This is a genomic window from Streptomyces sp. NBC_00989 (genome assembly GCF_045162655.1).
Classification (GTDB): Bacteria; Actinomycetota; Actinomycetes; order Streptomycetales; family Streptomycetaceae; genus Streptomyces.
Window position 1 is genome coordinate 10,169,791 of record NZ_CP108728.1, and the last position, 56,246, is coordinate 10,226,036.

The following is a 56,246-nucleotide window of genomic DNA, read 5'->3' on the forward strand; positions in this document are numbered from 1 at the left end:
GGCGCGAGCGCGGAGTCGCGCTGGACGCCGGAGGAACTGACCTCGGTCGTCCCCAACCTGGTGGCCAAGGCGGCTCCGAACGCCGACGCCCTGGGCAACCGGAACGGGGCGTGAGGACATGACGACCACTCAAATACCAGTCGCCGAGGGCCTGTTCACCTGGCCACCGGACGAGAGCACACCGCTTCGGCTCATCGGCTCCGAGTGCACGGGCTGCGGACTGGTGAACTTCCCCGCCGCCTCGGACTGCGTCCGGTGCGCGAGCACGGAGTCCAAGGAACGGCTCCTGGCGGACCGCGGGACGCTCTGGACGTACACCACCCAGGACTTCCGCCCGCCGTCCCCGCCGTACGACGGCCCCGAGGCCTTCGAGCCGTACGCGGTCGGCTACATCGAACTCCCCGGCGAACTGCTGGTCGAGGCCCGCCTCACCGAACCCGACCCGGACAAGCTGCGGATCGGGCAGGAGATGCGGCTGACCCTCGTGCCCTACACCGTGCGGGACGACGGCACCGAGGTCATGACGTTCGCGTTCGGCCCCGACGAGGAGGAGACACCGTGACCGAGGCCGTCATCATCGGCGTGGGGCTCCACCCCTTCGGCCGGTTCCCGGGGAAGCCCGCACTGGACATGGGCGCGGACGCGGTACGGCTCGCGCTCGCCGACGCCGGCGTCAACTGGCCGCAGATCCAGGGCGGTTACATCGGCAGCTACGAGGTCGCCAACCCGGACGCGATCGTCGCCCGGCTCGGCCTGACCGGCGTACCCCTGCGTGGAGTGTTCAACGGCTGCGCCACGGCCGGTACGGCGGTTGCGCTGGCCGCCCGCGCCATCGAGACCGGAGAGCACGACCTGGCCATCGCGATCGGCCTGGACAAGCACCCGCGCGGCGCGTTCGCCGCCGACCCGTCCGTGGCCGGCATCCCCTCCTGGTACGGGCAGACCGGCCTCTTCCTCACCACGCACTTCTTCGGCATGAAGATCAACCGCTATATGCACGACCACGGCATCTCCCACGAGACCCTCGCGCGCGTCGCGGCCAAGAACTTCGGCAACGCGGTCCGGAACGAGAAGGCCTGGCGCCGAACTCCCTTGTCCGTGGGAGAGATTCTGGCCTCGCCCGTGCTCAACCACCCCCTCCGCCAGTACATGTACTGCGGCCCGGACGAAGGAGCGGCGGCCCTCGTGCTGTGCCGGGCCGACCAGGCCCACAAGTACACCGGGAAGCCCGTACGGATCCGGTCCACCGCCCTGCGCAGCCGCCGGCTCGGCGCCTTCGAGGTGCAGAGCCCGTCCTTCCCGGTCGGGGAGGTCGTCGCGAGCCCGACCGTGGACGCCTCGCGGGAGGCCTACGAGCGCGCGGGCATCGGCCCCGAGGACGTCGACGTCGCCCAACTCCAGGACACCGACGCCGGATCGGAGGTCATCCACATGGCCGAGAACGGCCTCTGCAAGGACGGTGAGCAGGAACGCCTCATCGCCGAGGGAGCCACCGAGATCGGCGGCAGACTCCCGGTCAACACCGACGGCGGACTCCTCGGCAACGGCGAACCGATCGGCGCGTCCGGACTGCGTCAGATCCACGAGATCGTCCTCCAGCTGCGCGGCACGGCGGGAGACCGGCAGATCCCCGGCACGCCACACGTCGGCTACACCCACCTGTACGGCGCGCCGGGCGTGTCGGCGGTCACGATCCTGAGCACCTGAGGGCAGAGCGGACATGGCAGACGACATGCAGGACTTCGCGGCCGAGGCGCGCGCCTTCCTCGACGCCCACGCGGCCAAGGCCCCCGACCGCACCGCCCTCGTCTGGGGCGAGGGCGACGACTCGATGGCGTACTTCAGCAGCCTCCCGCCCGAGGCGGAACGGGAGCACGTACAGCGGGCACGCGACTGGCAGCGCGTCCGCCACGAGAACGGCTTCGGCTGGATCACCGGCCCGGTGGAGTACGGCGGCCGGGGCCTGACCCCCGTCCACGACCTGCTCTACGACGCCGTCGAGTCCGAGTACGACGTCGCCGACACCGGCGTGCTCAGTGTGATCGGCCTCGGCATGATCGGACCGACGATCCTCGCCCACGCCCAACCGGCCGTCAAGGAAGGGTGGTTGACCGCGATGTACCGCGGGGACGCCATCGCCTGCCAACTGTTCAGCGAACCCGGCGCGGGCTCCGACCTGGCGAGCGTCGCCACCCGGGCGGTACGGGAGGGCGACGACTGGGTGCTGAACGGCCAGAAGGTGTGGACCTCGGTCGCCCAGCACAGCCAGATCGGCCTCGCCCTCACCCGCACGAACCCGGACGCGCCCAAGCACCGGGGGATCACGGCCTTCCTGGTCCCCATGGACGCCCCCGGCGTCGAGGTCAGGCCGCTGCGGCAGATGACCGGCGGCGCGGACTTCAACGAGGTCTTCCTCACCGACGTCCGCGTCCCCGACGACCACCGGCTCGGCGAGGTCGACGGCGGCTGGTCGGTCGCCCTGACCACTCTGATGAACGAGCGCGCGACCGTCGGCAGCGAGGGCGTGGGCCCGGTGGCCGCCGCGCTGTCCCCGGATCACCTCTCGGCCCTGATGCGCGCCACCTGGACCTGGGACGACCGCGCCCTGCGCGCCCGGCTCGCGGAACTCCTCGTGGACGCCCTCGCCACCCGGCACCTCAACACCCGCGCCCTGCGCACGCTGCGCGCCGGCGGCACACCGGGCCCCGAGATGTCCGTTTCGAAGCTGATGTACGGCCAGAACCTCACCCGCGCCGCACACTTCGTGTCCGACGTGCTCGGGCCCCGGATCATCGCCGACACCGGGCAGTGGGGCACGTACGCCTGGTCCGAACTCCTCCTCGCCACCCCGGCGTTGCGCATCCTCGGCGGCACCGAGGAGATCATGAAGAACATCCTCGCGGAACGCGTCCTCGGACTGCCCAAGGAGGTGCGGTCATGACCGCCGACGAGACCGGACTGCGCGAACTGCGCTCCTCTGTACGGGAGTTCCTGGAGGCGAAGTCGCCCGAGGAAGCCGTGCGCAAGCTCATGGAGAGCGAGCAGCGCTTCGACCCGGCGGTGTGGGCGCAGGCGGCCGAACAACTGCGGCTGCCGGGCCTGGTGATCCCGGAGGAGTACGGCGGTGACGGCTTCGGCCTCGTCGAACTCGGCGTCGTACTGGAGGAGATGGGCCGCGCCCTGCTGTGCGCCCCCTTCTTCGCGACCGTCGTGCTCGCGGCCCAGGCACTGCTCGCCTCCGGTGACCGGGAGGCCTGCGCACGTCACCTCCCCGGCATCGCGGCCGGCCGGACGACGGCCGCCCTCGCGGTGGCCGAGGACAGCGGATCCTGGGACCCCGCGCTGATCTCCGCACGGGCCGTGCCGGACGGGGACGGCGGCTGGAAGCTGAGCGGCCGTAAGTCCTTCGTCATCGACGGCACGACCGCCGACCTGCTCCTTGTCGTCGCCCGCACCGTCGCCGGCCCCTCGCTCTTCGCCGTGGACCGGGACGCCATGGGGCTGTCGGCCGTACCGATGGAGACCCTGGACGCGACCCGGGCGATGGCCCGGCTGACCTTCGACGCGGTGCCCGCGACGCTCGTCGGCACGGACGGGGCGGCCGGGCGCACCATGGCGAAGGTCCTGGACGTCGCGTCGGTCGCACTCGCCGCCGAGCAGTCGGGCGGGGCCCGCAGGTGCCTGGAGGCGAGCGCCGAACACGCCCGTACCCGGCACCAGTTCGGCCGGCCGATCGGCTCCTTCCAGGCGGTCAAGCACAAGTGCGCGGACATGCTCGTCCAGGTGGAACTGGCCGAGGCCGCCTCGCGGGAGGCGGCGCGACTGGCCGACGAGGGCTCCGCGGAGTTCCCCGTCGCCGCGGCCGTGGCGCACGCCTGCTGCTCACGGGCGTACATGTTCGCGGCCATGGAGAACATCCAGGTCCACGGCGGCATCGGCTTCACCTGGGAGCACCCGGCGCATCTGTACTTCCGGCGCGCCAAGTCCTCGCAACTGCTGTTCGGCGGGCCCGCCGTCTACCACGAGCGGCTGCTCGACCGGCTCGGGATCTGAGGAGACCACGAAGACGAGGAAGGCCCCGGGGCGGTGGCCCCGGGGCCTTCCTCGTCTTCGGTGCCGGTCAGCCCCGGGCCGCCTCGCCCAGCAGCGCCTTCGCGATGATGACCTGCTGGATCTGGCTCGTGCCCTCGTAGATGCGGAAGAGGCGGGCGTCGCGGTAGAAGCGCTCGACGGCCACCCCGCGCATGTAGCCCGCGCCGCCGTGGACCTGGACCGCGCGGTCCGCGACCCGCCACACCATCTCGCTGGCGAAGTACTTCGTGCAGGACGGACCGATCTTGGTGTCCGTACCGGCGTCGAACGCGCGGGCGGCTTCCAGGACCGTGGCGCGGCCGGCGTAGTAGTCGGTCATCGAGTCGGCGATCAGGCCCTGGACGAGCTGGAAGGAGCCGATGAGCTTCCCGGACTGGCGGCGGGTGCGGGCGTACTCCACGGACTCGTCGACCAGCCGCTCGGCCATGCCCACGCACAGGGACGAGATGTGCACGCGGCCGTGCGCGATGCAGCCCATCGCCGTGCCGAAGCCCCGGTTCAGCCCGGCCGCGCCGCCGACGAGGGCGGAGGCCGGTACGCGGACGTCGTCGAAGTACACGTCCGCGGTCCAGGCGCCGAACTGGCCCATCTTGTGGTCCTTGGGAGCCACGGTGAGGCCCGGGGTGCCGGCCGGGACCAGGAAGGTGGAGATGCCGCGGGTGCGCGGGGCGTCGGGGTCCGTGCGGGCGAAGACCATGAAGACGTCGGCGAGCGGGGCGTTGGTGATGTACCGCTTGGCTCCGTTGATCACCCAGTCGTCGCCGTCCAGGTGTGCCCTGGTGGTCAGGGTCGAGGGGTCGGAACCCGCCTCCGCCTCGGTGAGCGCGAACGACGCCAGGACGTCGCCCGAGGCGATCCTCGGCAGCCAGTCCGCCTTCTGCTCCTCGGTGCCGCCGACCATCAGGACGTGCCCGGCGATGCCGTTGTTGGTCCCGAACATCGAGCGCAGGGACGGCGTGGTGTACCCCAGCTCGAACATCAACTGGGCCTCCTCGTACATCGACAGCCCCAGCCCGCCGTACTCCTCGGGCAGCGCGAAGCCGAACAGGCCCATCTTCTTGGCCGCCTCGCGGATCTCCGCGGGCATCTCGTCCTTCTCGTCGATCTCCGCCTCCAGCGGTACGACGCGCTCGCGCACGAAGCGCCGGACCTCGGACAGCACCGCGCTGAAGTCAGCCGCGTCCATGTCGACTCCCTTGTAGCCCTAAGTGATCTCAGTCAGCTGTTTCTGTCTCGTCCGGCTTCCGCTCCGGCCGGTAGCACACGGCAAGCAGCGCTGCGGCGCTCGCCGTGCCGACCCCCAGGGCCAGCAACGCGGGCCCCGCGCCCGCGCGTTGGCGGCGCAGCACCCCGTCCAGCGAGTACCTGCCGGGGCCCAGTGCCGCCAGGGCGACGGCCGCGCCGCCCACGACACCGACGTACTCCCAGCCGCCCTTGAAGACGAAGAATCCCTTGCCCCGATGGTCTGTACGGGCCGCCACGGTCATCAGACCGACGGCCGCCGCCGCCGGGAGGGGGTTGGCCGCGCCCAGCGCGATGCCCACGCCGGCTGCCATCTCCGTCCCGGCCGCCATACGGGCGTGGACCTCGGCCGGGCGCAGTCCGAGCGACTCGAACCAGCCGGTCGTGCCCTTGAGCCCGCCCGGTCCCGCGACCTTGTTCCAGCCGTGCGCGAAGAGCATCGGGCCGAGCGTCGCGCGCAGGACGAGCGCGGCGACGTCGTGGCCCCGTGCCCTCACTGGCCGACTCCGGTGGCTCGTCCCGCGGGCGCGACACCGTACAACCGCGGTACGGCGTCCACGAGTTCGTCGTAGGTGAGCGCCTGTCCCGACTCGCTGGGGTGGACGCCGGCGACGGTCCAGCCCTGGAGCCGGTTCAGCCGGTTGCCCTCGATGCGCAGGACCTGGCCGGTCAGCCAGGCCGCGCTGTCGGAGGCCAGGTAGACGACGACGCCCGAGGCGTTGGCGGGGTCGCGCGGGTCGAAACCGTCGACGGCCCGCAGTGACTCACCGACGGACAGGCCGTCCGTCATCCGGGTGGCCGCGATCGGCGAGATGGCGTTCGCGGTGACACCGTACTTGCGCATCTCCAGGGCGGTGAGGACGGTGAGCCCGGCTATCCCGGCCTTCGCCGCACCGTAGTTGGACTGCCCCTGGTTCCCGAACAGGCCTGTCCCGGACGTCGTGTTGATGACGCGGCCGGTGACGCGTTCCCCCCGCTTCGACGCCTCGCGCCAGTACGCGCACGCGTGCCGGGTGAGCGCGAAGGTGCCCTTGAGATGGACCGCGATCACGGCGTCGAACTCGGCCTCGGTCATCGAGAACAGCATGCGGTCGCGCACGATCCCCGCGTTGTTCACGACGATGTCGAGGCGCCCGAACTCCGCGACCGTGTCCGCGACCAGGGTCTCGGTCGCCGCCCAGTCCGTCACCGACGCGTGGTTGGCGACCGCCTGCCCGCCGAGCTTGGTGATCTCGGCGACCACCTCGTCGGCGGGGGAGTCGCCGGTGCTCTCGCCGTGCACGCCGGAGCCGAGGTCGTTCACCACCACGGTCGCGCCGGCCTCGGCCAGCGCCAGGCAGTGTGCCCGGCCAAGACCGCGGCCACCGCCGGTCACGACGGCGACCTTGTCGTCGAGGATGCCCACCTGCTACCTCCCGGTTGTGTCGAGTTCGCGGAGTACGTCGTCGGTGTGCTCGCCGAGCGTCGGCGCACCGCTGCGTGGCTTGTCGTCAACACCCCAGAAACTGACGGGTGTCGCCACGGTCCGCAGTGGGGGCGCGTCACCCATGCCGGGTTGTTCGACGAACGCGCCGACCGCCTCGGCCTGCGGATCGGCCGACACCTCGGCCAGGGTCTGCACCGGCGCCCACCACACACCCTCGGCGTCGAACCGCTCCGCCCACTCGTCGAGTGGCCTGCTCGCGAACTCCTCGTCGAACACGGCGATCAACTCGCGTACGTGTGAACGTCGTTCCTTGCCGGTGGCGAACCGCTCGTCCGTCTCCAGGTCCTCCCGACCCAGCGCCTTGACGACGCCGGGCCAGTGCCGGTTGCCCTCCAGGCCGACCAGCCAGAACCAGCGGTCGTCGGCGGCCCGGTAGGAGTTGTAGAGCGGGGACTCGTGTTCGGTGCGGTGCCGGGTACGGCCGCGCCTGCCGAAGAAGTTCTGCAGGGCCAGGTCGTTCCCGTTGGCGTACGTGCCGGAGCGGAGCAGCGACACGTCCACCACGCCGCCCTCGCCCGTGCGTTCGCGGCGCAGCAGCGCGGCGAGCACGCCCGCCACCAGGTTCGCCGCGGCCGTACGGTCGCCAAGTCCCGGCCGGATTCCGGGCGGTGGCTCGCCGGCGGGGTTCAGCATGGCGGCGATGCCGGGCCGGGCCCAGAAGGCGGAGACGTCGTACCCCGCGCGGTCGCGCTCGGCGCCCGTCCAGCCGTAGCCGGTCAACGTGCCGACGACCAGGCGGGGATGGCGGGCGCGCAGCTCGTCCGGGGCCAGGCCCAGGCGTTCCAGCGCGCCGGGGCGGAGGTTGGTGACGAAGACGTCGGCGCGTTCCAACAGCCGTTCCAGTACGCCCTTTCCGTCCTCCGAGCGCAGGTCGAGGACGATCCCGCGCTTGCCGCGGTTGTCGGTCTCGAACGGGGGCGCGCTGTCGATGTCCTGGCCGACGTGCCGCAGCGTGTAGCGGTTGGGATCGCCGGTCGGCGCCTCCACCTTCACCACGTCCGCGCCCCAGTCCGCGAGCATGGTGGCCGCGGCCGGAGCCGCCACCCACATGCCCAGCTCGACGACCGAAATGCCTTCCAGTGGCCGCATGGCCCACCTCCCTGTCTCTCGGTACGCCCGCTACTTGCCCTGGAAGTCGCCGGGACGGCGCTCCCGGAAGGCCTTCAGTCCCTCGACCCGGTCGTCGGTGGAGAACAGCACCGAGACGGTCTCGCGCTCGTAGGAGATCGCCGCCTCCAGGTCCATCCCGAGGCCGTAGTCGATCAGCCGCTTGCCCGCCGCGAGGGCCAGCGGGGCCCCGGCCGTCAGCGCGGCGGCGAGCGCCTCGGCGACGCCCAACGCCTCTCCGGGCTCGGCGAGTTCGTTGACCAGTCCGAGCGCGTGCGCCCGTTCCGCGTCGATCGGTTCGCCGGTGAGGATCATCTGCTTGGCGATCGCGGGCGGGATCAGCCGCGGCAGCCGCTGTGTGCCGCCCGCGCCCGGCAGGACGCCGAGCTTCATCTCGGGCAGGCCGAGCCGCGCGCCCCGCTCCGCGACCCGCAGGTCACAGGCGAGCGCGAGTTCGAGACCGCCGCCGAAGGCGAACCCGTGGACGGCCGCGACCGAGGGCTTGGGGAAGTCCTCCAACAGCGCGTACGCGTCGGTCAGCCGCTGGACGAAGGAGTGGAACTGCCGGGGCGCGGTGAACGACTCGATCTCACCGATGTCGGCCCCGGCCGAGAAGGCCCGGCCCGCCCCTGCCACGACCAGGGCGCGCACGTCGTCGTTGTCGCGCAGCTCGCCCAGCGCCCGGGTGAGCCGGTCCACGGTCCCGGAGCCGATCGCGTTGAGCTGCCCCGGCCGGTCGAGGGTCAACACGGCGATCCGGTCCCGGAGTTCGACACGCAGCACGGTGTCCACCTCAGACCATCGTGAGTCCGCCGCTGACCGAGAGCGTCTGCCCGGTCATGTAGGCGGCGTCGTCGGACGCGAGGAAGGCCACCACACCGGCGATGTCGGCGGGCTGGGCGACGCGGCGCAGCGGGATCGCCCGCACGGTCGCGTCGTACATCTTCTGGCTGTACTCGGCGACCTGCCCGAGCAGCGCGGTGTCGGTGGGCCCCGGGCAGACGCTGTTCACGGTGATGCCGTGCCGGGCCACCTCGCGGGCCAGGGCCTTGCCGAAGGCGATGACACCGCCCTTCGTCGCGGAGTACACGACCTCGCCGGACGAGCCGACCCGGCCGGCGTCCGAGGCGATGTGGACGATCCGGCCGCCGCCCCGCTCGATCATCGGGTCGAGGACGGCCCGGGTCATCGTGATCGTCCCGCGCAGATTGACGGCGATGATCCGGTCCCAGGTCTCCTCGGGGCTGTCGACGAACCGGCCGATGACGTCCACGGCCGCGTTGTTCACCAGGACGTCCACCGGGCCGAGTTCGGCGGTCACCCGGTCCACGGCCGTGCGTACGGCCGCGCTGTCGGAGATGTCCGCGCCGACGCCCGTGGCCCGTACGCCGTACCGCTCCGCGAGCAGGCCCGCGACCTTGCCGGCCGCCTCGGCGTCCAGGTCGCAGACGGCGACCGCGGCCCCCTGGGCGGCGAGTCGGCCGGCGATCGCCTCGCCGATGCCGCGGCCCGCTCCGGTGACGAGTGCCACCTTGTCCCGTACGCTCACGCGCCCTCCCTCGCCCGGTTGCCGATACAGCGCTATCGTATAACTACTTCAGCTAAATAAGCGAGATGCCTGAGCGGAGTCGAGTATGCGCCGAACGATCTTCACCGAGGAGCACGAGCTGTTCCGGGAGACCGCCCGCTCCTACTACCTGCGGGAATGCGCTCCGTACGCCGAGCAGTGGGAGCGGGACGGACAGGTGAGCCGGGCCGCGTGGGCGGCGGCGGGCAAGGCCGGGCTCATCGGCTGGCAGTTCCCGGAGGAGTACGGCGGCCAGGGGATCTGGGACTTCCGCTACAACGCCGTCATGGCCGAGGAGATGGCGGCCACCAGCTCGGTCGGCATCGGGCTCGGGCTCCAGAACGACGTCATCCCGCCCTATCTGACGCACCTCACCACCCTTGAACAGAAGGCCCATTGGCTGCCCGGAGTGACGAGCGGCGAGACGATCTGCGCGCTCGCGCTGTCCGAGCCGGCCGCCGGATCCGACCTCAAGGCCATCCGCACCACCGCCCGCCGGGACGGTGACGAGTGGGTCATCGACGGCTCCAAGACCTTCATCACCAACGGCATCCTGGCCGACCTGGTGATCGTCGCCTGCAAGACCGACCCCGGCGCCGGGCACAGGGGAATCAGCCTGATCGTCGTCGAGCGGGACACGGAGGGCTTCGAGCGCGGGCGCAAGCTGGACAAGGTCGGGATGAAGGCGCAGGACACCGCCGAACTCTTCTTCCACGAGGTCCGCGTCCCCGCCGAGAACCTCATCGGGCAGGAGAACCGCGGTTTCTACCACATGATGGGCAACCTCCCGACCGAGCGCCTCGCCATCGCCGTCTCCTCGCTGGCGGCCGCCGAGCGGGCGTACGAGCTGGCGCTGGACTACGCCAGGACGCGGACGGCGTTCGGGCAGCCGATCGGGGAGTTCCAGGCCAACCGCTTCGCGCTCGCCGACATCAAGGCCAAGCTGGGCGCCGCCCGCGTCTACGTCGACGGCTGCATCATGGCGCTGTTCCAGGGGGAGTTGACGCCCGAGGAGGCCGCGGCGGCCAAGTACTGGACCTCGGAGACCGGCTGGCAGATCATCGACCGCTGCATGCAGCTGTTCGGCGGCTACGGCTACGTCAACGAGTACGAGATCGCCCGGATCTGGCGCGACAGCCGGGTGCAGCGGGTGTTCGGCGGGACCTCGGAGATCATGCAGGAGATCATCGGGCGCTCGCTGGGGCTGTGAGCCCGCACGGCCTCCCGGCGGGCTGTGAGCCCGCACAGCGATGCGTGCGCCACGCATTGACTACCTTGGATAAATAGGTTAGCTATTTAAGCTGGATGAAGGGTGCCGGTGTCGGCCGCGACCGACCGCCGCCTTCCGAACTTCCGAAGCCCTGGGAGCCAAGAGCATGCATTCCGCCCGCCGCCTGACGTTCGGCGACATCATCCGTGAGCACCGCAGGTCCTTCCCCGACGGCATCGCCCTCGTCGACGGCGAACTCCGCCTGACCTGGCCGCAGCTGGACGAACGCACCAACCGCCTCGCCCAGGCCCTCACGGCCGCCGGGGTCGGCCCCGGTGACCGCGTCCTGTGGCTGGGCCAGAACTCCTTCCGCATCTGGGAGCTGCTCGGCGCCGCCGCGAAGATCGGTGCCATGGTCTGTCCCGGCTACTGGCGCTGGGCCGCCCCCGAAATGGCGTTCGCCGTCGAGGACTTCGACCCCAAGGTCGTGGTCTGGCAGGACGAGGAGATCGGCGACACGGTCGGCAAGGCGCGGGCCGAACTGGGCAGCGACCACCGGGCGTTGTGGCTGCGGCACGACACCGAGGGCGCCGACTCCTACGAGGCCTTCCTGGCCTCGGGTTCGACCGAGGACCCGGCCGTCGACGTCGACCCGGACTCCGCGCTCCTGGTCATCTACACCGCGGCGATCTCCGGCCGCCAGTCCGGCTCGATGCTCTCGCACCGCAGCCTCCTCGCCATGGGAGCGAGCGCCGCCTGGATGGGGGACATCGGCACCGAGACCGCCTTCCTCGGCGCCGGACCGATGTTCCACATCGGCAACTACCAGTTCTGGGGCGTCCCGGCCTTCGTGCACGGCGGCAAGAACGTCGTCATCCGCCGGGTCGTCGCCGAGGAACTGCTCCCGCTGCTGGCGGCGGAGCGGTGCACGCACGCGTACCTGATGCCCCCGACGATCGCCCAACTCGTCGCCCTCAACAGGGAAGCGGGCCACGACCTCTCGCACCTGCGGGCCAGCGTCGCCGCCCCCCTGTGGCAGGGCACGGTCCCCACCGACACCAGCCGCTTCACCAGCAACGGCGGCGGCGAGGGCCGCGGCTACGGCCAGACCGAGGTGACCGGCTTCGCCGTGACCGGCGCCTACGGCGGCTCGGGCACCGGCAACGCGGGACGGCCAGGCCCCTTCACCGCCGTACGCGTCCTCGACAGCACCGGCACGGAGCGCGCGGTCGGCGAGGCGGGCGAGATCTGCGTCCGCGGCGACCTCGTGCACCTCGGCTACTGGAACCGGCCCGAGATCAACGAGGAGCGTTTCCGCTTCGGTTGGTGGCACACCACCGACCTAGGCCGGCGCGAACCGGACGGCACGATCAGCTTCCTCGGCACCACGACCCGCATGCTCAAGTCGGCGGCCGAGAACATCTTCCCGGCCGAGGTGGAGAACTGCGTCGAGTCGCACCCGGCGGTGAAGGAGGCCGCCGTGATCGGCGTCCCGAACGAGCGGTGGGCGCAGGACGTCAAAGCGGTCGTCGTCCTCCATCCGGACGCCGAACCGGTCACGGCCGCGGACGTCATCGAGCACTGCCGGGCCCGGATCGCCTCGTACAAGAAGCCGAAGACGGTGGAGTTCGTCGAGTCGCTGCCGCGCACCAAGGACTTCGGCAAGGACTACGAGGCGCTCGACGAACGCTTCGGCGGGGGCGGCTACCCCGGCGGCGACCAGCTCGGCGCGGGGCGGTGACGCCGTGACCGACCGCCAGCCCGTCGTCGTCGGCGTACACGCCACCGAACAGGCACTGTCCCTCCCGCACCGCGACGCGATGGGCCTCGCCCTCGAAGCGGTGCGCGGCGCGATCGAGGACGCCGGGCTGACCCCGGCGGACGTCGACGGCGCCCAGGTCGACTGGCCCGGTCCGGGTGGCGTACCCGGCGAGGGCAGCTCCTGGGCGCGGATGCTCGGTCGGGACCTGCGCTGGACCAGCGACTCCATGCTCGACAACGCCGGCTCGCGGGGCCTGCTGAAGGCGGCCGCGGCCGTACGGGCCGGGCTCGCCGACACCGTCGTGGTCGGCGGCTGCAAGCTGGTCTCGCGCGGTACGGGTCCCGTCGGCGCCGGGGTGCCGCTGGAGTTCGCCGACGTCTGGGGCAGCTACGTCGTCGCCCAGTTCGCGCTGGTGGCGGCCCGGCACATGCACGAGTACGGGACGACCTCCCAGCAACTCGCCGAGGTCGCCGCCACGATCCGCAACAACGGCAGCACCAACCCGGAGGCGATGATGTACGGCCGCGGCCCGTACACCGCCGACGACGTGCTCGCCTCCCGCATGGTGGCCACGCCGTTCCACCTGCTGGACTGCTGCATCGTCGGCGAGGGCGGTGCCGCCCTCGTGGTGACCACCGCCGAACGGGCCCGGGACCTGCCCCACCCGCCCGTCGCCGTGCTCGGCGGCGGCATGGAGTACCACCAGGCCGCGTACGCCAACCCCGCGTTGTACCGGGAGGTCGGCCAACTCGGCCGGGACGCGGCCGGCCGCGCGTACGCCATGGCGGGCATCGGCCCGCAGGACGTGGACGTCTTCTCCCTCTACGACCCCAACTCCTTCGAGATCATCCGGCAGTTGGAGATCCTCGGGCTGTGCGGCGAGGGCGAAGGAGGGCCGCTGGCGGCCGGCGGTGCCATCGCCGTCGGCGGCAAGCACCCCGTCAATCCCGACGGCGGCTGCCTGGCCTACGCGTGGAACGGAACCCAGCAGATGACCCTCAAAGTCGTCGAAGCCGTACGGCAGTTGCGCGGCACCGCGGTCCACCAGGTCGAGGGCGCGGAACTGGCGGTCGTCGGCAACGCGGGCTCCGGTGCGCAGCACTACGAGATGAGCGTGCTGGGGAGGATGCGATGAGCCGCCCCGTGCCCGTGCCCACCGCGCTGTCCCAGCCGTTCTGGGACGCGGCCCGCCGCGGTGACCTGGTCGTCCCGAACTGTCCGGCCTGCGGGCTGCGCTTCCTCGTGCCCGAACCCGCCTGCCCCGGCTGCATGTCGGCGGACTGGCGGTACGTGCCCAGCGCCGGCCGGGGCACTGTCTACTCGGTGACCGTGGTCCACCGCGCACCCGGGCCCGGCTTCGAGACGCCGTTCGCGCTGGCCGTGATCGACCTGGACGAGGGCGGCACCCTGCTGTCCCACGTCGACGCGGGAGACCCGGACGACGTCGTCATGGGCATGCGGGTGCGCGTGGACTTCCGGCCCCTCACCGACGAGATCACCCTGCCGTACTTCGGGCCGGTCCCAGGCGACTGAAGGAGATGGATGCCGTGGCGAACACGCCGGTGAGGGTCCCCAAGATGGCCGAGCTGGTGGCGGCACAGCTGCGCCGCAAGATCGTGCGCGGGGAACTGGCCGAGGGAGAGGCGCTGCCCGCCGAGACGGCCCTGATGGCGGAGTTCGCCGTCTCCCGGCCGACCCTGCGCGAGGCGTTCCGGGTACTGGAGTCGGAGTCGCTGATCAGCGTGCGCCGGGGCGCCCGGGGCGGGGCACGGGTGCAGGTCCCGGAGGGCACGGTCGCCGCCCGCTACGCGGGAGTTGTTCTTGAGTACCGCGGTACGACCCTCAAGGACGTCTACGACGCCCGTACGGTCATCGAGGCGCCGTGCGCCGGTCTGCTGGCCCAGCGCCGCACCGACCGGGATCTGGAGCGGCTGCGGGCCTCCGTCGCCGAGGCGGAGGGGCTCATGGACGACCCCTCCGCCTTCATCCGTGCCCACATGGAGTTCCACGCCCTCGTCGTCGAACTCGCGGGCAACGAGACGCTGAGCGTTCTCAACGGCATGGTCCGGCACATCATCGACCAGGCGAACTGGTCCCACGTCGACCTCGACGCCGGCAGCGCCGAGAACATCCGGGCCAACCGCCGCGGCTTCCGCGCCCACGGCGCGCTCGTCGAACTGGTCGCCGGGCGCCGCACCGAGGCCGCCGAGGAGCTGTGGCGCCTCCATCTCCAGGAGGCCGAGGACTATCTGCTGCAGAGCAGGTCCATGACGACGGTCCTGGACCTGCTCGGCTGACGAACCGTCAACTGCCGTGCAGCTCCTGCACGATCGGCTCCCACACCTCGGCGTCGATCTCGTACGCGGTGTAGAAGGACACCCGGTCGACCAGACTCCCGTAGCGGCGCCTGATCTCGCCCGCCACCCGATCCGGTTCCGCGACGACCGCGAAGGTGTGCAGGACCTCGTCGTCGACGAGGCCACCCATCGCCTCCCACTTGTCCTCGCGGGACGACTTCGACAGCGCGTTCAGCTCGTCGCCGAGTTCGCCCCAGCCGTGCAGTTCCAGGACGCCGCGATACGCGGGCGTGCTGCCGTAGAAGGCGATCTGGCGGCGGGTGCCGTCGATCGCGCGGGCGAGTTCCTCCTCGGTGCGGCCGGTCGCGGTGAGCAGGAGATGGGAGACGGAGAAGTCGTCGCGCGTGCGACCGGACCGTTCGAGGCCCGACTCGACGGTCGGGAGGGTGACTTCGCGCAGGTACCGCTCGGTGGTGAAGCCGTGTGCCAGGAGCCCGTCGGCGACCTCGCCCGCCACCCGGGTCATCGCCTCGCCGACCGCGGCCACGAAGACCTTGGGGGCGCCGCCGGGAGCGGGCGGGGGAGAGAAGAAGGGGGACATGAGCGTGTGCGTGTAGAAGTCGCCGCGGAAGTCGAGCTTCTCGCCCTCGTTCCAGGCGGCCCAGATCGCGTGCAGCGCGCTCACGTACTCCCGCATGCGGGCGGCGGGGCGGCTCCACGGCATCGAGAAACGCCGCTCGATGTGCGGTTTGATCTGACTGCCCAGGCCGAGCGAGAAGCGCCCGCCGGAGTAGGTCTGCAAGTCGTGTGCGGTGTAGGCGAGTTGCATGGGGGAGCGGGCGAACGCCACCGCGATCGCCGTGCCGACCTCCAGCCGGTCGGTGTGCTCGGCCGCGAGCAGCAGCGGCAGGAACGGGTCGTGTTTCGACTCCGAGGCCCACAGGCCGTCGTAGCCCGCCTTCTCGTGGTGCCGGGCCTCCTCCACAACCTCGGCGGTACCCCACACGCTCAGTTTTCCGTCGACCTTCATGCCGTTCCCTCCGCTGTGACCGCGTCCAGCCCGATGTGCCGCGCGAGCAGTTCGCGGTGGAACGCCGGGTCCCCGAACAGGAGTTGTGACGTCTTGGCCCGCTTCAGATACAGGTGGGCCGGGTGCTCCCAGGTGAAGCCGATGCCGCCGTGGACCTGGATGTTCTGTTCCGTCGCCTGCACGCAGGCGTCCGAGCAGAACGCCTTGGCCAGACTCGCCACCGCGGGCAGTCCCGGGTCCTCGCTCTCGGCGGCGAGCAGCGCGAAGTGCGCGGCGGCACGCGCCGATTCGACTTCGAGGAGGACGTCGGCGAGCAGGTGCTTCACGGCCTGGAAGGAGCCGATGGGCCGCCCGAACTGGTGCCGCACCTTGGCGTACTCCACCGCCATGTCCAGCGCGCGGGAGGCCACTCCGACCTGCTCGGCGGCGAGCGCCACCACGGCCCGGTCGAGCACCTGCGAGACGAGGTCCCAGCCGTCTCCGTGCGTACGCAGCCGGGTCGCCGGTACGTCGTCGTAGTCGAGCCGGGCCTGTCGGCGGGTCGGGTCCATCGTGGGCAGGGCGACACGGGTCAGTCCCGTCGCGTCGCCTTCCACGCAGAACACGCCGATCCCGTCCTCGGCTCTCGCCACGGTGAGGACGACATCGGCCGTGGCGCCGTCGAGGACGAACGTCTTGTATCCGGTGAGCAGCCAACACCCGCCAGATTCTCGGGCGTCGAGCCGGATTCCGGTCGCATCCCAGCGGGCGGAGTCCTCGGTCAGGGCCAGCGTCCCGACCAGTTCACCGGAGGCGTGCCCCGGCAGCAGACGCTTGCGGGCGTCCTCGTCGTCGCAGCGCAGCAGCGTGGTCGTCGCCAGTACGGCCGAGGAGAGGAAGGGCGTGCACACCAGCGCCCGTCCCAACTCCTCCATGACCACGCCCACTTCGACAGGACCGCACCCGGCACCGCCGTACTCCTCGGGGACGGCCAGCCCCTGGAGGCCGAGCTCCGTCCCCATCCGGCGCCACAGCGCCCGGTCGAAGCCCCCCGGCGTCTCCATCAGCCGCCGTGTCTCGGTCTCGGGCGAGGTGTCCGCGAGGAACGCCCGTACCGTGCGCCTTAGTTCCTCCTGCTCGTCACTGAACGCGAAGTCCATGCCGCTCAGCCCTCCGCACCGGCTCGGCGACGCGCGCGCGAGGCGATGATCTTCTCCACCGCGGCGATATGGCCCGGGTCGTGCATGCTGTCCCGCTCCGCGAGCAGCGCCGGCTCCAGTACGGCGGCCATGGCCTGCTCCAGATGCAGGTTCACCGCCCGCTTGGTGCCGCGCAGCGCCTGAGCGGGCAGGGCGGCCAGCCGTCCGGCCAGGTCCATGGCCTCGTCCAGGAGCTTGTCCTTCGGTACGACACGGTTGGCGAGGCCGAGCCGGACCGCCTCCTCGGCGCTCACCCGCTCGCCCAGGAACAGGAGTTCCTTCGCGCGGGTCAGACCGATGAGCAGCGGCAGGACGAGCGCGCCGCCGTCGCCCGCGACGAGACCGACCTGGACGTGCGGGTCCGCCACATAGGCGTCGTCCGCGATCAGCACCAGGTCGCTCAGCAGGGCCAGGCTGCAACCGAGGCCCACGGCGGGCCCGTTGACCGCCGCGATCACCGGCAACGGGCAGCGGACCAGGCCGGTGATGATCCGCCGGGCCTCGTCGACGTTCCGCTGCCGGAAGACGGGGTCGCGCTGGACCCGGGTCATGATGTCGAAGTTGCCGCCCGCGCTGAACGCCCTTCCCCGGCCGGTGAGCACGACCACCCGTGCCTCGGGGTCGTCGGCGACCGTGTCCCAGACCGACGCGAGGCCCGCGTGCAGCTCCTCGCTCATCGCGTTGAGCTGGTCCGGCCGGTTCAGCTCGATCAGCCGGACCGGCCCGACGGCCGTCACCACCAGATCCGTCATCTCCACCGCCATCATCCAGAGACAGTTTTCAGTAGGTCAGTAGAGTTGAATGCTATAACTAATTGAGCTTTATGAGAACCGGGTCGTGGCGTGACGAACCTGACGGAGGACGCGCATGTCGGAGCAGAGGTACGAGACCGTGCGGGCCGAGGTGGCGGACCGGATCCTCACCGTCACCCTCAACCGGCCCGAGAAGCTGAACGCCTTCAATCCGCAGATGATGAGCGACCTTCTCGACGTCCTGGACGCCGCCGACGCCGATGACGACGTACGGGTGATCGTCGTGACGGGCGCCGGGCGCGGGTTCTGTGCGGGGGCCGACGTCAGCTCCGGCGGGACGTCGTTCGACCATCGCCGGGCGGGGGCCTGGCACCGGGACACCGGTGGCCGGGTCGCGCTGCGGATCTTCTCCAGCACCAAGCCGGTCATCGCGGCGGTCAACGGCCCCGCGGCCGGTGTCGGGGCCAGCATGACCCTGCCCATGGACATCCGGCTGGCCTCGACCTCGGCGAAGTTCGGCTTCGTCTTCGCGCGCCGGGGCATCGTGCCGGAATCCGCGGCGAGCTGGTTCCTGCCCCGGGCCGTGGGGATGCAACGGGCCATGGAGTGGGTGGCCACCGGCCGCGTCTTCGGCCCCGACGAGGCCCTGTCGGCCGGGCTGGTCCGCTCCGTCCACCCGCCGGAGGACCTGCTGCCGGCGGCGTACGAACTCGCCCGTGAGATCGCCCGGAACACCTCGGCGATCTCGGTCGCCCTCTCCCGCCAGATGATGTGGCGGATGCTCGGCGAGCCGCACCCGATGGCCGCGCACCGCCTCGACTCGCGGATCATGAGCCAGATCGGCGGCGGCCCGGACCCCGTGGAGGGCGTCGAGTCCTTCCTCGCCAAGCGACCGCCCGAGTTCCCCGGCCGGGTCAGCAAGGACATGCCGGATGTCTACCCCTGGTGGCGGGAGGAGGAGTTCCGGCCCTTGGGGGAGTAGGCGTCACCGGAGCGGGGGACAACGCCGTCGCTTCCGGACTCCGTTGCGGGGACGGGCCGTTGGGCGTCTCGGCCGTATCCCGGGCCCAAGGTCCAGGGCGGCCTCCCCATCGGCTCGGCCGCCTCGGAAATGCCCCTCACGACCACGCCGGACCGCCACGGTTCCGAGCATGCCCGCCGTGTCGGGGCCCCTCTTCCGTCGTAGGCGTCAGGGCTTCGGGGTCACCCTGATCGCCGACCGGATCATGGCCGAAACCGTCCCCGGCCCGACCGCCCGCGACGGCCAGGAGATCATCGGCGCGGGCCGTGGCCACGGCCGCCGGGGTCACCGCGCGGCCGGAACCCACCCGGCAGGCCCGGCCGGGGACGGCCTCGTGGACGTGAGGCCGGGCGTGCACGGCGTCGCCGGCCTGCGGATCGTCGACCGCTCGGCCCTGGTCTCCCGCAACCTCAACCGACGATCATGGCTGTGGCCCGGCGGCCCGCCCACCCCGCCCCGGACGCGGGCCGATCCCACCCCGGCACTTTGACGGATCGATGAGATCTGTCCGAAACATTGTCGTCGTTTCCCTGAAGTGTTAGCGTCCGGACGGCGGGCATTCAGTTGAATGCGTTAGCTATTCCGCCCGGGACGGTGACCATGAGCGATGGTTTCCTGCATGAGTCTTTCCACGGTGTCGACTGGGGAGTCGCCACCGCGGACGCCATCGCGGCCCCACCGCCGCCCGCGCCGGAACGCGCGGGGCACTTCCGGCAGTGGACCGACGACATCCGGCAGCTGGTCGGCGTCACGCCCGACACGCACCGGATGGTCGCCGGCTGGCCGCTGCTCCAGCCCGACGGTCCCGGCAGCTGGGACCACGCGGCCCTGGACCGCTGCGACCGCGAACTCGACTCGCTGCTCGCCCTCGGCCTGCGCCCCTGTCTCACCCTGTTCGACCGGTCCCTGCCACCCTGGCTGGAGGACTCCGGGGGCTGGCTCGACCGCGACACCGCCGAGCACTTCGCCGCCTACGCCGCCGAGCTGGGCCGCCGCTACGGCGACCGCGTCACCCGGTGGATCACCTCGACCGACCTGGCCGGGCCCACCCTCGCCGACCACGTGGCCGGCATGTACACCCCGGGCCGGGGAATCGGCCGCGCCGGCCTGCCCGCGGTCCACCACATCCTGCTCGCCAACGGCCTCGCGACCCGCGCTCTCCGCGCCGCCGGCGTGAGTGGCCGGATCGGGACCACGGTCACCCTCGTCGGCGGCTACGCGGCCACCGAGGACCCCTTCGACCGGCTCGCCCTGGACCGCCTGCTGAGCTGGACCAACCGCCTCTTCCTCGACCCCCTGCTGCTCGGCGAGCACATGGTGACCGAGGACGACGTCTCACCGATCGAGGACACCGACTGCGTACGCCTCGGGGACCTGGACGTCATCGCCACCCCGCAGGACCTGCTCGGCATGTCCTGGCACACCCCGTTCCGCGTCACCGCACCGGAGAACCTCGCCCGCGCCCTGCCCGCCGACAAGTGCCAGAGCAGGCTCAACGAGGTCAACCGCCTCCTCGTGGGCCTTGGCTTCGCGGTCGTCCCCTTCGACGACGTGGAGACGACGGCGTACGGCTGGCCCATCCTCCCCGAGGGCCTGGCCGACGCCGTCGCGGACCTCCACGACCTCTACGGCGACCTGCTGCCGCCGCTGTCCATCGTCGACAACGGCATGGGTGACCTGGACCTCGTCGACGAGACCGGCCACAGCGACGACGCCCGGCGCATGGCCCTGCTCCGCGCCAGGCTCTCCTGGCTGGGCCGGGTGATCGAGCGCGGTGTGGACGTCTGCGGCTACGAGTACTGGTCGGTGCTCGACAACCTGGAGGCGAAGTTCCGCTACACCCGCCTCTACGCGATGGCCGTCCCCGACCACGAGCCCCCGCCGCGCCCGCCGATGCCCTCGGACTGGTTGCGGGCCGGAGCTTTCGCGGGCCCCGAGGCACCGGGTCCGGCGGCCGGGCTGACCCTGGTTCCGCCCGGCCCCCGGGATCAGCGGGTCGGAGCCTCGTAGTCCCGGCCCCGGATCAGCCGCACCGGCGTGTAGACGAGCACGTCCTCGTCCCGCTGGTTGCGTACGGTGATCCGGCTGGTCACCACGCCCCGGCCGGGCTTGCTCGACGGCCGGCAGTCGGTGGTCTCCACGACGGCGTACAGCGTGTCGCCGACATACACCGGGCCCCGCACGGTCAGTTCCATGTGGAGGAAGGCCAGGCCCGTGCCGTGCAGCACGTTCGTCTGGAGGACGAGTCCTTCGGCGACGCAGTACGTCAGCGCTCCCGGGACCAGCCGCCCGGTGTAGCCGCCGTCGGCCGCGTGCGAGGCGTCCCAGAAGAGCGGCTCGTTGAAGCCGCCCCAGGTGACGAAGTTGACCAGATCGGTCTCGGTGACCGTACGGCGGGCGGTACGGAAGACCTGCCCGACCGGCATCTCCTCGTAGGTCAACCCCCTTACCAGCGGGGGGATTTCGGTGGCGGTGGTGGGCTCGGCCGTCATCGCGTACTCCTCGTGCTGCTCGTGCGTCCGTGGGTCACAGGTCGATCGGGTGCTTGCCGCCGACGCCCTCGAAGTCGGGAGCGCGCTTCTCGCGGTGGGCGGCGAGTCCCTCGACGACCTCGTGCCCGCCGAACCCGAAGAACTCCAGCCCCAGCGAGGCCTCGAAGAGCGGCTGGGCCGTGCGGTACCAGTGGTTGAGGGACCGCTTGGTCCAGCTCAGCGCGCTGGCGGGTCCTGCGGCCAGCAGGGTCGCGACCCGCAGGCCCTCGGCGTGCACGTCCTCGTCGTCCACGCACTTCGACACCAGGCCGATCCGCTCGGCCTCCTCACCGGTCAGCGCTTCGCAGGTCAGCAGGTAGTACTTGGCCTTGGCCATCCCGCACAGCAGCGGCCAGCAGATCGCCGCGTGGTCACCGGCCGCCACCCCGAGCCGCGTGTGCCCGTCGACGATCTTCGCCCTGCGTCCGGCGATCGAGATGTCCGCCAGCATGCCGATGACCAGGCCCGCACCGACCGCCGGGCCGTGGATCGCGGAGACCACCGGCTTCGAGCAGTTGATCACCCCGTAGACCATGTCCCGTGCCTCCCGCATCACCCGGGCCCGCACGGTGTAGTCCTCGGTCATGGCCTCGATGGAGTCGAAGGTCCCGCCGGCCGAGAAGGCCTTGCCGGCTCCCTGGACGAGCACCGCGCGGGTCTCCTCGTCGCGGTCGACGACCGGCCAGACGTCGGCCAGCTCACCGTGCATGCGCGGATCGACGGCGTTGAGGTTCGGCGCGTCGAGCACGATGCGCAGCACACCGGGCGCGGGCCGCTCGAAGGTCAGGCTCGTGAACGGGGCGTAGGGATCGGTCACGTCGCGCTCCTGGTGTAATCGGTGCGGATACTATAATTATCTAACTGTATCGAGAGGCGGGCGGCAAGCGTCCGGCACACGGGCGCACCGAGGACGGGAAGCTCGGCATGGATCTCACCTTCAGCGAGGAACAGGACGAACTGCGTACGGTCGTACGGTCGTTCCTCACCCGGCACGCCACCGAGGCCGACGTGCGCAGGCTGGCCGCCGACCCGCACGGACACGACCCGTGGAGCTGGCGGCGGATGGCCACGGAGATCGGACTCCAGGGACTCGCCGTACCGGAGGAGTACGGCGGCTTCGGCTTCGGCTACGTCGACCTCGGCGTCGTCTTCGAGGAGACGGGCCGCGCCCTGCTGTGCGCCCCGTACTTCGCCACCGTCGCCCTGGCCGCCGAGGCGCTGCTGCGCTGCGACGACGAGGCCGCCCGCGCCGAACTCCTCCCGGGCATCGCCGCCGGCGAGACCGTGGCCACGCTCGCCCTCACCGAGGACAGCGGGCGCTGGGACGAGCCGGGCATCCACCTCACCGCCCGCGAGGAAGCGGGCGGTTGGCGGCTCACGGGCGTGAAGACCTACGTCCCCGACGGCCACCTCGCCGACCTGCTCCTGGTCGCCGCCCGCACCCCCGCCGGCATCAGCCTCTTCGCGGTCCAGGCCGCCGACGCCCCGGGCCTCACCCGCACCCCCCTCCCCACCCTCGACCAGACCCGCAAACAGGCCCGCATCACCTTCACGGACACCCCTGCTCGCCTGCTGGGCACCGACGGCGAGGCCTGGCCCGCGATCGAACGCACCCTCGCCACGGCGGCCGTCCTCCTGGCCGCCGAACAGGTCGGGGGAGCCGCCGCAGCCCTGGACGCGTCGGTCGCGTACGCCAGGATCCGCGAGCAGTACGGCCGCCCCATCGGCTCCTTCCAGGGCATCAAGCACAAGTGCGCCGACATGCTCGTCGAGATCGAGTCCGCCCGCTCGGCCGCGTACGCCGGACTGTGGGCCCTGGACGCAGGCGACGAGACGGAGATCGCCGTCGCCGCGGCCCTCGCCCAGGCCTTCTGCTCGGAGGCCTTCACCAAGGTCGCCGGCGACACCATCCAGGTCCACGGCGGCATCGGCTTCACCTGGGAGCACCCCGCGCACCTCTACCTCAAGCGCGCCAAGAGCTCCGAGGTGCTGCTCGGCACACCCGCGTACCACCGGGAGCTGCTCGCCGCCCGGCTCGGCATCTGACACCCAGGAGAGGCAGACATGGAAGTGGACTTCGGGCCCGCCGTACGCGACTTCCGCGACGAACTGCGGGACTGGTTCGCGGACCACCTCGTGGGGGAGTTCGCGGAGCACCGGGGCGTGGGCGGCCCCACCGACGGTGCGGCCTGGGACGTACGCCTCGCCTGGGACCGCGAGCTGTCGGCCGGGAACTGGCTGGGCGTGGGCTGGCCGAAGGAGTACGGCGGACGCGGCCTCGGACTCCTGGAGGAGATCGTCTTCGAGTACGAGTACGCCCGCGCCGACGCTCCCTACCGCGCCACCGTCAACGCCCTCGACCTGCTCGGCCCGATGCTCCTCGCGATGGGCGACGAAGCGCAGAAGAAGCGCTTCCTGCCCCCGATCCTCGCCGTCGAGGAACTGTGGGGACAGGGCTTCAGCGAACCCGGCGCGGGCTCCGACCTGGCCTCCGTCCGCACCCGCGCCGAGCGAGACGGCGACCAGTGGGTGGTCAACGGGCAGAAGGTGTGGACGTCGTTCGGCATCCACGCCGACTGGCTCTACGTCCTCACCCGCACCGACCCCGACTCCCGTCGCCACAAAGGCTTGACGCTGCTGCTCCTCCCCACCGGCCAGCCCGGCGTGGAGATCCGGCCCATCCGCAACCTCGCCGGCCAGGACGAGTTCGCCGAGGTCTTCCTCTCCGACGCCCGCACCGGCGCGGACATGGCCGTAGGAGAGGTCGGTCAGGGCTGGCGCACCGCGATGGCCACGCTCGGCATCGAACGCGGCACCACCCTGCTGCCCCAGCAACTCGGCTTCGAACGGGAGGCCGAGGCACTGATCGACCTGGCCCGCGCACGCGGCGCGCTCGACGACCCCATGCTGCGCCGCCGGATCGTGGACGCCTGGATCTCCGTGCGCATCATGCGGACCACCAACCTGCGCACCCTCGCCGAACTGACCGCGGGCCGCACACCGGGCGCCCAGGCCACCACCGCGAAGCTCTACGCCTCGACCCGCCATCAGCAACTCGGTCACCTGGCCATGGAGTTGGCCGGACCCGCCGGACAGATCGTCGGCGAGGACTACGAACTCGACACCCGGCAGCGCTCGTTCCTGCTCTCCCTCGCGGAGACGATCTACGGCGGTTCGAGCGAGATCCAGCGCAACATCATCGGGGAGCAGCTCCTCGGTCTGCCGAAGGAGCCGCGGCCATGACCTCGATCGAGGACCGTCTCGACCGCGTCGAGTCGCATCAGGCCATCCAGCAACTACCCATCCGCTACGCCCTGGCCGTGGACTCCCGCGACCTCGACGCATGGGTGGGCTGCTTCCGCCCCGACGTGGACATGGGGCGGCACGGCCGCGGACGACAGGTCCTGCGGCAGCACATCGAGCCGCTCGTGCGCGGATTCCGCCGGTCGGTGCACCACATCTGCGGCCACCGCGTCGAGTTCACCGGCCGCGACACCGCGACCGGCGCGGTCTACTGCCGCGCCGAGCACGAGGTCGGGGACCGGTGGATCGTGATGGCGATCTGCTACTTCGACGACTACGCGCGCGTGGACGGCGACTGGTACTTCTCCCGGCGCCGCGAACAGCACTGGTACGCGGCCGACGTGACCGACCGCCCCCAGGCAGTCGGGTTCAACGGCTGGGAGGGCGCGGGAGAACCGGCGCTCCCCGACGCCTTCCCCTCATGGACGACCTTCTGGAAGGAGACGTGATGGCACGGTTGTCAGGCAGGACGGCGCTGGTCACCGGCGGAGGGCAGGGCGTGGGTCGCGGCATCGCGCTCGCGCTGGCGGCCGAGGGTGCGGCCGTGGTCATCACCGGCCGCACCGAGACCAAGCTGAAGGACACCGCCGGGGAGATCGCCGAACGCGGCGGGCAGGCGTACACCGTGGTCGGTGACGTGGGCGAGCGGGACGACGTCGACCGGATGGTGGCCGAGACGGTACGCGAGTTCGGTGGGCTCGACGTGCTCGTCAACAACGCCCAGTCGTCGGTGCAGCGACGGCTGGAGAAGACGTCGTACGACGATGTCGAACTCACCTATCGCAGCGGGCCGTTGGCCGTCTTCCACGCCATGCAGGCGGCCCTGCCCCACCTGAAGGAGAGTCGCGGAAGCGTCGTGAACCTCGGTTCCTCGGCGGCGGTGCAGGGCGAGGCGACCTTCGCGGCGTACGCCATGGCGAAGGAGGCGATCCGTGGGCTGAGCCGGGTCGCCGCGCGGGAGTGGGGGCGGTACGGGATCCGGGTGAACGTCGTCTGCCCGGCCGCGCTCAGCCCGGCGGCGGAGGACTATCTGGCCGCACATCCGCAGAAGGCGGAGGAACTCGCCCGCGAGATCCCGCTGGGCCGGCTCGGCGCCCCGGAGGCGGACATCGGCCGGGCGGTGGCCGCGCTGGTGAGCGACGACATGGCCTATCTGACCGGCGCGACGCTGATGTTGGAGGGCGGCCGGACCCTGATCGGGTGACGTCCCCAACTGCGTTGCCCGGAGCGGATGATGACGCGGCCGGCTGGGGTCTGGCCACCGATTCCGGTGTGGGGTCGGTGGAAGTCGTACCAGTCCAGCCGGTCGGCCGGTCACTGTCCCCGTGTCCTCACGGACGAACGCGGATGATCGTCTTTCCCTTGCGTCGCTCGGTCGGATTGAGGGCGGCGACGGCATCGTCGAGGGGCGAGACGTCGTCGATGTTCGTCCGCAGCCGTCCGTCCCGCACCCGCCGCACGATCTCACCCAGTCCGGCACGATCGGCCTCGACGACGAAGTCCACCGCCAGGCCGTCGGCGGGCCGCGCCTCGACCGGGCCGACGACGGACACCAGCGTTCCCCCGGCCCTGACCAGGTCGGCGGACCGCTTCTGAATGCCGCCACCGATGACATCGAAGACCAGATCGACGCCGCCGACGTCTTCCAGCGCGTCGTTCTCGAGGTCGACGAACTCGTGCGCGCCGAAGTCGAGCGCCTTCGCACGGTCCCCGGCGCGTCCGGTGCCGATGACGTGGGCGCCGGCCTCACGTGCGAGCTGGGTCACCATCGTCCCGACCGCCCCGGCAGCGCCATGGGCGAGGACGGTCTGGCCGGCCTGGAGGCGGCCGTGCTGGAACAGCCCCTGCCACGCGGTCAGCCCTGAGATCGGCAGGGACGCGCCCACCGTGAAGTCGACGTCGCCGGGAAGCGGGGCGAGGTTGCGTGCTTCGATCGCCACGTACTCGGCCAGGGTGCCGTCACGGTGCCAGTCCGCGAGGCCGAACACCCGCTGCCCGACCGACAGCCCCGTCGTGCCGTAGCCGAGGGCGGCGACCACTCCGGCCAGTTCGTGGCCGGGGATCGACGGTGCCCTGTCACGGCCGGCGCGATCGGTCCAGGTCGACGGCCACTCCATCTCGGTCGGCACGAATCCCGACGCGTGAATCCGGACGACGACATCGTTGATCGCCGCCTGCGGCTCGGGCCGCTCCACCAGGGTCATCCCGGCCGTTCCCGCGGCCTGGTCCGTCACCACGATCGCTTTCATGGGAGTCACTTCCTCGATCATCTGTCTCTTCGGTGGAAATCTCGCAGGGAGGGAAAGCCTGTTCGACTATGCACGCGTCGTCATGTCTTCGACCCTAGGAGCGAAGTAGCCCAGGATTGTGGTCCATTTCCATGGCAAATCCTTGGGCCACTCTGGGGTTCAGCCACCTCATGAGACGTCACACCTAAACGACACCCCGCGCGCGCAGTCCCGCGAGCTGATCCTCCGTCACCCCGGCCAGCCCGCACAGGACTTCGGTGGTGTGCTCGCCCAGCGCGGGCGGCGGGGCGTAGCCCTCCACCGGGGTCGCCGTGAGCCGTATCGGATTCGCGAGCAGCGGCAGCCGGCCCGACACCGGATCGTCGACCTCGACCAGCATCCCCCGGTGCCTGATCTGGGGATCGGCGAAGACCTCGGGCATCTCGTTGAACGGGCCCGCCGGCACGTCGTGCTCGTCCAGAAGGGCCAGCCACTCGTCCCGGGTCCGGGTCCGCATGACGCCTTCGAGGACCGGCAGGATCTCCTCCCGGTGGGTGATCCGGGCGGAGGTCGTGGCGAAGCGGGGGTCCTGGAGCAGGTCGGTGCGGTCGGCCGCCGTACAGAACGCGGCGAACTGCTTGTCGTTGCCCGCGACGAGGAAGAGCGGCTTGTCCGCGCAGTGGAAGGCCTGGGAGGGGATTCCGCCGTAGCCGCCGTTGCCGCGCCGGCGCGGGGCCTCGCCGGAGACCAGGTAGTTCATCGCGAAGTGGGACAGCGAGGCCAGCCCGCAGTCCAGCAGGGAGAGGTCGACGAACTGGCCCTCGCCGGTGGCGTCCCGGTGCCGCAGCGCCGCCAGGACGGCCGTCGAGGCGTACAGGCCGGTGAGGATGTCGACCATGCTGACGCCGACCTTCATCGGCTCGTCGGGGTGGCCGGAGACGCTCATCATCCCGGACATGGCCTGGAAGATGCCGTCGTAGCCGGGGCGTTCGGCATACGGGCCGGTCTGGCCGAAGCCGGTGACCGAGAGGTAGACCAGACGCGGGTTGAGTGCCAGCAGGCTCTCGTGGTCGAGGCCGTACTTCGCCAGCGTCCCCGCGCGGAAGTTCTCCACCAGGACGTCCGAGCGGGCGGCGAGCGAACGGATCAACTCCTGCCCCTCGGCGGTGGCGTGATTGACCGTCACGGACCGCTTGTTGCGGTTGCAGGAGAGGTAGAAGGCCGCGGTGTCCGTGCCGGGGGCGAACGGCGGACCGTACGTCCGTGAGTCGTCGCCGGTGCCGGGCCGCTCGACCTTGATGACCTCCGCGCCGAGGTCGGCCAGCATCTGGGTGGCCAGGGGTGCCGCGAGGACGCGGGACAGGTCGAGGACGCGGATCCCGGCCAGGGCGGTCGACGGCATCGAGGTCTCCCTCTGTTCACAGGCATCGAATGAGTTATATAAATAATACATCTGGCGCCCGGACTGGGCCCTGTGTGATTGCTTCAACTATCCAATTCATGTAACTATATGGATCGGCTGACCGGCCGAGACCGGAGGGCGTGCGGATGACCGTCGCGGCGAGACCCCTCACCGACCAGGAACAGCGCGAACGCCGCGAGTGGTTCCGGGCCCGCTGGGAGCGCGGCGTCGCGTTCAACCGCCTCTGTCGGCTGCGCATGGTCCGCTGGGACCCCGACGGCGTCGAGGTCGTCCTTCCCTACGCCGAGCAACTCACCGCCCACGAAGGCGTGTTCCACGGCGGAGTGCTCTCCGCGCTCATCGACACCGCGGGCGCGGGAGCCGTGATCGCCGGGCACGACTTCCAGAAGGGGAGCCGGCTCAGCACCGTCTCGATGTCGGTGCAGTACCTCGCGCCCGCCCGCGGCCGGGAGGCCGTCGCCTACGCGCGCTGCGTCCGCCGGGGCCGCCGGCTGCACTTCGCCGACGTCGACGTGATGACCGACGGGATCGTCTGCGCCCGGGGGCAGGTGGTGGTGACGATCTCCGGCGAGCGAGCGGGCGTCGGCGAACCCATCCAGCCCGTCCAGCCCATCGACGCCATCGAACCGCTGACCGAGGAGTGACGCGATGCCCGACGAACCCGACCGGGACCTGGTGCTGTACGAGGTCGACGAGGACGGCGTCGCCACCGTCACCCTCAACCGGCCCGAGCGCAAGAACGCCTGGAGCCTCCCCATGGAGCGCCGCTTCTTCGCCCTCCTGGACGAGGCCGCCACCGACCCCGCCGTCCGCGTCGTGATCATCACCGGCGCAGGCCGCGCGTTCTGCCCCGGCATGGACGTCCAGCGCCTGGAGCAGAACGCGCAGCCCGGCCAGTCCCTCAACCTCCAGGCCCGCGTGCCCATGTACAGCAGGCGGAACATGCCCAAGCCCCTCATCGCGGCCGTCAACGGCGCCTGCGCGGGCATCGGCCTCGTCCAGGCCCTGATCTGCGACGTACGCTTCGCCGCCCGAGGCGCCCGCTTCACCACCGCCTTCACCCGCCGCGGCCTCGCCGGCGAGTACAACCTCCCGCACGTGCTGCCGCGCGTCGTCGGACTGGAGAACGCCCTCGACCTCCTCCTGTCCGGCCGCGTCTTCGACGCCGACGAGGCGAAGCAACTCGGCCTCGTCAGCCGGGTCGTGGAGCCCGAGGACCTGCTCGACGCCGCCCGCGCCTACGCCCGCGACATCGCCCGCAACTGCTCACCGCGCGCCATGGCCGTCGTACGCCATCAGGTCTACGGCGACCTCGACCGGCCCTTCACCGAAGCGCTCGCCCGTTCGTACTCCGCCATGGAGTTCTTCGCGGGCTCGCCGGACTTCCGTGAAGGAGTGGCCAGCTTCGTGGAGAAACGGGAGCCCAAGTTCGAGGGACTGCCCCCGGACTTCGACCCGGACGAGGCCACCCGCGACGCGTTCCTGCCGTACTGACAGACGCGTTCCTGCCGTACTGACCGAGGAGAAGGAAGATGACAGGGCAGCCGTTCCCCGTCGAGGCCGGGCACATCCTGATGTTCGCCCGGGCCATCGGCGACGAGAACCCGGACTACGCCGGCGAGAGCGCGCTCGCTCCGCCCACCTTCACCATGGCGAGCGCCCATCACGATCCCGACTACCGGCTGCGGCCCAAGCCGGGCGAGGAGTGGTTCGGGTCCGGCACCGGACCCGGCGTGATGCCCGAAGGCGGCGGCGGGCTGCACGCCGAGCAGCACTTCGAGTACCACCGGCCGGTGCGCGCGGGGGAGACCCTGTACGCCACCACCGTCACCGGGCGCGGCTGGGAGAAGCAGGGCCGCACCGGCCGGCTGCTGTTCAGCGAGCGCATCACCGAGTACCGGGACGCCGACGGCGAACCGGTCGTCAGCGCCCGCACCGTGGCCGTCGTACCCGAGGGCCCCGCGACCAGGAAGGACGCCCGATGAGCCTGAGCGTCGACGACGTCAAGGTCGGTGAGACCCGCGAGAGCGTGCTGGTCGACGACCTGAAGCGCACCCGGATCGTCCAATACGCGGGCGCGTCCGGCGACTTCAACCCGCTGCACACCGACGAGCGGTTCGCCTCCGAGGTCGCGGGCTACCCCGGCGTCTTCGCCCACGGGATGCTCACGATGGGCATGACGGGACGCGTCCTGACCGACTGGGTCGGCGTCGAGGCGCTGCTGACCTTCGGGGTGCGCTTCAAGGCCCAGGTGTGGCCCGGCGACACCCTGACCGCCATGGCGACCGTCGAGTCGGTCGAGGACACGCCGGACGGCCCGGTCGCCCACTTCTCGCTCCGTACCGTCACCCAGGACGGCGCCGAGGTGGTCACCGGAACCGCGACGGCCCTCCTGGAGCCCTGAACCGGTGGGCGCCGAGCAGGAGTTGACCTGGACGGCGACGGTCGTCGCCGCCTACGACCACTCCCGTCCGGCCGTCCGGTTCGGGGACCTCACCTGGACCGGACGCGAACTCCTCGACCGGGCGGCCGGCGCCGCCGACTGGCTGGACACCCTCGGCCTCGACCCCGGCGCCCCGGTACCCGCCCTCGCCGCCACCTCGGCCGACGCCCTCGCGCTCGTCATCGGCGGCGCCGGATCCGGTCACCCGCTCGCCCCGCTCGGCGTCCGGATGACGCCGTACGAGATCGCGGCCGTGGTTGAGGCATCCGGGGCTCAACTCCTCATCGCGCAGACCGAGTTCGCCGAACTCGGCGAACAGGTCGCCCGGCTGTCCGGCCGCCGGGCCGTCGTCGTCCCCGAACTCCGGCCGAGCACAAGGCCGTTGGCCGCCGAGCCGGACGACCTCGCCGCCGTCCTGCACACCTCCGGCACGACAGGCCTCCCCAAACCCGTCCGCATGACCCAGCGCCGCCTGGCCGCCCGCGCCCGCGTCAACGGCCGCCTCTGCACGCTCGATCCGGACAGTTTCTACGGGGGCAGCGCCCCCTTCCACCACATCGCCGGCCTCGGCAACATCGCCGTCGCCCTCGCGGCGGGCGCGCTGATCACCGGCCTGCCCCGCTTCACCGTCGAGGGCTGGGCCCTGCTGCGCGAACTCGGTGCCACGCACACCAGCATGGTCCCGGCGATGCTGGAGACCCTGCTGGCGGCCGGCCAGGCGCACCACGAGACGCTGCGGGTCCTCCAGTACGGCGGCGCACCCGTCCGCCCCGGCACCCTGCGCCGGACGTACGAGGCGATGCCCGGCGTCCGCATGCTCAACATGTTCGGGCAGACCGAGGGCTCGCCCATCAGCGTGCTCACCCCCGAGGACCACCGGGAGGCGATCGCCGGACGCACCGACCTGCTGCGGTCCGTGGGACGGCCCGCCCCCGGGGTCGAGCTGAGGGTGCGGGACACCGGACCGGACGGCATCGGCGAGATCCACGCCCGCGCCGACCACCTCTTCCGGATCGACGCCGAAGGCTGGCTGCACAGCGGTGACTTGGGCCGCGTGGCCGAGGACGGCTACCTCTACCTGTACGGCCGGGGCACCGACATGATCATCCGGGGCGGCGAGAACGTCCACCCGCTGGAGGTCGAGACCGTCCTGGCCGCGCACCCCGGCGTCACGGACGTGGCCGTCACGGGCGCACCCGACGAACGGCTCGGCCAGACCGTCGTCGCCTTCGTCGTACCGGCCGACCCCGAGGCCCCGCCCGAACCCGCCTCGCTCAGGGCGCACTCCCGGGCTCGGCTGTCCGGGTTCAAGGTCCCCGTCCGCTGGTGGTTCGTGGACGACCTGCCGCGCAACGCCAACGGCAAGGTCGTACGGCGTCTGCTGCGCGAGCCCGGCCAAGGAGGAGCACATGGCTGACCACTCCGTCGTCGACCCGGAGAGCGTGGGGGTGGACCCGCACCGGCTGGACGTCCTGCTGCGCCGGATCCGGCTGGAGGTCGAGCACGGGCCGCTGCCGTCCGCGCAGGTCGCCGTCGCCCGCGGCGGTCGCCTGGTGGCCTTCGAGACCTGGGGGGACGCCGGCCCGGACACCAGGTACGTCCTGCAGTCCGTCGGCCGGTCGATCGTCGCCGGTGTCGTGTGGAAGCTGCTGGGCGAGGGACTCCTGCACCTGGACGAGCAAGTCGCCGCGATCATCCCGGAGTTCGCGCCGAACGGGAAGGAGGCGGTGACCGTCGAGCAGGTGCTCACGCACACCGCCGGCTTCCCCTTCGCGCCCCTCGGATATCCGAAGATGCTGGACCGCGAGCAACGGCTCGCCGCCTTCGGGCGCTGGCGGCTCGACACCCCGCCCGGCACCCGCTTCCAGTTCCATCTCACGGCCGCCGCCTGGCTGATCGCCGAGATCGTCGAGCGGCGCACGGGGCTGCCCTTCGCCGACTACCTCCACGAGCGGATCACCCGGCCGCTGGGCCTCACTTCGATCGACCTCGGCGTCCCGGTCGACCGACAGCCCGGCACCGTCGCCCCGATGACCGCCACCGACCGCACCGACGAGGCCCAGCAACCCGACCCCTGGGGACCCTGGTACCTCGCCGACCCCCGCGTCCTGGCGGCCGGTGAACCCAGCCACGCCCTGGTCGCCACCGCCGCCGACGTGGCCCTCTACTTCCAGGCACTGGAGCACTCGGGCCTGTGGAAGCCGGAGGCGGTGACGGAGGGCACCCGGATCCGGCTGACCCAACTTCCGTACGGGGAGCAGATCTACGGGGGCGGCGGCAGCCGGCGGACCAGCATGGGCCTGTTCGTGACGGTGGCCGGTCCGGACGCCGGCAGCCAACTCCCGTCCACCGGCTCGCCGTCGCTCTTCGGCAGCGCGGGAGCCGCCTACCAACTCGGCTTCATGGACCCGGAGTCGGGTCTGTCCTTCGCCTGTCTGAGCAACGGCTACCCCCTGGCCGGCTACGACCACTCCCGGCGGGGCACGGCGCTGCTCACCGACATCGCGAACCTCGCGGCCGACCTCGTCTGAGCCACCGTCGAACGGGAACGGGCCCGGTACCGAAATCGGTACCGGGCCCGTCCTGTTGGAGCGTCATGTGCTCAACGGCTGATCAGCTGCTGGGCGTTGTTGTACATGATGTCGTCCTGGACCGACTCGTCCAGCTCGGCGAGGAGCTTGCGGTAGTCGGCCGGGTTGGCGATGCCCTCCGCGTGCGGGAAGTCCGAGCCCATCACGATCGACTCGTGGTAGCCGAGCCGCTTGACCAGGCTCGGGATGTCGTCCTCCGGATAGGGCACCACACGGATGTGCTTGCGGAACACCTGACTGGGGCGCTCCGCCAACTGCCCGCCGATCCAGGGGCCGTTGCGGCCCATGCCGCGGCTCTTGTCCATGTGCCGGACGAAGTGGGGCACCCACTCGGCGCCGAACTCCGAGACGAGGACATTGATGTCGGGGAAGCGCCCGAAGAGGTTGTCGAAGATCAGCGCGGACAGCGTCTCCTCGATCGGGCGCTGGCCGTAGGTGTTCATCCACTGCCAGGCCGACATCCGGAAGTGGATCGGGCTCGCGTCGTGACCCCAGGCCGGGGCGACGTTCGAGTTGTAGTAGAACTCGCTGATGTGGTAGCAGACGCTGGCCTTGGCCTCGTTGACCAGTTTCCAGAACGGGTCGAAGTACGGGTCGCCCGGTGAGCGGCCGTACTGCGGCCCGGTCGGCAGCATGATGAACCGGGCGCCCTTGTCCAGGACGTACTCCAGTTCCTTGACCGCGCTGTCCAGGTCGCGCAGCGACAGCAGCGCGGGGGAGTAGATGCGGTCCTGGTGGTTGAAGCCCCACACCTCGTTCATATAGCGGTTGAACGAGTGGTAGTTGGCGTACAGCGGCTCGACGCCCTGTACGTACTCCTCGGCGACCAGTGCCCAGCCGCCCGGGTAGATGATCGTCTGGTCCAGGCCCTGCTCGTCCATGACGCGCAGCCGGGCCTCGCGGTTCTGGTACGACTCGTGCATCGGCTCGAACTGGTACGTCTCGTCGGGGTTGCCCGAGGCCATCGCCTTGAGCATCTCCTTGAGCGAGCCGGGCCGGTAGACCTGCCCGAACTCCGGTTCCAGGCAGACCACGATCCGGTCCCCGGCGAGGATGACCTCACGGCCGTCCGGGAGCGTCACCGGGGCCACTGCCTGGCCGAGGAACTCCTTCGGGAGGTAGCGGGTGAAGGAGTCCCGTTCCTCGTACATGTGCTGGTCGCAGTCGAAGATTCGCTTGCGCTGTTCGGCCATGGCCGTCGCCTCCGGACCCCAGATCTATTCAGTACGCCTCCTATAATTATCTAACTATTTCGGAGACGCAAGGGGTGAGGGTGAGAACGGCTCGGTGATCCTCGATCCGCCCGGTCAGTCGATGAGTTCGAGCACCGTCTTGGGGCCGGCCCCGTTCACCACGTCGTCGGCGCCGCTGATGTGGCGCTGCCACAGCTTCTCGGCCTCGTCCGCCTTGCCGGACTCGATCAGGCCGACCAGGCGCACATGGGCCCGGTGCCCCTTCAGGGCCTGCGCCTTCTGGGTCGCGGCGTCGGTGGCGGCCGCGGTGTACGAGGCGTTGGCCCGGTCGATGATGTTGCGCAGCATGCCGCACAGGAGGATCAGCGTCTGGTTGCCGGTCAGCTCGACCAGTAGCGCATGGAAGGTGTCCTGGGCGTCGACCAGGCTCAGCGGGTCGTCCAGGACGGTCTTCTCGGCCGCCACCGCGGCACGCAGTCGCTTGATGTCGTCCGGCGTGTGCTTGGCGGCCAGTTGGCGCACGCACGGCGGCTCGATGACGGCCGCCGCGCGGTAGACGTCGCCCAGGGTGGCGCCGCGGTACTCGAGGATCAGGCCGGCGAAGCGGGCCGCGACATCGGAGTCCGGCGCGCTCACCCGGGCACCGCCGTGCGCACCGCGCCGCACCGTGATCAGCGACTCCGACTCCAGGACGCGGAACGCCTCGCGCAGCGTCGGCCGCGAGATGCCGAACTGCTCCATCAGCCCCGACTCCGGCGGCAGGGCGTCACCCGGCTTCAGCTCGCCCCGCACGATCTGGCGGCGCAGCTCCGCGGCGACCAGCTCGGCGGTCTTTGGGACACGCACCTGACGTCCGACGCGGGCACGCGTGGGGACGGGCACGATCGGCGTTTCTGCGCGGGCTGCCTCGGCCACGGCGGGCTCCTCCATATAGCAAAATGAATCGTCTTAGTGCATCGAGGGTACCAGGTCAAGGTCCGGACGATCTTTCCTCGGCGGGGTCCGATCTGGTGCCCGGGCCATGGTTGGGTATATAGATGATTCATCTAGCTATAAAGCCAACGCGGGCTCTGGGAGTGACCTCGATGAACGAGCATGTGGCCCCGGTGATCCTCAGTGAGCTGACCGGCGACGGGGTCATGCTGCTCACCCTGAACCGGCCCGAACGGCACAACGCCTGGACGCTGGAGATGGAGCTGCTCTACAACGAGCTGTTCGACCGCGCCGAGGCGGACCCGGCGGTACGGGCCGTCGTCCTCACCGGCGCGGGACGCAGCTTCTGCCCCGGCATGGACATGAGCGTGCTGGACGGCGCGTCCTCCGGCGCACGCCCGTGGCCGACCGACCGGCTGCCACCGCGCACCCGGCCCATGTCGTTCCCCAAGCCCCTGGTGGCCGCCGTCAACGGCGCCTGCGCCGGCATCGGCTTCAACCAGGCGCTCATGTGCGACGTACGGTTCGCCGTGCCGGGCGCCAAGTTCGCCGCCGCGTTCAGCGCGCGCGGCCTGGTGGCCGAGGACGGCGTCTCGTGGCTCCTGCCCCGGCTCGTCGGCTACGGCAACGCGAGCGACCTGCTGCTGTCCTCACGCCGGATCACCGGAGCGGAGGCGCATGCGATGGGCCTGGTCAACCGTCTCGTCGAGCCGGAGGAACTGCTCCCGGCGGCCCTCGCGTACGCGACGGAACTCGCCCGCTCGGCCAGCCCGTACGCGATGTCCCTCATCAAGCGGCAGCTCGCCGACGACCAGGCGAGAAGCTTCACCGAGAGCCGCGACACCGCCGCCGCGCTGCTGGCCACGGCGAAACGCGCCCCGGACTACCGCGAGGGCGTGCGCAGCTTCATCGAACGCCGACAACCGGAGTTCGCCGGGCTGGGCGAGAACGCGCCGGAGCCGGCGGAGGCCTCGTCGTGAGCCGCGCCGAACTCCCGCTGCACCGCCGGACCATCACCGTCACCGCCCACCAGGAACCCGGCGGCGAGGAGATCTCGGTCGAGGCGGAACTGCGGGACGAGCGGCCGTGGGCCGAGCCGGCGATCGCCGACATCCACCGGATGGTGCTGGCGGTGCGGGTCCGTCTCGCGGACATGACCATCGTGGCCGCCGACGCGGACATGCTGACGTTCCCGCACGCCGAATGCCCGTTCATCACCCCGGTCTTCGACAGCCTGGTCGGCCTCTGCGTCGCCGCCGGATACAACCGGGCGATCCAGGAGCGGTTCCGCGGCGTCCTGGGCTGCTCCCACCTCTACGAACTGGCCCGGGTGCTCGGCCCCGCCGTGGTGCAGGCGGCCATGTCGGCCAACGCGCGCCGCCGCGACGCCGGCGAGCCCGCGAACGGCCCGCGCGCCACGGCCGGGGTACTGAACAGCTGCCACATCTGGGCACCGGACGGCGTGGGCCTGCGCAAGCTCGACGCGGGCTGGCGCCCGGGGACCGGGCCGCGACCGGTCCCCGAACTCGACGCCTTCGAGGGGCCTACGGGTTCGTGAGCCTCGGCTCGCGCGGCAGCCCCAGTACCTTCTCCGCGAGGATGTTCCGCTGCACCTGCGAGGTGCCCGCGTAGATCGTCCCGGAGCGGGCGATCAGGTACGTCGTCGACCAGGACGCCGAGGAGTTCGCGGCGCCGGGGTCGTCCGTGCGGTAGGTGCGCAACGGCGGCCGTCCGACCGGCACTTGAGCGTGCAGGCCCATGATGTCCATCGCCAGATCGGTGACCTTGGTGTGGTACTCGCTCCAGTACAGCTTGGCGATCGACGACTCGGGACCCGGCTCCGCGCCCTTGAGCCAGCCGGTGAGGATCCGGTAGCCGAGATAGCGCATGATCTCGACCTTCGACCAGCACCAGGCGATCCGCTGCCGGATGACCGGATCCTGGTCCCTGCCGTACAGGCGGGCCAGTTCCACCAGGCGTTCCACCTCGGCCCGGAACAGGATCGGGTTGGTGGCCGCCTCCTCACCGCGCTCCACGCCCAACAGGCTCTGGGCGACGGTCCAGCCGTTGTCGACGCCGCCCACGACGAGGTCGGCGCGGGTGCGGGCGCCGTTGAAGAAGACCTCGTTGAAGTGGAGTTGGCCGCTCATCATGCGGAACGGCCGGACCTCGACGCCGGGTTGGTCCAGCGGGACGAGGAGGAAAGAGATGCCGCGGTGCTTGGGGGCGGTACGGTCCGTGCGGGCCAGGACGAAGATCCAGTCGCTGTGGTGGGCGCCGGACGTCCACACCTTCTGCCCGTCGATCACCCACTCGTCGCCGTCGCGGACGGCACGCGTCGTCAGCGAGGCCAGGTCCGAGCCCGCGTCGGGCTCCGAGTACCCCTGGCACCAGGTGTCCTCGCCGCTGAGGATCCGCGGCAGGAAGTGGCTCCGCTGCTCGTCCGTGCCCCAGCGCAGCAGCGTGTTCGCCAGCATCTTCACGCCGAAGGTGTCCTGCGGCAGCCCGAACGGCACGCCGGCCAGGGCCAGTTCCTCCATCAGGACCACCTGGTGGAGCTTGGACAGGCCACGGCCGCCGTACCGCTCGGGCCAGGTGAGGGAGAGGCAGCGGTGCTCGGCGAGCAGGCGCCGCCAGTCCCGGGCGAAGGACCAGGCGGCCTCCTCGTCGAGGGCGCCGATGCCCTGCCAGTCCGGCGGCAGCGCCTCGGCGAGGAACTCTTTGACCTCGCTGCGGAACGTCTCGGTCTCCGCGGGATAGCTGATGTCCACCCGTGTGCTCTCCTCGCCCGGCCTCGCTCGCCCAGCCGATCGCTGTATTGATTGTTTCAGCATAATAGGTTATCTATTTAGAAGGAATAGTGGGGGACGGCGTCGAGCCAAGGGCGGGCTGACATGGGACTGCTGGACGGCCGCAACGCGGTGATCACCGGCGGCGCACAGGGCATCGGCTTCGAGATCGCCGGCGTGCTCGGCGCCGCGGGCGCGTCCGTCGTCCTCGGCGACATCAACGAGGACGCCGCGGCGGAAGCCGCCGAACGCCTCGCCAAGAACGGGGTGGCCGCCACCTCGCTGCGCTGCGACGTCACCGACGAGGACGAGGTCGCCGCCCTGGTCGCCCACTGCGCCGAGACCTTCGGACCCGTAGGCGTCATGGTCAACAACGCCGGGATCACCCGCGACGCGACCCTGCGCAAGATGGCCCTGTCCGACTTCCGGGCGGTCGTCGACGTCCACCTGACCGGCGCCTGGAACGGCACGCGGTACGCCGCCGAGGCGATGCGCGCGCACGGACACGGCGGCAGCATCGTCAACATCTCGTCGATCGCCGGCAAGGTCGGCAACTTCGGCCAGACGAACTACAGCGCCGCCAAGGCCGGACTCGTCGGCCTGACCAAGGCCTCCGCCAAGGAACTCGCCAAGGCCGGCATCCGCGTCAACGCCGTACAGCCGGGCCTGATCCGCACCGCGATGACCGAGGCGATGCCGCCGGCCGCGTGGGACGCGAAGCTCGCCGAGATTCCCCTGGGACGCGCGGGCGAACCCGCCGAGGTCGCCCAGGTCGTTCTCTTCCTCGCCTCCGACATGGCGAGCTACGTCACCGGAGCCGTGGTCGAGGTGACCGGCGGCCGGTACATGTGACCCCTCATGAAAGGCATGGCCGATGCCCGCCCTCCTGCGTGACGCGGTGATCTGCGAACCCGTGCGTACCCCCGTCGGTGGCTACGGAGGCGTCTTCCGCGACGTGCCGGCGACCGAGCTGGCCGCCGCCGTCGTGCGCGCCGTACTGGACCGCACCGGCATCCCGCCCGCCGCCGTCGACGACGTGCTGCTGGGTCAGTGCTACCCCAACGGCGAGGCCCCGGCCATCGGCCGCGTGGCCGCACTGGACGCGGGCCTGCCGGTCGAGGTGCCGGGACTCCAGATCGACCGCCGCTGCGGTTCCGGACTCCAGGCGATCATCACGGCGGCGATGCAGGTGCAGACCGGCGCGAGCGACCTCGTGCTGGCCGGCGGCGTCGAGTCGATGAGCCAGGCCGAGTTCTACACCACCGGCGTCCGCTTCGGCGTACGCGGCGCGGGCACCACCCTGCACGACCGGCTGGCCCGCGGCCGGGTCACCTCCGGGGGCGTCAACCACCCTGTTCCCGGCGGGATGTTGGAGACCGCCGAGAACCTGCGACGCGCGTACGCGATCCCCCGCGAGGAGCAGGACCGACTGGCCCTGCGTTCCCACGAGAAGGCGGTCGCCGCCCAGCGCGAGGGCCGGTTCGCCGAGGAGATCGTGCCCGTCACCGTGCGGACCAGGAAGGGCGAGACGGTCGTCGACAGCGACGAACACCCGCGCCCCGACTCGACGTTGGAGAAACTCGCGAGCCTGCGTGCCGTATTGGGACGGCAGGACACGGAGGCGACCGTCACCGCCGGGAACGCCAGCGGACAGAACGACGGCGCCGCCCTCTGCGTCGTCACCCACCCCGAGCGCGCCGCCGAACTCGGCCTGCGCCCCCTGGCCCGCCTCGTCTCCTGGGCCGTCGTGGGTGTACCGCCGGAGACGATGGGCATCGGCCCGGTTCCCGCCACGGCCAAGGCACTTGACCGCGCGGGACTGAAACTCGCCGACATCGACCTGATCGAACTCAACGAGGCCTTCGCCGCCCAGGTGCTCGCCTGCACCCGCGAATGGGCCCTGACCGAGGCCGACTTCGAGCGGTTCAACGTCAACGGCTCCGGCATCTCGCTCGGCCATCCGGTCGGCGCCACCGGCGGCCGCATCCTCGCCACCCTGCTCCGCGAACTCGACCGCCGCCAGGCCCGGTTCGGCCTGGAGACCATGTGCCTCGGCGGCGGCCAGGGCCTGGCCGCCGTCTTCGAACGGACGCCCGCAATCGACGCCAATGGAGGACGCTGATGGCCGGACTGATCGCATACGGCGCCTACGTGCCGTACCACCGCCTCGCCCGCGCCGACATCGCAGCCACCCTCGGGACGGCCCCGTCCCGGGGCACGCGCGCGGTCGCGGGCTACGACGAGGACACCACCTCGATGGCCGTGGAGGCGGCCCGGTCCGCGCTGGCCAGGGACGGACTGCGCACCCGCATCGGCCAGTTGTTCCTCGCCACCGCCGCGCCCGCCTACCTCGACAAGACGAACGCGACCGCCGTCCACGCGGCGCTCGGCCTCGACCCGCATGTGCTCGCCGTCGACATGGCGGGCTCCGTCCGCTCCGGCCTCGGTGCGCTGGTCACCGCCGCGCGCTCCGCGGTGCCGACCCTGGCGCTCCTGTCCGACCTGCGCACCGGCCTGCCCGGCGGCGGCGACGAGGCCGCGGGCGGCGACGGCGCGGCGGCGTTCGCCTTCGGCGGCCACCGCAACGGTGCCCCCGTGCTCGCGGAACTGCTCGCCCACGACACGGTCAGCGACGAGATCCTCGACCGCTGGCGGCTGCCCGGCGCGCCCGCCTCCCGCGTCTGGGAGGAGCGCTTCGCCGAGGACATCTACGCGTCCCTCGCGGACAAGGCGCTGAGCGCGGCCCTCGACCAGGCGGGCCTGGAGCGCGGCGCCATCGACCACCTCATCGTCTCCGGCCTGCACGCGCGCGCGTGCGCGACGGTGCGTCGTACCTCAGGCGTACGTCCCGAGGCGGCGACCGCGGACCTCACCGCGGCGATCGGCAACGCCGGTACCGCCCAGCCCGGCCTGCTCCTCGCCGACGTCCTCGACCGGGCCGAACCCGGCCGGATCATCGCGCTCGTCGTGCTCGGCGACGGCGCCGGAGTCCTGCTCCTGCGGACCACCGACGCCCTCCCCGCGCACCGCGCGGCCCGCCCGGTCGCCGCGCAGATCGCCGCGGGCGGCGCCCCCATGCCGTACGCCACCTACCTCTCCTGGCGCGGCCTGCTCGACCGTGAGCCGCCCCGCCGCCCGGATCCCGAGCCGCCCTACGCGCCGCCCGCGCACCGCCGCACCAGCTGGAAGTACGGCTTCGTCGCCTCCCGTTGCGAGAAGTGCGGGACCCGGCATATGCCGCCGGACCGGGTGTGCGTGTCCTGCCGGAGCGTCGACGCGATGACCGACGAGCCGATGGAACAGGTGCGGGGCACCGTCGCCACGTTCACCGTGGACCGGCTGGCCCACACACCGAGCCCGCCGATGCTCGTCGTGGTCGTCGACTACGACGGCGGAGGCAGGTTCCGCTGCCAGCTCACCGACGCCACCGAGGCCGACGCCGTCATCGGTGCCCGGGTCGAGATGACCTTCCGGCGCACGGTCACCGCCGCCGGCGTCCACAACTACTTCTGGAAGGCCCGGCCGCTACGCACCGGCGAGACCGAGGGGACAGGCGCATGAGCTCGCACGGAATCCGGGACCGGGTCGCGATCGTCGGCATGGGGTGCACGCCCTTCGGCGAGCACTGGACGCGCTCGGCGGACGACCTGCTGGTCGACGCGGTGGGCGAGGCGGTCACCTCGGCCGGCATCACCCTCGACGACATCGACGCGTTCTGGCTCGGCACCCAGGCGTCCGGAGTCTCCGGACTGACCCTCAGCCGCCCGCTGCACCTGCCGTACAAGCCGGTGACCCGCCTGGAGAACATGTGCGCGACCGGCTCCGAGGCGCTGCGCAACGCCTGTTACGCGGTGGCGTCCGGCGCGTACGACGTGGCGATGGCGGTCGGTGTGGAGAAGCTGAAGGACTCCGGCATGTCCGGGCTCTCGGGTACCACGATGCCGGGCGCGGGCGACGACAGCCGCGGTGAGATCACCGCCCCGGCGAACTTCTCCCTCCTCGCCCCCGCGTATGCCGCCAAGTACGGCCTGGCGGAAGAGGAGTTGAAGGACGTCATCACCCGCATCGCCTGGAAGAACCACGTGAACGGCGCCCGCAACCCCCGCGCCCAGTACCGCAAGGAGGTGCCGCTGGAGCGCATCCGGTCGGCGCCGATCGTCGCGGGCATGCTGGGCGTGTTCGACTGCTCGGGGGTCTCCGACGGATCGGCGGCGGCGATCGTCGTACGCGCCGAGGACGCCTACAGGTACACGGACAAGCCGATCTTCGTGAAGGCCCTGTCCTTCGTCGCGGGACCGGCCGACGGACTCCTGGACCCCGACTACGACTTCACCACCTTCCCCGAGGTCGTCTTCTCGGCCCAGGAGGCCTACCGGCAGGCGGGCATCACCGACCCGCGCGCCGAACTCGCGCTCGCCGAGGTCCACGACTGCTTCACACCGACGGAGTTGGTGCTGATGGAGGACCTGGGCTTCTCCGAGCGAGGACAGGCGTGGAAGGACGTCACCAGCGGTGCCTTCGACCTCGACGGCTCACTGCCGGTCAACCCGGACGGCGGCCTGAAGGCCTTCGGCCACCCCATCGGCGCCTCCGGGCTGCGCATGATGTTCGAGGCCTGGCTCCAACTGCGCGGCGAGGCGCCGCCCGAGCGCACCGTCAGGTCCCTGGCGGAGGGCCGCTCGCTCGCCCTCACCCACAACCTCGGCGGCGGACCCGGCGAATGCGTCTCCTTCGTCTCCGTCGTCGGCAGCGAACTCACCGACTGAGAAAGGTGGTTGAGTCATGGGACGACTCGACGACAAGATCGCGATCGTGACCGGAGCCGCGTCCGGCATCGGTGCCGCCACCGCCCGCCGCGTGGCGGCCGAGGGCGCCCACACGGTCGTGGCCGATCTGAACCTCGACGGAGCCAAGGCGGTCACGGAGGAGATCCGGGCCGCCGGCGGTTCCGCCACGGCGGTCCCGGTCGACCTGGGCGACATCGACTCCGTACGGGCCATGGTGGCCACGGCAGTTGAGACCTACGGCGGCCTCGACGTCCTGCACAACAACGCGGCCGCCACCCATCTGGCGGCCCGCCAGGACCTCGCCGTCCTGGAGGCGGACCCGGCGGTCTGGGACGACACGATGCGGATCAACCTGCGCGGCACCATGGTCGCGATCCAGGCCGCCGTCCCGCACATGATCGCCCGCGGCGCCGGCTCGATCATCAACACCTCGTCCGGCTCCGGTCTCGCGGGCGACCTGCGCAATCCCGCGTACGGCGCCTCGAAGGCCGCCCTCATCAACCTCACGCAGTACGTCGCCACCCAGTACGGCAAGCAGGGCGTGCGCTGCAACGCCATCGCCCCGGGGTTCATCGTCACCCCGGCCAGCGCCGGTTCGGCGCACGGGGCGATCCGGGAGAAGATGCTGCGGCATCACCTGACCCCGCGCCTCGGGCGGCCCGAGGACGTCGCGTCGGCGGTCGTCTTCCTCGCCTCCGACGAGTCCGCCTTCGTCACCGGGCACACCCTGCGCGTGGACGGCGGTCTGCTGTCCCATCAGCCGTACGTGGCGGACCTGCGGGACGCCTGACCCACCGTCAGGACGACGTCTCCGGCTCCAGGTCGCCCAGGTAGGCCGCCCGGACCGCCGGATCGCGGCGCACCTCGTCCGGGGTGCCGGCGCAGATCCGGCGGCCGAAGTCCAGCACCACGACCTGGTCGCAGACGCTCATCACCATGTCGACGTCGTGCTCGACGAGCAGCACCCCCATGCCCCAGTCCTCGGCGAGCCGGCGCACCAGCTGGGCCAGCTCCCGTGTCTCGTCGTCGGACAGCCCCGCCGCCGGTTCGTCCAGCAGCAGCACCGACGGCGAGGTGGCCACCGCCCGCGCGATCGCCAGCAACCGCCGCTCGCCGTACGACAGGTCGCCCACCGGCCGGTCCAGACTGTCCTGGAGTCCGAACTCCCGTACCGCGACGAGTACTTGGGTGGGCAGCGGGCGGCTGCCCGGACGGACCAGGTCGGTGAGCCAGGTCCACCGGCCCGGCCGCTCGCAGGCGGCGTAGAGGTTGTCCAGCACCGTCATGTCCTCGAACAGCTCCAGCGACTGGAAGGACCGGCTCAGCCCGGCCCCGGCCCGACGGTGCACCGGTACCCGGGTCACGTCCCGCTCGCCGAGGCGGACGCTGCCGGACGCGGTCCGGGTGAAGCCGGTGACGGCGTCGATCGCGGAGGTCTTGCCTGCGCCGTTGGGGCCGATGAGACCCACCACCCGGCCCGGCTCGACGTCCAGCGAGAGCCCGTCGACGGCGACGACACCGCCGTAGCGGACGGTGAGGTCGCGCACGTGCAGGGGGAGGGGCGCGGCGCGGGGGACGTCCGGCAGGGGAGCCGTCTCCTCCTCGGGTACGACGGCGGCGCGCTGCGGGCGCAGCTTTCGCTCAACTTTCCTCGCCTGCCTGCCGAGTTCCCTCCCGATGCCGTCCTGGTTGCCCACCAGGGTCAGCACCAGGATGATCCCGCCGATCAGCGGCATCCACTCGCTCAGCCCCGGCAGTACCAGGTCCCCGAAGCGGGCCCCGACCGTGCCCGCGCCGAACGTGGCGCCGAACAGCGGGCCGACGAGGAAGCCGACACCGCCGATGACGGCGAGCCCGAGCGCCGTGACGGAGTCGAAGCTCGCGAAGTCGGAGAACACCACCGACGTCGAGCGGAAGCCGGTCAGCACTCCGGCGAGCGCGGCGATGGCCGAGGACAGACCGAAGGCGTAGAGCTTGGCCGCGCGGACGTCGATGCCGAGGGCGGCGGCGGCCCGCTCGTTGGCCCGTACGGCGACGAGACGGCGGCCGGTGCGGCCGCGCCGGACGTTGGCGACCACGAGCGTGGCGACGACGAACAGGACCAGTACCACGGCGGCGTAGCGCTGCGGATGGTCGACGCCGGAGATGCTGATGCCGAAGAGCGTCTGGCTGCCGACCGCGATGCCGTCGCTGCCGGGCGTCGTCGACAGGTCGGTGTTCTGGAAGACCATCGCCTCCAGGGTGGTACCGAGCCCGAGCGTGATGATCGCGAGATTGACCCCGCGGGTGCGCACGGCCGGCAGCGCGAACAGCAGGCCGATCGGTACGGTCCCCAACACGCCTGCCAGGAGGGCGAGTTCGAAGGGCCAGCCCCAGTCCGCCGCCGCGTGCCCGGCGATGAAGGCGCCGGTCCCGGCGAGGGCGTAGGCCGCGAGCGACACCTGGCCCGCGTAACCGGTGACCACGATGATCGACAGGATGATCAGCGAGAGCACCAGCGTGCTGGTGATCGCGTCGGCCCACAGCGGGGTGGACAGGCTCACGAGCACCAGCCCGACCACCACGGCCAGCGCGAGCGGGACGGGGCGCACCCTGCCGGTGCCCAGCGCCGGGAGGCGGTCGAGGAACGTGCCGCGCAACGGCAGCGCCCGGCCGCGCGCGACCAGCACCAGGGCGATGAACAGGAACGGCACCGACGAGGCGAGTCCCGTGACACCCGAGCCGAAGCGCGTCAGTTCGGACTGCGCGACCCCGATGACCAGACCGCCCGCCAGGGTGACCGGGAACGACGAGAACCTGCCGACCAGGGCGGCCGCGAGCGCGCTCAGCAGCAGCGTGGTCAGCCCGGTCACCGACAGACCGATCACCGGCACGATCAGGATGGCCGTGAGCCCCGCGAGTGCGGAGCCCAGCGCCCAGTTGCCGGCGGCGATCAGATCGGGGGACCAGCCGAGCGCGGCGGCGGCGCCCTCGTTCTCGGCGACCGCGGTGGTGCCCAGGCCGAACAGGGTCCGCCGGTACAGGAGATGGAGCACGGCCGTCACGGCGAGCGCGATGCCGAGCAGCCAGACGCGGTCCTCGGAGACCGTCGCCCCGGCGATCGTCAGCAGCCGGGTGGGCAGCTTGCCCGGCACCAGTTGCAGGCTGTCGCCGTAGCGTTTGACGGCGATCGCGGTGAGCACGATGAACACCGCGAGGGTGCCGACCAGCCGGGCCAGGGTGGACGCCCTCCGCAGCGGGCGGATCACCAGCAGGTGGGTGAGCACGCCCAGTACGGCGGAGGTGAGCACGCCGCACGCGGTGGCGGGCCAGTACGGCACGCCGTGGTTGACGGCGAGCTCCCACTGGACGTAGGCGCCGGCCATCCCGATCGCGCCGTGCGCGAAGTTCAGGACACCGGAGCCCCGGTAGACCAGCACGATGCCGTGCGCGGTGAGCGCGTAGAGGGCGCCGAGCCCCAGGCCGAGCAGGGCGAAACGCAGGACGTCGTCCATCCGAGGAACCTCCCAGACACGGGGCGAGACAGTGCATTCATTTAAATAATTGTGCCGAGAGTACTTCACTAACCCAAAAATGCGCCCCATGCTGTTCGGCATCTCGACGTCGCCCACTTTGGGCGCGAGCCCCGGAGGGACCATGAACGACTCACGCCGACGCAGAAGCGCCGTGGCCAGCTGTCTCGCAGTGACCGGAGCCCTGCTCGCCGCAGGGTGCGGGGGAGGAGCGTCGGCCGACAGCTCGGCCGAGACCTCCTCGCTCAAGGGCACCCCGGTCAAGGTGATGGTCTGGGCGCCGGAGAACACCCAGGGCAGCGCCCAGCCCGGTATCCACCTCACCGCCACGGCCTACGAGAAGTGGATCAACGCCAACGGCGGGATCAAGGGAGGGCCCCTGAAAGTCGAGTTCTGCAACGAGAAGGGCGACCCCGACGAGGCCGAGAAGTGCGCCCAGCAGGCCGTCGCCGACAAGGTCGCCGCGGTCGTCGGCTCCTACAGCCTCGCCGGCGACCGCTACATGCCCATCCTGCAGAAGGCCGGCATCCCGTACATCGGCGGCACCGGCGTCTCCGCCGCCGAGTTCTCCAACCCGCTGTCCTTCCCGGTCAACGGCGGCACCCCGGTGGTGTTCGCCGCCCACGGCCGCCAACTGGTCGAGCAGGGCTGCAAGAAGATCACCGGCGTACGGTACGACGTGGCCGCCGCGGCCGTGGTCTCGCAGTTCCTCACCCTGGGCGTGACCTCCGCCGGAGGGGCGGCGCCCAAGGACCTCAAGGTGCCGCTCACCGCAACCGACCTCGCCCCGCAGGTCGCCGCGACCAAGGGCAGCGACTGCGTGAGCGTCATCCTGGGCACCGCCTCCGACCTGTTCGTGAAGTCGTACGTCCAGTCCGGCGACAAGACCAAGCTCGCCAGCGTGGTCGGCAACCTCACCCCGCAGCTGGCCGCCAGCACCGGCGGCAGCGGCAGCCCGCTGGAGGGCGCAGCCGTCACCGGCTACTACCCGCCGACCTCCGACGCCGTCTGGAAGGACTTCGTGACGGCGGCCAAGGGCAAGGACATCGACACCACCAACGGCGCCAACGCCACGACCTGGGTGGCCTTCAAGGTCTTCACCGAGGCCGCCAAGAAGCTGCCGACGATCTCCGCCAAGGCGCTCGTGCAGGAGCTGAACACCACCTCCGGCATCGACACCGGAGGCCTGACCCCGCCCCTGAACTGGAAGGCGTCGACGGCCCTGCCGACCAAGGGGCTCGACCGCATCCACAACACGACCGCCACCGAACTCACCATCCGCGACGGGAAGATCGAGTGGGCCAAGGCCGGGTCGACCTTCGTCGACGTCCGCAAGGTGCTGACGGCCGCGTCGCACGGCTGAGCCCGCTTCGGTACGGCCGGCCGCCGTTCCCGGTCGACTTCGGTTTCCGGCCGACTCCGGTTGAGGAGAGACCTCGTGCACGACACAGATGTGCCCCTGATAGCGACCCGCGCCCTGTCCGCCGGATACGGCAGCCGACCCGTCGTGAGCGGCCTCGACCTGGAGGTCCGGCCGGGCGAGGTCGTCGCCCTGCTCGGCCCCAACGGCGCGGGCAAGACCACCACCCTCAGAGCGCTGTCCGGCGACCTGACCCCGATGAGCGGCGAGGTCCGCTGGCTGGGCACCCCCGGCCACGCACCCCTGCACCGGCGCGCCCGCGAGGGCCTCGCCTACGTCGGTGAACGCGCGGTCTTCACCCGCCTCGACACCACCGACAACCTACGGGTCGGGCGCGTGCCGCCCGACCGGGCCGTCGCGCTCTTCCCCGAACTGGAGAAACGGCTCAGGATCGGCGCGGGCATGCTGTCCGGCGGCGAGCAGCAGATGCTGTCGCTGGCGCGCGCCCTGTGCCGTACCCCCCGGCTCCTCCTGGCCGACGAACTCTCCCTGGGCCTCGCCCCGTTGGTCGTCGACCGCCTCCTGCGCGCCGTACGGGAGGCGGCCGACGAGGGCCTGGGCGCACTGCTGGTCGAACAGCACGTGCACAAGGTGCTCGACATCGCCGACCGCGTCTACGTCCTGCGCCGCGGCCGCGTCGTCATGACCGGCACCCCGAAGGAACTCCGCGGAGACCTCGACGCCATCGAGTCCTCCTATCTCGCCAAGAACCCGTCCTCATGACTGATGGAGGTGGTTGACGTGCTCAGCGCACGTGAGCAGATCCGGGCCCTCGTCCGGTCCGGTGACACATTCGACCAACCCGCCCGGGAACTGCGGGAGTTGCAGCTCGACGCGGCGCGTGAGGCCTTCGCCGCGCACCGCGAGCGCATTCCGCTGCTGCGCACCCGGGCGGAGGAGAGCGGCGTCCACGGGATCGAGAGCCCCGACGACCTCGTCCCCCTGCTGTTCTCCCACACCAGCTACAAGTCGTACCCTCTCTCCCTCATCACCGGTGGCCGGTGGGACCGGCTCCTGCGCTGGTACACGACGGTGTCGGTGGTCGAGCCCGGCGATGTCGACGTCGAGGGCGTGACCGACATCGACGAGTGGACCGACCGCGTCACCGCCGCCGGCCACCGCCCGTACATCACCAGCGGCACCTCGGGAAAGGTCTCCTTCCTCAACTGCGACGCGAGCGACCTGGGTTTCCTGCACGACATCCTGGAGAACCTCACCTGCTGGCCCGACCCGCTGCCGCCCGAGCAGACCCGCCGCGGCTACCTCCTCGCACCGGCGAGCGGCCCGATGCGCTCCATCGACGGCTACCGCTGGCACGCGGACGTCTTCGTCCGCCCCGGCGAGACCCGGCTGCTCACCCAAGACCCCATGCGGGTCTCGGAGTTGATGAGCAGCGCCCTGCTGCGCCGCCGCATGGCGGAAGGCACCGCCACCCCGCAGGAGATCAGCTCCTTCGAGGCCGCGTCCGGGTCCCGCGAGGAGGAACTCGGCGCGGCCGTCGCCCAGATCGTCGACGACATCGCCGCCCACCGGACCGAGCCCCTCCTGATCGCCGGGATGAACAACCAGCAGTTCACCCTGATCCAGGCCCTGCGCGCCCGGGGCGTACCCGACGGGAGCCTCCACCCCGACACCCTGGTCCTCAGCGGCGGCGGCAACAAGAACGGGGTCCTGCCCGACGACTACCAGCAGCAGTTCGCCGCCTTCTACGACGGCGTACGGCGCGTGCGCAGTTACGGCATGACGGAGCTTCAGGGCTCCTGCCTGGCCTGCGAGTCGGGCAACTACCACATACCGCCGTGGGTGATCCCGCTGATCCTGGACGAGCCGGGCGAGAAGCTGCTCAACACCGAACAGGGCGTGGTGGAAGGCCGGTTCGCCTTCCTGGACGTCTCGCTGGAGGGCCGCTGGGGCGGACTGATCAGCGGAGACCGGGTCCTCGTCGACTTCTCGCCCTGCGACTGCGGCCGGGCGGGACCGGCCGTCCTGCCGGACATCCGGCGCTACGGCGACCTGGGCGGCGAGGACAAGATCACCTGCGCCGCGACACTCGACTCCTATGTGCGGGGGATGATCCACGGATGAGCACCACGACCGAGACCGAGGTCGTGCACGTGGTGCGCGGCGAGGTCGACCACGGCTCACCCGTCGCGTACGGCCGCGCCGGCTCGGCCTTCACCGCACCGGCACTCGACCTGGACCGCCTCGTCTGGCCCCGCACCGAACCCGGCCCCGCCTTCCACGTGCCCGTCGCGGAGATCGTCGACCTGCTGGTGGAGACCGGCGAGGCCCTCAAGGCGGACCGCGAGGGCCTGCTCGCCGAAGCCCTCGACCGCATGGTCCGGGTCAGCCCGCTGCCCGCCGAAGTCCTCGAACGCGCCTACGCCCTCCTGTGGCGCAGCTTCCAACGGCCGGGCCTGTACGCCCAGATCGACCACGAACTCGGCGGCGCGGACGTGCTCGACGGCTGGCGCGAGGTACGCCTGCCCGACGACCGGACCGCGTCCATCCGCGCGTTCCCGCCGCGCCTGGTGCACATCATCGCCGGCAACGCCCCGGGCGTCGCCGCGATGTCCGTCGTGCGCGGCGCCCTCACCAAGGGCGTCAACCTGCTGAAACTGCCCTCGAACGACCTGTTCACCGCGACCGCGATCCTGCGCACGATGGCTGCGGTGGCCCCCGGCCACCCCGTGGTCCGCTCGTTCTCCGCGGTGTACTGGCGCGGCGGCGACGAGACGGTGGAGAGCGTGCTGTTCCGCCCCCAGTTCTTCGACAAACTGGTCGCCTGGGGCGGCGAGTCCACGATCCGCGGCGCGCTGCGGTACGTCGGCCCGGGTTTCGAACTCGTCTCCTTCGACCCCAAGACCTCCATCTCGCTCATCGGCCGCGAGGCCTTCGAGTCCCCCGAGGCCCTTGCCCGAGCCGCCGACGCGGGCGCCACCGACGCCACCTTCTTCAACCAACAGGCCTGCGTGGCCAGCCGCTTCCAGTTCGTCGAGGGCTCCTGGGCTGACGCCGACCGCTACGCCGCCCTGCTGTGCGAACGCCTGGGCGTGGCAAGGGAGTTCAGCTCGGCCGGCGGTCCGCGGGTCGCCGCGGAACTCCGCGAGGAGATCGACGTCCTGCGCTCCCTGACACCCGACTACCGGGTGTGGGGCGACTACGACGGACGGGGCCTGGTCATCCGCTCGCCCGAACCGGTCGACTTCCACCCCGACGGAAAGATCGTCGACGTCGTCCCCGTGGGCGCGCTGACGGAAGCGGTCGCGCACGCCGGAGTCGCCACCCAGACGGTCGGCGTGTACCCGGACACCCGCAAGGCGGAACTGCGCGACGCCCTCGCCTGCGCCGGAGTCCAGCGCGTGGTCTCCCTCGGCAGGGCGGGCGGAATGCCGCCGGGCCTCTCCCACGACGGCTTCTACCCACTGCAACGCCTCATGCGCTGGGTGAACGACGAGTGACACGACGGACCCGCGCCCCGGTGGGAGCATGCCGCCGCTCCAACCGGCGCGGGCCCGGCCTCAGTTCAGCGCGTCACCGACGAGGGCGAAGAACGCGGTGAGGGTGATCCGGAGGCGGGTGAGGCCGGTGCCGGTGCCGGTGCTGGGGCAGGGCTCGCGGCCTGTGGCCGCTACTTCAGGCCGATCGCGGCGCAGGCCGCCGCGTACTCCGGGGTGCAGATGTCCTTGACGGAGTAGATGCCGTCCGCGATGACCGTGTCCTCGATGTTGTCCTTCGTGAGCGCGACCACCGGCACCAGCATCGTGGGGATCTTCTTCTCGGTGGGGCTGTCGACCGTGTCGCGGGTCAGCGCGTCGAACTGGATGTCGCGGCCCTGGACCTTGTACACCGCCATCTCCGCGGCGCGGGTGGCCTCTTCCGGGAACGGCTTGTACGCGGTCATGTACTGCTCGCCCGAGACGACCCGCTGCACCGCGTCCAGGTTCGCGTCCTGGCCGGTCACCGGCGGGATCTTGGTGGCACCCGCATCCTTGAGCGCCTTGATGACGGCGCCCGCCAGGCCGTCGTTGGCCGCGTAGACCGCGGCGATGTCGTCGAGGCCGACGGCCTTGATCGCCTTCTTCATGTTCGCCTCGGCGACCGCCGGCGACCATTTCTCGGTGTCGTACTCCTTGGCTATCTTGACGTTGTTCTCAAGTTCGCCGAGGGCACCGTCCTTGAACTTCGCGTAGTTCGTGTCGGCGGGGTCGCCGTTCATCATGACGATCTCGCTGGACGCCGCCTTGTTGCCGAGCGCCGTGATGATGGCGCGGGCCTGGATCTCGCCGACGAGTTCGTTGTCGTGCGATACGTACGCGTCGATCGGACCCTCGGCGAGCCGGTCGTAGGCGATGACCGGGATACCGGCGTCCTTCGCCTTCTGGACGTCCGCCGCGATGGCCTTGGCGTTCAGCGCGTCCACCAGGATGACGTCGACCTTCTGGTCCACCATCCGCTGGAACTGCTGACTTTGTTTGTCCTGGCTCGCGTCGGCGTTGGCGTAGACGACCTTGCCCTTGCCGTTGGTGAGGGCGGCGACCTCTTTCGTGATCACGGGGTGGTCGAAGTTCTCGAAGCGAGAGGTGTCCTTGTCGGGCAGGAGCAACCCCACCGTGATGTCGTCGCCCTTCTTCGGGGACGCGGAGCTGTCGCTTCCGCCGACTCCGTCGATGACGCCGCACGCGGTGAGTGCCAGCGCGGACGCGGAGGCGGTCAGGGCTGTCGCGAGACGACGCACGGGGATTCCACAAAGGGCGGGAGCGCTCACGTCGGGCGCCTTTCGAGTGTGAGGGGAGTGGGGCGGCTTCGGGTGGTGGTGGTCGATGTCCGGTGAGAAGTCGCTGCCAGGCAGGGGGGGATGTGCCCCTTGCGTCCGCGGGGGCGGGAAGGCTTCGACACGGCCTCCGCGATCGGGAGAAACTCCTTCGCCTGTGCGATTCCTGTCTCGGTCCGTCACCGTCGCACTTCCTTGATGTGGACGGGGTGGTGATCACGGAGAGAGGTTGTGGCGGTTCCGGTGACCCCGTTTGATGCGACGTCTGATTCGACCAACGCCCCCTCGGCTCCCCTTGCGGAAGTGGTAACTCCGCCCAGGCGGAGGGCAGAACGGAGCCATGCAAAACGACAAAGCCCCAACAACTCCCTGGAGGTGGTGACTTGACCGTCATCGTCGGTCTGGTCCATCGCGAACGTGTCCACCTCGCCGGGGACTCCGCGGGCAGCAGCGGGTCGCAGCTCACGATCCGCCGTGACCCGAAGGTCTTCACCAACGGTCCCTATGTACTCGGGTTCACGACGTCGTTCCGTATGGGGCAGCTTCTCCACCACGCATTCGAGGCCCCGCATCCCGAGGGTGACCTCGACCGCTTCATGGCCACGCGCTTCATCAACGCCGTCCGCGCGTGCCTCAAGGAGGGTGGATGGGCCCGCAAGGACTCGGAGCAGGAACAGGCGGGCGTCTTCCTCGTCGGCGTCCACGGCCGTCTCTTCGAGATCCACGGCGACTACCAGGTCGGTGAGCCCGTCGAGGGATACGCCGCCGTGGGATCCGGGGACGACCTGGCTCTCGGCGCCCTGCACGCCACCGCCGAACTCGGCCTCAAACCGCGCGAACGCCTCACCGCCGCCCTGCGTGCCGCAGACCACCACAGCACGTACGTCTCCGCCCCGTACACCTACGTAAAGACGCCCCGCTGAACCATTCCCGCGGCTTCGCATACGCGTCGGTGCACCTTCTAACAAAACTATCATCGAAATTGTTAACAATATTGGCGTCCATCTCACGCTCCCGCCCTACAGTCTGGGACTCGTATGAGCCGCACAGCCCGACCTGCCCTCGGCGTCGCCGGGGTGGTGCGCGGGTCGGCTGTGACCACGAATCCCGCTGTACAAGGAGGCCCACGGGTGGACATCAACCGCAGAACTGTGATCCGGAGCGCCACGGGCGTCGCGGCCCTGGCCACGTTCGGAGTCGCCGAGGGCACGGCAGGCACGGCTTTCGCCGCCACCTCGTCGTCGGGCAGCACGTCGACCACGTCCTCGGCGTACTCGCTGGAGTTCGACGCCACAGCCTGGTCGTACGACGCGACCAACGACGTGTACTACCAGATCGGAAAGGTGTACGTCGGGAACCCGGCCGCCACGGACTACGAGAACCTGTCGATCTACGTGCCGGGCGCCTATCTGACGGCCACGGCGAACAGCGACGGGACCACGTACACCGCGAAGGCCAACCCGAAGGGCACCGTCGGCGCGTACTCGGGACGCACGGCGCCGATCGTGATCCCGGTCAACACCCCCGGCTACGCCCAGCAGGCACCGGCCACGTCGTACAACTACAGCAGCGTCTCGGAGTACCTGGAAGCCGGGCTCGTCTACGTGTGGCCGGGTCTGCGCGGCCGGGACAGCTCGACCAGCACCCGCTCCGACGCGGCCCCCTGGGGCGTCACCGACCTGAAGGCCGCGGTCCGCTTCCTCCGGTACAACCGGAGCGTCCTGCCCGGCAGCACGGACGACATCGTCCTGTTCGGCATGAGCGGCGGCGGCGCCCAGGACACCGTGGCGGGCGCCTCCGGCGACAGCTCCCTGTTCCACCCGTACCTGCGCACGATCGGCGCGGCGATGGAGGACGCCCAGGGCCGGCCCCTCAGCGACGCGGTCGCCGGTGTCATGGCCTGGTGCCCGATCACCAACCTCGCCGAGGCCAACCTGTCCTACGAGTGGAACATGGGCCAGTTCGCCTCCACCAGCACGCGCGCGTCCACCACGTGGACCAGCGCCTACTCGGCGGACCTCGCGAAGGCCTGGCCCAAGTACCTCAACCGCCTGGGTCTGCGCGACGAGCACGGCAGGCGCCTGGAGCTGACCGGGTCGAGCAACGGCACCTACCTGTCCGGCAGTTACTACGACCACCTGATCGGGGTGATCACCACCTCGCTGAACAACTTCCTGTCCGACAACACCTTCCCGTACACGATCACCACCCAGGGCGGCCCGCCCGGATCGGGCCAGACGGGGACCTCGACCACGTACGAGACGGTCGCCGACTACATCGCCTACCTCAACACCGACAGCACCTGGGTCACCTACGACGCCACGACCAACACCGCCACGGTGTCCGGCCTCGAAGGCTTCGTGAACAGCCAGAAGACCGCGAACAAGCCGGTCGGCGCGTTCGACGGATACTCCCGCGGGCAGGGCGAGAACAGCGTCTTCGCGATGGGGCTGGGCGTCCCGTCGCACTTCGCGCCGCTCACACGGGACGTCATCAAGGCGAACGAGACGACGTACGCCACGTACTCCGACTGGAACACCGACTACGGCGTCTCGGCGTACGACAGCGACTTCGCGAAGAAGGACAGCGTCGGCAAGGACATGGCCTGGCGGGGCGACGCGTACAACCCGCTGTACTTCCTCTCGCCCGCCTTCGGCGGCTACCGGCAGTCGCAGGTGGCGCGGCACTGGCGCATCCGCACCGGCATCATGCAGGGCGACACGGCCAACACGACCGAGATCAACCTCCAGTTGGCCCTGCTGAACTACGGCATCCGCGACGTCGACTTCGCCACGGTGTGGGCCCTGGCACACACCATGGCCGAGCGCACCGGCGACTCGACGACGAACTTCATCAGCTGGGTGGAGTCCGTGGTCAAGAAGTGATCGGCGGCTAGGACACCCGGGGCGCCCGACCGGCAAGCTCCGGTCGGGCGCCCGGCACCATCTCCGCTCACATCCGGGGAATGGCCGCAGGCCCACCCCGGTTGCCACGGTCATGACGACGAGTGCGCCACGCCCCGAGGTTCTGCGATACACCGCCTTCTCCAGCGACCCGGCCGGCGGAAACCCCGCGGGCGTCGTCCTGGACGCCACCGCTCTGGACGACAGCGCCATGCTGGCCATCGCCGCAGAGCTCGGGTACTCGGAGTCCGCGTTCCTGACCGCGCCCCCGGAGGGCCTCGGCGGTGAGGAGGGGCGGGCGTACACCATCCGGTACTTCAGTCCCAAGGCCGAGGTGCCGTTCTGCGGCCACGCCACCGTCGCGACCGCCGTGGCGCTCGCCGAGCGGGTGGGCCCCGGGGAGCTGGTGTTCGCGACACGCGCCGGCACCGTGCCGGTGGAGGTGGTCGAGGAGGGCGGGACGCTCCGGGCCACGCTCACCAGCGTCGAACCGCACGTCGAGGAGGTCACCGCCGCCGATCTCACGGAGGCGCTCGCCGCGCTCGGCTGGCCGGAGGCCGACCTCGACCCGGCCTTCCCGCCCCGTATCGCCTTCGCCGGTGCCCGTCATCTCGTACTCGCGGCGGCGACACGCGCCCGACTCGCCGATCTCGCCTACGACTTCGCCCGCCT

At 71.0% G+C, this 56,246-nt stretch carries 55 protein-coding genes (2 of these 55 only partly in view); 37 read left to right on the plus strand and 18 right to left on the minus strand.

The genetic code is table 11. From position 1 onward, the window contains the following. The 5 genes in view from OG714_RS45760 to OG714_RS45780 are tightly spaced (at most 13 nt apart) and all read left to right on the plus strand, a layout consistent with a single transcriptional unit that may run on beyond the window. Positions 1–114 carry the end of an SDR family oxidoreductase gene (locus tag OG714_RS45760; RefSeq protein ID WP_406130100.1) on the plus strand. Its footprint begins 798 nt before the window's first position, so the window shows 114 of its 912 coding nt (coding positions 799–912); the start codon falls outside the window, past its left edge; the stop codon is at positions 112–114. Between the two features lie 4 nt (positions 115–118). Further along, positions 119–562, plus strand: a complete 444-nt coding sequence (locus OG714_RS45765; RefSeq protein WP_406130102.1) for a Zn-ribbon domain-containing OB-fold protein — start codon at positions 119–121, stop codon at positions 560–562. Then, positions 559–1,707, plus strand: coding sequence for a thiolase family protein (locus OG714_RS45770; protein WP_406130104.1), 1,149 nt, complete (start codon positions 559–561; stop codon positions 1,705–1,707). Before OG714_RS45765 ends, OG714_RS45770 begins: the two co-directional genes overlap by 4 nt. Before the next feature lie 13 nt (positions 1,708–1,720). Next, entirely contained in the window at positions 1,721–2,941 is a 1,221-nt protein-coding gene (locus tag OG714_RS45775; protein WP_406130106.1) for an acyl-CoA dehydrogenase family protein, read from the plus strand. Then, entirely contained in the window at positions 2,938–4,053 is a 1,116-nt protein-coding gene (locus OG714_RS45780; RefSeq protein WP_406130108.1) for an acyl-CoA dehydrogenase family protein, read from the plus strand. Before OG714_RS45775 ends, OG714_RS45780 begins: the two co-directional genes overlap by 4 nt. Before the next feature lie 67 nt (positions 4,054–4,120). On the opposite strand, the gene OG714_RS45785 is transcribed toward OG714_RS45780, so the two are convergent. Genes OG714_RS45785 through OG714_RS45810 form a run of 6 tightly spaced genes read right to left on the minus strand, consistent with a single transcriptional unit; the run spans position 4,121 to position 9,476 of the window. Next, positions 4,121–5,278 (minus strand): acyl-CoA dehydrogenase family protein, encoded by a 1,158-nt coding sequence (locus tag OG714_RS45785; protein ID WP_406130109.1) that lies wholly within the window; start codon positions 5,276–5,278, stop codon positions 4,121–4,123. A 28-nt stretch (positions 5,279–5,306) separates the two neighbouring features. Further along, positions 5,307–5,831: a DoxX family protein gene (locus tag OG714_RS45790; RefSeq protein WP_406130110.1), complete on the minus strand. Its 525-nt coding sequence runs from the start codon at positions 5,829–5,831 to the stop codon at positions 5,307–5,309. Then, positions 5,828–6,739: an SDR family NAD(P)-dependent oxidoreductase gene (locus OG714_RS45795; RefSeq protein ID WP_406130112.1), complete on the minus strand. Its 912-nt coding sequence runs from the start codon at positions 6,737–6,739 to the stop codon at positions 5,828–5,830. Before OG714_RS45795 ends, OG714_RS45790 begins: the two co-directional genes overlap by 4 nt. 3 nt (positions 6,740–6,742) lie before the next feature. Then, positions 6,743–7,909 (minus strand): CaiB/BaiF CoA transferase family protein, encoded by a 1,167-nt coding sequence (locus OG714_RS45800; protein ID WP_406130114.1) that lies wholly within the window; start codon positions 7,907–7,909, stop codon positions 6,743–6,745. A 30-nt stretch (positions 7,910–7,939) separates the two neighbouring features. Continuing rightward, on the minus strand, positions 7,940–8,719 hold the full coding sequence (locus OG714_RS45805) for an enoyl-CoA hydratase/isomerase family protein (RefSeq protein WP_406130116.1): 780 nt from the start codon (positions 8,717–8,719) through the stop codon (positions 7,940–7,942). A gap of 1 nt (position 8,720) precedes the next feature. Continuing rightward, a complete protein-coding gene (locus OG714_RS45810) occupies positions 8,721–9,476 on the minus strand; it encodes an SDR family NAD(P)-dependent oxidoreductase (protein WP_406130118.1) in 756 nt (251 codons plus the stop codon). 85 nt (positions 9,477–9,561) lie between these two features. On the opposite strand from OG714_RS45810, the gene OG714_RS45815 reads away from it, so the two are divergent. The 5 genes from OG714_RS45815 to OG714_RS45835 all read left to right on the plus strand — a co-directional run bounded on the left by OG714_RS45815 (position 9,562) and on the right by OG714_RS45835 (position 14,763). Next, on the plus strand, positions 9,562–10,704 hold the full coding sequence (locus OG714_RS45815; RefSeq protein WP_406130120.1) for an acyl-CoA dehydrogenase family protein: 1,143 nt from the start codon (positions 9,562–9,564) through the stop codon (positions 10,702–10,704). 166 nt (positions 10,705–10,870) lie between these two features. Beyond that, positions 10,871–12,445 (plus strand): AMP-binding protein, encoded by a 1,575-nt coding sequence (locus OG714_RS45820; RefSeq protein ID WP_406130122.1) that lies wholly within the window; start codon positions 10,871–10,873, stop codon positions 12,443–12,445. A 4-nt stretch (positions 12,446–12,449) separates the two neighbouring features. Further along, positions 12,450–13,601: a thiolase family protein gene (locus OG714_RS45825; protein WP_406130124.1), complete on the plus strand. Its 1,152-nt coding sequence runs from the start codon at positions 12,450–12,452 to the stop codon at positions 13,599–13,601. Beyond that, positions 13,598–13,999, plus strand: a complete 402-nt coding sequence (locus OG714_RS45830; protein ID WP_406130125.1) for a Zn-ribbon domain-containing OB-fold protein — start codon at positions 13,598–13,600, stop codon at positions 13,997–13,999. The genes OG714_RS45825 and OG714_RS45830 overlap by 4 nt, the downstream gene beginning before the upstream one ends. A gap of 5 nt (positions 14,000–14,004) precedes the next feature. Continuing rightward, complete coding sequence (locus tag OG714_RS45835; protein WP_406130127.1) at positions 14,005–14,763, plus strand: FadR/GntR family transcriptional regulator; 759 nt, start codon at positions 14,005–14,007, stop codon at positions 14,761–14,763. Positions 14,764–14,770: 7 nt separating this feature from the next. On the opposite strand, the gene OG714_RS45840 is transcribed toward OG714_RS45835, so the two are convergent. The 3 genes from OG714_RS45840 to OG714_RS45850 are packed head-to-tail and all read right to left on the minus strand — an operon-like array spanning position 14,771 to position 17,738. Beyond that, positions 14,771–15,793, minus strand: coding sequence for an LLM class F420-dependent oxidoreductase (locus tag OG714_RS45840; RefSeq protein ID WP_406130129.1), 1,023 nt, complete (start codon positions 15,791–15,793; stop codon positions 14,771–14,773). Beyond that, positions 15,790–16,932 (minus strand): acyl-CoA dehydrogenase family protein, encoded by a 1,143-nt coding sequence (locus OG714_RS45845; protein ID WP_406130131.1) that lies wholly within the window; start codon positions 16,930–16,932, stop codon positions 15,790–15,792. The genes OG714_RS45840 and OG714_RS45845 overlap by 4 nt, the downstream gene beginning before the upstream one ends. 5 nt (positions 16,933–16,937) lie before the next feature. Continuing rightward, a complete protein-coding gene (locus OG714_RS45850; RefSeq protein WP_406130132.1) occupies positions 16,938–17,738 on the minus strand; it encodes an enoyl-CoA hydratase/isomerase family protein in 801 nt (266 codons plus the stop codon). Positions 17,739–17,838: 100 nt separating this feature from the next. Here OG714_RS45850 and OG714_RS45855 point away from each other — a divergent pair, with 100 nt between their 5' ends. The 3 genes from OG714_RS45855 (at position 17,839) to OG714_RS45865 (ending at position 20,754) form a co-directional block, all read left to right on the plus strand. After that, positions 17,839–18,705 (plus strand): crotonase/enoyl-CoA hydratase family protein, encoded by an 867-nt coding sequence (locus tag OG714_RS45855; RefSeq protein ID WP_406130134.1) that lies wholly within the window; start codon positions 17,839–17,841, stop codon positions 18,703–18,705. 169 nt (positions 18,706–18,874) lie between these two features. Further along, the gene (locus tag OG714_RS45860; protein ID WP_406130135.1) at positions 18,875–19,234 is read left to right on the plus strand and encodes a hypothetical protein; all 360 of its coding nucleotides are present in this window, start codon (positions 18,875–18,877) and stop codon (positions 19,232–19,234) included. Between the two features lie 110 nt (positions 19,235–19,344). After that, positions 19,345–20,754 (plus strand): glycoside hydrolase family 1 protein, encoded by a 1,410-nt coding sequence (locus OG714_RS45865; protein ID WP_406130137.1) that lies wholly within the window; start codon positions 19,345–19,347, stop codon positions 20,752–20,754. Here OG714_RS45865 and OG714_RS45870 read toward each other — a convergent pair. After that, a complete protein-coding gene (locus OG714_RS45870; protein WP_406130139.1) occupies positions 20,733–21,236 on the minus strand; it encodes a MaoC family dehydratase in 504 nt (167 codons plus the stop codon). The two genes, OG714_RS45865 and OG714_RS45870, sit on opposite strands and share 22 nt — an antisense overlap. A gap of 34 nt (positions 21,237–21,270) precedes the next feature. After that, positions 21,271–22,092, minus strand: coding sequence for an enoyl-CoA hydratase/isomerase family protein (locus tag OG714_RS45875; protein WP_403593313.1), 822 nt, complete (start codon positions 22,090–22,092; stop codon positions 21,271–21,273). A 107-nt stretch (positions 22,093–22,199) separates the two neighbouring features. On the opposite strand from OG714_RS45875, the gene OG714_RS45880 reads away from it, so the two are divergent. From OG714_RS45880 to OG714_RS45895, 4 genes are read left to right on the plus strand one after another with little or no spacing between them, the layout of a single operon-like run. After that, positions 22,200–23,321, plus strand: coding sequence for an acyl-CoA dehydrogenase family protein (locus tag OG714_RS45880; RefSeq protein ID WP_406130140.1), 1,122 nt, complete (start codon positions 22,200–22,202; stop codon positions 23,319–23,321). Between the two features lie 18 nt (positions 23,322–23,339). After that, the gene (locus tag OG714_RS45885; protein ID WP_406130142.1) at positions 23,340–24,518 is read left to right on the plus strand and encodes an acyl-CoA dehydrogenase family protein; all 1,179 of its coding nucleotides are present in this window, start codon (positions 23,340–23,342) and stop codon (positions 24,516–24,518) included. Beyond that, a complete protein-coding gene (locus tag OG714_RS45890; protein ID WP_406130144.1) occupies positions 24,515–25,027 on the plus strand; it encodes a nuclear transport factor 2 family protein in 513 nt (170 codons plus the stop codon). The genes OG714_RS45885 and OG714_RS45890 overlap by 4 nt, the downstream gene beginning before the upstream one ends. After that, the gene (locus OG714_RS45895; protein WP_406130146.1) at positions 25,027–25,782 is read left to right on the plus strand and encodes an SDR family NAD(P)-dependent oxidoreductase; all 756 of its coding nucleotides are present in this window, start codon (positions 25,027–25,029) and stop codon (positions 25,780–25,782) included. The genes OG714_RS45890 and OG714_RS45895 overlap by 1 nt, the downstream gene beginning before the upstream one ends. Before the next feature lie 127 nt (positions 25,783–25,909). Here the strand turns inward: OG714_RS45895 and OG714_RS45900 are convergent, their stop codons facing one another. After that, on the minus strand, positions 25,910–26,827 hold the full coding sequence (locus tag OG714_RS45900; RefSeq protein ID WP_406130148.1) for an NADP-dependent oxidoreductase: 918 nt from the start codon (positions 26,825–26,827) through the stop codon (positions 25,910–25,912). A gap of 184 nt (positions 26,828–27,011) precedes the next feature. After that, the gene (locus OG714_RS45905; protein ID WP_406130150.1) at positions 27,012–28,208 is read right to left on the minus strand and encodes a CaiB/BaiF CoA transferase family protein; all 1,197 of its coding nucleotides are present in this window, start codon (positions 28,206–28,208) and stop codon (positions 27,012–27,014) included. 146 nt (positions 28,209–28,354) lie between these two features. Here OG714_RS45905 and OG714_RS45910 point away from each other — a divergent pair, with 146 nt between their 5' ends. The 6 genes from OG714_RS45910 to OG714_RS45935 are packed head-to-tail and all read left to right on the plus strand — an operon-like array spanning position 28,355 to position 33,203. Next, positions 28,355–28,873, plus strand: a complete 519-nt coding sequence (locus OG714_RS45910; protein ID WP_406130152.1) for a PaaI family thioesterase — start codon at positions 28,355–28,357, stop codon at positions 28,871–28,873. Between the two features lie 4 nt (positions 28,874–28,877). Continuing rightward, positions 28,878–29,723 (plus strand): enoyl-CoA hydratase-related protein, encoded by an 846-nt coding sequence (locus tag OG714_RS45915; RefSeq protein WP_406130154.1) that lies wholly within the window; start codon positions 28,878–28,880, stop codon positions 29,721–29,723. A 38-nt stretch (positions 29,724–29,761) separates the two neighbouring features. Continuing rightward, positions 29,762–30,214: a MaoC family dehydratase N-terminal domain-containing protein gene (locus OG714_RS45920; protein WP_406130156.1), complete on the plus strand. Its 453-nt coding sequence runs from the start codon at positions 29,762–29,764 to the stop codon at positions 30,212–30,214. Then, positions 30,211–30,633 (plus strand): MaoC/PaaZ C-terminal domain-containing protein, encoded by a 423-nt coding sequence (locus OG714_RS45925; RefSeq protein WP_406130158.1) that lies wholly within the window; start codon positions 30,211–30,213, stop codon positions 30,631–30,633. Before OG714_RS45920 ends, OG714_RS45925 begins: the two co-directional genes overlap by 4 nt. Positions 30,634–30,637: 4 nt before the next feature. Next, positions 30,638–32,089, plus strand: coding sequence for a class I adenylate-forming enzyme family protein (locus tag OG714_RS45930; protein WP_406130160.1), 1,452 nt, complete (start codon positions 30,638–30,640; stop codon positions 32,087–32,089). Beyond that, a complete protein-coding gene (locus OG714_RS45935) occupies positions 32,082–33,203 on the plus strand; it encodes a serine hydrolase domain-containing protein (RefSeq protein WP_406130162.1) in 1,122 nt (373 codons plus the stop codon). Before OG714_RS45930 ends, OG714_RS45935 begins: the two co-directional genes overlap by 8 nt. A 71-nt stretch (positions 33,204–33,274) precedes the next feature. Here OG714_RS45935 and OG714_RS45940 read toward each other — a convergent pair whose 3' ends face one another. Both OG714_RS45940 and OG714_RS45945 read right to left on the minus strand, forming a co-directional pair. Then, positions 33,275–34,456: an amidohydrolase family protein gene (locus tag OG714_RS45940; protein WP_329264804.1), complete on the minus strand. Its 1,182-nt coding sequence runs from the start codon at positions 34,454–34,456 to the stop codon at positions 33,275–33,277. Between the two features lie 114 nt (positions 34,457–34,570). Then, positions 34,571–35,371, minus strand: a complete 801-nt coding sequence (locus OG714_RS45945) for a FadR/GntR family transcriptional regulator (protein WP_406130164.1) — start codon at positions 35,369–35,371, stop codon at positions 34,571–34,573. 170 nt (positions 35,372–35,541) lie between these two features. On the opposite strand from OG714_RS45945, the gene OG714_RS45950 reads away from it, so the two are divergent. After that, positions 35,542–36,369 (plus strand): enoyl-CoA hydratase-related protein, encoded by an 828-nt coding sequence (locus OG714_RS45950; protein ID WP_406130165.1) that lies wholly within the window; start codon positions 35,542–35,544, stop codon positions 36,367–36,369. Continuing rightward, positions 36,366–36,947 carry a DUF2889 domain-containing protein gene (locus OG714_RS45955; protein WP_406130167.1) on the plus strand — a complete coding sequence of 194 codons (582 nt, stop codon included), beginning with the start codon at positions 36,366–36,368 and terminating at the stop codon, positions 36,945–36,947. The genes OG714_RS45950 and OG714_RS45955 overlap by 4 nt, the downstream gene beginning before the upstream one ends. On the opposite strand, the gene OG714_RS45960 is transcribed toward OG714_RS45955, so the two are convergent. Further along, the gene (locus OG714_RS45960) at positions 36,934–38,160 is read right to left on the minus strand and encodes an acyl-CoA dehydrogenase family protein (RefSeq protein WP_406130169.1); all 1,227 of its coding nucleotides are present in this window, start codon (positions 38,158–38,160) and stop codon (positions 36,934–36,936) included. The two genes, OG714_RS45955 and OG714_RS45960, sit on opposite strands and share 14 nt — an antisense overlap. 123 nt (positions 38,161–38,283) lie before the next feature. On the opposite strand from OG714_RS45960, the gene fabG reads away from it, so the two are divergent. From fabG to OG714_RS45985, 5 genes are read left to right on the plus strand one after another with little or no spacing between them, the layout of a single operon-like run. Next, positions 38,284–39,030, plus strand: a complete 747-nt coding sequence (fabG, locus tag OG714_RS45965; protein ID WP_406130171.1) for a 3-oxoacyl-ACP reductase FabG — start codon at positions 38,284–38,286, stop codon at positions 39,028–39,030. Between the two features lie 22 nt (positions 39,031–39,052). Next, positions 39,053–40,300, plus strand: coding sequence for an acetyl-CoA C-acetyltransferase (locus tag OG714_RS45970; protein ID WP_406130173.1), 1,248 nt, complete (start codon positions 39,053–39,055; stop codon positions 40,298–40,300). Next, positions 40,300–41,739, plus strand: coding sequence for an OB-fold domain-containing protein (locus OG714_RS45975; RefSeq protein WP_406130175.1), 1,440 nt, complete (start codon positions 40,300–40,302; stop codon positions 41,737–41,739). The genes OG714_RS45970 and OG714_RS45975 overlap by 1 nt, the downstream gene beginning before the upstream one ends. Continuing rightward, positions 41,736–42,944, plus strand: a complete 1,209-nt coding sequence (locus OG714_RS45980; protein ID WP_406130177.1) for an acetyl-CoA acetyltransferase — start codon at positions 41,736–41,738, stop codon at positions 42,942–42,944. The genes OG714_RS45975 and OG714_RS45980 overlap by 4 nt, the downstream gene beginning before the upstream one ends. 16 nt (positions 42,945–42,960) lie before the next feature. Further along, positions 42,961–43,755 carry an SDR family NAD(P)-dependent oxidoreductase gene (locus tag OG714_RS45985; RefSeq protein ID WP_406130179.1) on the plus strand — a complete coding sequence of 265 codons (795 nt, stop codon included), beginning with the start codon at positions 42,961–42,963 and terminating at the stop codon, positions 43,753–43,755. A gap of 7 nt (positions 43,756–43,762) precedes the next feature. Here OG714_RS45985 and OG714_RS45990 read toward each other — a convergent pair whose 3' ends face one another. Then, positions 43,763–46,459 (minus strand): ABC transporter permease subunit, encoded by a 2,697-nt coding sequence (locus OG714_RS45990; RefSeq protein ID WP_406130181.1) that lies wholly within the window; start codon positions 46,457–46,459, stop codon positions 43,763–43,765. A gap of 142 nt (positions 46,460–46,601) precedes the next feature. Between OG714_RS45990 and OG714_RS45995 the strand changes: the two genes are divergently transcribed. The 4 genes from OG714_RS45995 (at position 46,602) to OG714_RS46010 (ending at position 51,358) form a co-directional block, all read left to right on the plus strand. Next, positions 46,602–47,840, plus strand: coding sequence for an ABC transporter substrate-binding protein (locus OG714_RS45995; RefSeq protein WP_406130182.1), 1,239 nt, complete (start codon positions 46,602–46,604; stop codon positions 47,838–47,840). 75 nt (positions 47,841–47,915) lie between these two features. Beyond that, positions 47,916–48,620, plus strand: a complete 705-nt coding sequence (locus tag OG714_RS46000; protein WP_406130184.1) for an ABC transporter ATP-binding protein — start codon at positions 47,916–47,918, stop codon at positions 48,618–48,620. A gap of 18 nt (positions 48,621–48,638) precedes the next feature. After that, positions 48,639–49,982 (plus strand): hypothetical protein, encoded by a 1,344-nt coding sequence (locus tag OG714_RS46005; protein ID WP_406130185.1) that lies wholly within the window; start codon positions 48,639–48,641, stop codon positions 49,980–49,982. Next, on the plus strand, positions 49,979–51,358 hold the full coding sequence (locus OG714_RS46010; protein ID WP_406130187.1) for an acyl-CoA reductase: 1,380 nt from the start codon (positions 49,979–49,981) through the stop codon (positions 51,356–51,358). Before OG714_RS46005 ends, OG714_RS46010 begins: the two co-directional genes overlap by 4 nt. A 170-nt stretch (positions 51,359–51,528) precedes the next feature. On the opposite strand, the gene OG714_RS46015 is transcribed toward OG714_RS46010, so the two are convergent. Further along, positions 51,529–52,635: a sugar ABC transporter substrate-binding protein gene (locus tag OG714_RS46015; protein WP_406130189.1), complete on the minus strand. Its 1,107-nt coding sequence runs from the start codon at positions 52,633–52,635 to the stop codon at positions 51,529–51,531. A 419-nt stretch (positions 52,636–53,054) separates the two neighbouring features. On the opposite strand from OG714_RS46015, the gene OG714_RS46020 reads away from it, so the two are divergent. The 3 genes from OG714_RS46020 to OG714_RS46030 all read left to right on the plus strand — a co-directional run. Continuing rightward, on the plus strand, positions 53,055–53,594 hold the full coding sequence (locus OG714_RS46020) for a hypothetical protein (RefSeq protein ID WP_406130191.1): 540 nt from the start codon (positions 53,055–53,057) through the stop codon (positions 53,592–53,594). Between the two features lie 207 nt (positions 53,595–53,801). Next, a complete protein-coding gene (locus OG714_RS46025; protein WP_406130193.1) occupies positions 53,802–55,556 on the plus strand; it encodes an esterase in 1,755 nt (584 codons plus the stop codon). 112 nt (positions 55,557–55,668) lie between these two features. Continuing rightward, on the plus strand, positions 55,669–56,246 hold the 5' portion of the coding sequence (locus OG714_RS46030) for a PhzF family phenazine biosynthesis protein (protein ID WP_406130195.1). It continues 298 nt past the right edge of the window; 578 of the gene's 876 nt are visible here — the first part of the coding sequence; the start codon lies at positions 55,669–55,671; its stop codon lies off the right edge, out of view.

Bases quoted from the DNA above. Each gene is read 5' to 3' on its own strand.
- OG714_RS45765 (WP_406130102.1), top strand. From the start codon at position 119: ATGACGACCACTCAAATACCAGTCGCCGAGGGCCTGTTCACCTGGCCA.
- OG714_RS45775 (WP_406130106.1), top strand. From the start codon at position 1,721: ATGGCAGACGACATGCAGGACTTCGCGGCCGAGGCGCGCGCCTTCCTC.
- OG714_RS45780 (WP_406130108.1), top strand. From the start codon at position 2,938: ATGACCGCCGACGAGACCGGACTGCGCGAACTGCGCTCCTCTGTACGG.
- OG714_RS45785 (WP_406130109.1), bottom strand. From the start codon at position 5,278: ATGGACGCGGCTGACTTCAGCGCGGTGCTGTCCGAGGTCCGGCGCTTC.
- OG714_RS45800 (WP_406130114.1), bottom strand. From the start codon at position 7,909: ATGCGGCCACTGGAAGGCATTTCGGTCGTCGAGCTGGGCATGTGGGTG.
- OG714_RS45815 (WP_406130120.1), top strand. From the start codon at position 9,562: ATGCGCCGAACGATCTTCACCGAGGAGCACGAGCTGTTCCGGGAGACC.
- OG714_RS45820 (WP_406130122.1), top strand. From the start codon at position 10,871: ATGCATTCCGCCCGCCGCCTGACGTTCGGCGACATCATCCGTGAGCAC.
- OG714_RS45830 (WP_406130125.1), top strand. From the start codon at position 13,598: ATGAGCCGCCCCGTGCCCGTGCCCACCGCGCTGTCCCAGCCGTTCTGG.
- OG714_RS45835 (WP_406130127.1), top strand. From the start codon at position 14,005: ATGGATGCCGTGGCGAACACGCCGGTGAGGGTCCCCAAGATGGCCGAG.
- OG714_RS45840 (WP_406130129.1), bottom strand. From the start codon at position 15,793: ATGAAGGTCGACGGAAAACTGAGCGTGTGGGGTACCGCCGAGGTTGTG.
- OG714_RS45845 (WP_406130131.1), bottom strand. From the start codon at position 16,932: ATGGACTTCGCGTTCAGTGACGAGCAGGAGGAACTAAGGCGCACGGTA.
- OG714_RS45850 (WP_406130132.1), bottom strand. From the start codon at position 17,738: ATGATGGCGGTGGAGATGACGGATCTGGTGGTGACGGCCGTCGGGCCG.
- OG714_RS45855 (WP_406130134.1), top strand. From the start codon at position 17,839: ATGTCGGAGCAGAGGTACGAGACCGTGCGGGCCGAGGTGGCGGACCGG.
- OG714_RS45860 (WP_406130135.1), top strand. From the start codon at position 18,875: ATGCCCGCCGTGTCGGGGCCCCTCTTCCGTCGTAGGCGTCAGGGCTTC.
- OG714_RS45865 (WP_406130137.1), top strand. From the start codon at position 19,345: ATGAGCGATGGTTTCCTGCATGAGTCTTTCCACGGTGTCGACTGGGGA.
- OG714_RS45870 (WP_406130139.1), bottom strand. From the start codon at position 21,236: ATGACGGCCGAGCCCACCACCGCCACCGAAATCCCCCCGCTGGTAAGG.
- OG714_RS45880 (WP_406130140.1), top strand. From the start codon at position 22,200: ATGGATCTCACCTTCAGCGAGGAACAGGACGAACTGCGTACGGTCGTA.
- OG714_RS45885 (WP_406130142.1), top strand. From the start codon at position 23,340: ATGGAAGTGGACTTCGGGCCCGCCGTACGCGACTTCCGCGACGAACTG.
- OG714_RS45890 (WP_406130144.1), top strand. From the start codon at position 24,515: ATGACCTCGATCGAGGACCGTCTCGACCGCGTCGAGTCGCATCAGGCC.
- OG714_RS45895 (WP_406130146.1), top strand. From the start codon at position 25,027: ATGGCACGGTTGTCAGGCAGGACGGCGCTGGTCACCGGCGGAGGGCAG.
- OG714_RS45900 (WP_406130148.1), bottom strand. From the start codon at position 26,827: ATGAAAGCGATCGTGGTGACGGACCAGGCCGCGGGAACGGCCGGGATG.
- OG714_RS45905 (WP_406130150.1), bottom strand. From the start codon at position 28,208: ATGCCGTCGACCGCCCTGGCCGGGATCCGCGTCCTCGACCTGTCCCGC.
- OG714_RS45910 (WP_406130152.1), top strand. From the start codon at position 28,355: ATGACCGTCGCGGCGAGACCCCTCACCGACCAGGAACAGCGCGAACGC.
- OG714_RS45915 (WP_406130154.1), top strand. From the start codon at position 28,878: ATGCCCGACGAACCCGACCGGGACCTGGTGCTGTACGAGGTCGACGAG.
- OG714_RS45920 (WP_406130156.1), top strand. From the start codon at position 29,762: ATGACAGGGCAGCCGTTCCCCGTCGAGGCCGGGCACATCCTGATGTTC.
- OG714_RS45925 (WP_406130158.1), top strand. From the start codon at position 30,211: ATGAGCCTGAGCGTCGACGACGTCAAGGTCGGTGAGACCCGCGAGAGC.
- OG714_RS45935 (WP_406130162.1), top strand. From the start codon at position 32,082: ATGGCTGACCACTCCGTCGTCGACCCGGAGAGCGTGGGGGTGGACCCG.
- OG714_RS45940 (WP_329264804.1), bottom strand. From the start codon at position 34,456: ATGGCCGAACAGCGCAAGCGAATCTTCGACTGCGACCAGCACATGTAC.
- OG714_RS45950 (WP_406130165.1), top strand. From the start codon at position 35,542: ATGAACGAGCATGTGGCCCCGGTGATCCTCAGTGAGCTGACCGGCGAC.
- fabG (WP_406130171.1), top strand. From the start codon at position 38,284: ATGGGACTGCTGGACGGCCGCAACGCGGTGATCACCGGCGGCGCACAG.
- OG714_RS45970 (WP_406130173.1), top strand. From the start codon at position 39,053: ATGCCCGCCCTCCTGCGTGACGCGGTGATCTGCGAACCCGTGCGTACC.
- OG714_RS45975 (WP_406130175.1), top strand. From the start codon at position 40,300: ATGGCCGGACTGATCGCATACGGCGCCTACGTGCCGTACCACCGCCTC.
- OG714_RS45980 (WP_406130177.1), top strand. From the start codon at position 41,736: ATGAGCTCGCACGGAATCCGGGACCGGGTCGCGATCGTCGGCATGGGG.
- OG714_RS45985 (WP_406130179.1), top strand. From the start codon at position 42,961: ATGGGACGACTCGACGACAAGATCGCGATCGTGACCGGAGCCGCGTCC.
- OG714_RS45990 (WP_406130181.1), bottom strand. From the start codon at position 46,459: ATGGACGACGTCCTGCGTTTCGCCCTGCTCGGCCTGGGGCTCGGCGCC.
- OG714_RS45995 (WP_406130182.1), top strand. From the start codon at position 46,602: ATGAACGACTCACGCCGACGCAGAAGCGCCGTGGCCAGCTGTCTCGCA.
- OG714_RS46010 (WP_406130187.1), top strand. From the start codon at position 49,979: ATGAGCACCACGACCGAGACCGAGGTCGTGCACGTGGTGCGCGGCGAG.